The sequence below is a fragment of the Rhodopseudomonas palustris genome, assembly GCF_003591005.1.
GTDB lineage: Bacteria > Pseudomonadota > Alphaproteobacteria > Rhizobiales > Xanthobacteraceae > Rhodopseudomonas > Rhodopseudomonas palustris_K.
Map to the genome: position 1 here is coordinate 56,007 of NZ_QYYD01000004.1, position 57,671 is coordinate 113,677.

Sequence of the window (57,671 nt, forward strand, 5' to 3'; positions counted from 1 at the left end):
ACTCGCCGATTGGCTCAAAGGCCGCAAGCTCGATGCGGTCTTTCATATGGGCGCTATTTCGGAGACGACCGCGACCGACGGCGATCTGGTGATGGACAGCAACTTTCGGCTGTCGCTGCGGCTGCTCGACTGGTGCACCGAGAGCAAGGTGCCGTTCATCTACGCGTCCTCAGCGGCGACTTACGGCGATGGTGAGCAGGGCTTTGCGGATGATCCGTCACTGCCGGCGCTGAAGCAGCTCCGCCCGATGAATCTCTACGGCTGGAGCAAGCACCTGTTCGATCTGGCGCTGCTGGAGCGCGCCGCGAAGGGGCAGAAGCTGCCGCCGCAATGGGCCGGGCTGAAGTTCTTCAACGTGTTCGGGCCCAACGAATACCATAAGGGCGCGATGGCCAGCGTCCTGGCCAAGCGCTTCGACGACATCAAGGCCGGCCGGGTGGTTCAGCTGTTCAAGTCGCACCGCGACGGCATCGCCGACGGCGATCAACGCCGCGACTTCATTTATGTCGACGACGTGGTCCGGGTGATGATGTGGCTGTTCGCTTCGCCGTCGGTGAGCGGGCTGTTCAATGTCGGCACCAGCCATGCCCGCAGTTTCCGCGATCTTATCCTCGCCGCCTATTCGGCGCTCGGAACAACGCCTCAAATCGAATACATCGACATGCCGGAACAGATTCGGGGCAGCTATCAGTATTTTACCGAAAGTGAAGGCGAACGGCTGCGCGCCGCAGGCTACAATGGCGGCTTCACGCCGCTCGAGGAGGCGGTGGCTTGCTATGTCAGGGGCTACCTCGACGCCAGCGATCGCTTCCGCTGATCGCGCAACTGCGTGAACCATTGATGTTCAATTTTGAGACTCTGCTGCGATCCATCGCGAATACTACCGTGCTGTGCGTCGGCGATCTGATGCTCGACGAATTCGTCTATGGCGAGGTCTCGCGGATCTCGCCGGAAGCGCCGGCGCCGGTGATCGCGGTCCAGCGCAGCGAGATCAACGTCGGCGGCGCCGGCAACGTCGCCCGCAATATCGCGGCGATCGGCGCGCGCTGCATTTTCATCGGTCTGATCGGAGACGACGAGGCCGGCCGGACGCTGAGCGCGGAGCTCGCGAGCGAGCCACGGATCGAGCCCCTGCTGGTCCGCGATCCGTCGCGCCCGACCACCCGCAAGGTCCGTTTCGTCTCCGAGCACTTCTCCACCCATATGCTGCGCGCCGATTGGGAAACCGCCTCGGCGGCCTCGGCGGAGATCGAAGCGAAGCTGCTGGATGCGATCCTGCCGCAGCTCGAACGCGCCGACATCGTGCTGTTGTCCGACTACGCCAAAGGCGTGCTGACGCCGCAGCTGATTGCCCGCGTCATCGAAGCGGCGCGGCAACGCGGCAAGCGGGTGATCGTCGACCCCAAGAGCGCCAACTTCGCGACCTATCGGGGCGCGACGCTATTGACGCCGAACCGCAAGGAATTCGTGACGGCCACGCGCAGCGCCGCCGATTCGCTCGCCGAGATCGCGGCAGCCGCGCAGGACGCGATGGCGCTGGCGGAGTGCGAGGCGATGCTGGTGACGCAGAGCGAGCACGGCATGACGCTGGTGCCGCGCGGCGGCGACCCGATCCACGTGCCGGCGCTGCCCGTCAAGGTCCGCGACGTCTCCGGCGCTGGCGACACGGTCGCTGCTGTGCTGGCTGTCGTATTAGCGGCCGGCGAGGACTGGGCGAGCGCGATGCGCGCGGCGAGCGCCGCTGCGGCCGTCGCAGTCAGCAAGAACGGAACCGCGGTGGTGACGCCTGCCGAACTGCGGCGCAAGCTGTTGCCGCACGCCTCGCTCGCCGCCGAGGATAAGATCATCGGCAGCGCGGCCGACCTCGACCGCCGCATTGCCGAATGGCGGCGCGAAGGGCTGCGGATCGGCTTCACCAATGGCTGCTTCGACATCCTGCATCCGGGTCATGTGAAGGTTCTGACCGCGGCGCGCGGCGCCTGCGACCGGCTGATCGTCGGCCTCAACAGCGACGCCTCGGTGCGGCGGTTGAAGGGCGAAGGCCGACCGGTCCAGAACGAGCGCGCCCGAGCCGAAGTTCTGGCGGCACTCGAAGCGGTCGATCTGGTGGCGATTTTCGAAGAGGACACGCCGCTCAAACTGATCACTCAGATCGTCCCCAGCGTACTGGTGAAGGGCGGCGACTACACCCGCGAGCAGGTGGTCGGCCACGAGGTGGTCGAAGCCAGTGGCGGCGAGGTGCTGCTGGTCGACATCCTGCAGGGCCACAGCACCACGTCGCTGGTCGAGAAGGCACGCGAGGGCGCGGCATGAGCCGGCCCGCACCCTCAAGCCGAGACGAACGATGCTGACCAACATCAGGTCGTTCACCTATCGCAACTGGTTGATCGCGCTCCACGATGCCGGCGTCACGGCGATCGCTGTGCTGCTGAGTTTCTTCCTGCGTTTCGACGGCGAGAATCTGCTGGACCGGCTGCCGCTGCTGCTGAAGATCCTGCCGTACTTCATCGTCTTCAGCTTCTTCGTCTGCTACGCGTTCCAGCTCACCACGACGAAGTGGCGGTTCGTGTCGATCCCGGACCTGCTGAACATCCTGCGCGCCGCCAGCGTGCTGACCGTCGCGCTGCTCGCTCTCGACTATGTCTTCCTCGCGCCGAATGTCTACGGCACGTTCTTCCTCGGCAAGACCACCATCATCATCTATTGGTTCCTGGAGGTGTGCCTCCTGTCGGGATCGCGGCTCGCCTATCGCTACTTCCGCTACACGCGGACTCGCAACAAGGCGCTGACTCAAAACGCCGCGCCGACGCTGCTGATCGGGCGGGCGGCCGATGCCGAGGTGTTTTTGCGCGGCATCGAAAGTGGTGCAGTGAAGCGGTTGTGGCCGGTCGGCGTGCTGTCGCCGTCGGCCTCGGATCGCGGCCAGACCATTCGGGGCATTCCGGTGCTGGGCGGCATCGACGATCTGCGCAACGTGGTCGAAGACTTCGCCAATCGCGGCCGGCCGATCGAGCGGGCGGTGATGACGCCGTCGGCATTCGAAGCCGAGTCGCAGCCCGAAGCCGTGCTGATGCGGGCGCGCAAGCTCGGCCTTTCGGTCAGCCGGCTGCCGTCGCTGGAGGAGAGCCGCGATACGCCGCGCCTCGCGCCGGTCGCGGTCGAGGATCTGCTGCTGCGGCCGAGCGTCAAGATCGACTATCGCCGGCTCGAAGTGCTGTTGAAAGGCAAGTCGATCGTCGTCACCGGCGGCGGCGGATCGATCGGGCTGGAGATGTGCGACCGCGTCACCACCTTCGGTGCAGCCCGTCTGCTGCTGATCGAGAACTCCGAGCCGGCGCTGCATGCCGCGATGGAGATGCTGTCCGCGAAGGTGACGCAGACCGTCGTCGAAGGACGGATCGCCGACATCCGCGATCGCGAGCGGATTTTTCAGCTGATTACGGCGTTCAAGCCAGATCTGGTGTTCCACGCCGCGGCGCTGAAGCACGTTCCGATCCTGGAGCGCGACTGGGGCGAGGGCGTCAAAACCAACATCTTCGGCTCGGTCAATGTGGCCGACGCCGCGCGCGCTGCCGGCGCCGAGGCGATGGTGATGATTTCCACCGACAAAGCGATCGAGCCCGTGTCGATGCTCGGCCTCACCAAGCGCTTTGCCGAAATGTACTGTCAGGGCATGGACCGCGAGCTGGCCGCGGCCGCTGAAGCCGACAAGCCGCCGATGCGGCTGATCTCGGTGCGGTTCGGCAATGTGCTGGCGTCGAACGGCTCGGTTGTGCCGAAGTTTAAGGCGCAGATCGAGGCCGGCGGCCCGGTGACGGTGACGCATCCCGATATGGTGCGCTACTTCATGACGATCCGCGAGGCTTGCGACCTCGTTATCACCGCCGCCACCCACGCGCTCGATCAGCAGCACTCCGACGCCTCGGTGTTCGTGCTCAGCATGGGGCAGCCGGTGAAGATCGTCGATCTCGCCGAACGCATGATCCGGCTGTCGGGCCTGCAGCCCGGCTACGACATCGACATCGTGTTCACCGGCATCCGGCCCGGCGAGCGGCTGCACGAAATCCTGTTCGCCAAGCAGGAGCCGACCACCGAGATCGGGATTCCGGGCATCGTCGCGGCACGTCCGAACGAATTGCCGTTGGAGGCATTGCGGAGCTGGCTGAACGAACTGCAGGCCGCGATCGCGCGCCAGCAGCACGCCGAAGTCGTGGCGATCCTCAAGAACGCCGTGCCGGAATACAGAGACGAACGCGAACAAGCCGCGTCCAAGGCCGAGCTTCAGCAATAGTGGAGCTACCTGAGCAGGCATAGCCTGCTACGAATTCCGTCATGACGCGTGGATGGCAAAGTGCCCCGTCTGGGGGCCGCATTGTCGATCGGCCTCCCAGAACGAGGTCAATGGTCGGAACCTGCAGCACGATTCTTGTCGGACGGCCTGGTCCTGAACACCACGAAATGCGACATCGAAAAGTTGACCACGAAGCTGACGATGATCGACAGCAGCTTGGCGGCGAACACCGACACGAAGTGAGACAGCACGACGAGCGTGGTCGTCGCCGTGGCGACGCCGAGGGTGCCGGAAGCGACGAAGCTGAGATACGCGCCGCGGTTCAGGCTGCGGCCGGATTCGGTTCGGAACGTGATCATGCTGTTCATGACGTAAGACAACGACACCGCGACCAACCATGCCATCACATTGGCCGGCACCAGCGGAAGCTTCAGCAATTCATAGGCGACCGTGAACACGGCGAGGTCGACCATCGCGTTGATGACGCCGATCCCAGCGAAGCTGACGAGCTTCGCCAGCATTGGGCGCGCACGTCGTTGGTCAAGCAGGCGATCGTACAATGATTTCATAGGATGCCCATCACCTTGCCCACGACTCCGCGACTGGTCGGCCGAACTGCGCCAGAACCAATCCAACCGCGGCCGTCCCGCCGAGTAACAGGACCACATCCACGACGCCCGAGTCGAACGCGACCGACGCGCTCGCCAGGACCGCCAGCAGCAGATTGAGGAAAAACACGCGGCCGACGACGCCGATCACCGAGAACCCGTTGTCGGTGGCACGTTGATAGTAATGAGTGCGGTGTGCTTCCCAAAAGGCTTCGCGTTGCAGGACGCGGCGCATCAGTGTCAACGTGCTGTCGGCCAGATAGTACATCGGCAGCAGCAGCGCCGCCGCGAGATGGCCGTGCAGCGCCAGTTGCAGCAGACACCAGCCGAGTAGCAGGCCGATCGGGAGACTGCCGACGTCGCCGAGGAACACCTTGGCGGCGGGACGATTGAACGGCGCAAAGCCGAGCATCGCGCCACCGAGCGCGGCGGCGATCAGCGCGGCTTCGATCGGCAGAGCGCCGACGACACCGAAGACGACCAGCGCCAGCGTCACCGGCACCACCTCGCTGACCGTCATCCAGTCCAGCCCGTCCATGAAGTTGACGAGGTTGACGAACCACAAGCCTGCGATGATCAGAGCCATGCGTTCGATCCACAGTGGCAGCATCGGCACGACTTGCAGGCCTGCCGGCAACGCCGCGATCACGATGCCGACCGCCAGCGCCTGCAGCGCGAATCGCGGCAGCACCGGAATCGGCCTGATGTCGTCCACGGTGCCGACCAGCGCGATCAGCACCGTCGCGCCGAACAACAGTGCCGGGATGCCCGGCGCCGGCGCGATCAGCGCCATCGCCACGGCAGCGATCACCAGGGTAGCCACAATCACCGCGATGCCCGCGCCCTGCGGCGTCGGGATCTTGTGCGAGGAACGCGCGTTGGGTCGCGCCAGTGCGTAGCGCGCCAGCAGCGGCATGATCGCAACGATCAGGACGCCGCAGAGCAGCGCTGCCAGCGGGATCGCCGCCAAGGCAACAGTTTGGTCCCAGCCCGTCACGTCAGCCCGCCAGAACTGGGGTTGGCGCGGGTTGGCGCAGAATGGCAGGGAGGCGGGGCATCGGGCTCGCTGTGGTTGGGTCGCGCAGCAGCGATCAACCGGCGGTTGGCGCTACCAAACTCGCCCGTTTGGTATGGTTTCGAGACCGATCTTGCAAGTGCGGCCCACTCGGCGCTTGCCGCGTGGCCAAAGCGGCGGCTAAACAGGCGCGCTTTCGGCGACTTCGACGTGAGATCACGGTCGAACCAATTTGAGGGCTTGATAGTGGAACAACCCATATTGGTGACCGGAGCCGCGGGCTTCATCGGCTTCCACGTCGCGCGCGAACTGCTGGACGCGGGCCGCAGCGTCGTCGGGTTGGACAATCTCAACACTTACTACGATCCCGCCTTGAAACAGGCGCGCCTCGCGCTGTTGCGCGATCATCCCGGTTTCACCTTCATTCAGGGCGATCTTGCCGACCGCACAGCTGCCGCTGCGCTATTCGCCGCGCGCCGCTTTCCCGTGGTGATCCACCTCGCTGCGCAGGCCGGCGTCCGGCATTCGCTCAGCCATCCCCATGACTACGCCGACGCCAATCTTGAGGGCTTCCTCAACGTGCTCGAGGGCTGCCGCCATAACGGCTGTCAGCATTTGATCTACGCCTCGTCGTCCTCGGTTTACGGCGCCAATACCAAGCTGCCGTTCTCGGTCGAGGATCGCACCGATCATCCGATCAGCCTGTACGCCGCCTCGAAGAAGGCCAACGAGGTGATGGCGCATTCCTACAGCCATCTGTACCGGCTGCCGACCACGGGCCTGCGCTTCTTCACGATCTACGGCCCTTGGTATCGGCCCGACATGGCGCTGTTCCTGTTCGCCGACGCCATCACCCAGGGCCGCCCGATCAAGCTGTTCAACCACGGCAAGATGCGCCGCGATTTCACCTATGTGGCGGATGTCACACGCGTGATCCTGCGTCTCATCGAGTTGGTTCCGCCGGCCGAGACCGGCCGCGCGCCAGCTCGGCTCTATAATGTCGGCAACCACCAGCCGGAAGAACTGATGCACGTGGTCGCCTTGCTGGAGCAGGAACTCGGCCGCTCCGCGGTCAAGGATATGCTGCCGATGCAGCCTGGCGACGTGCCGGCGACCTTTGCCGACGTCGATGACCTGATGCGCGATGTCGGGTTCAAACCGGAGACCGCGATCGAGGACGGAATTCGCAGCTTCGTCGGCTGGTACCGGTCTCATTATCGCGTCTGATGTGGCGCGGGGGACTCACAGATAATTGTAATTGTCTGAATCAAAACGTGTTTGGGCAATTTGCGCGCTGCATCGCCACACCTGTGACGGCGTGCTAGGAAGCCGCATCATTCATTTTTCGAGGCATTCCGCCATGACGTCCGCTCCAGATCTGGTCAAGATTTCCGCGCTCCGGGTTGGCGTCATCGGTGCTGGAGTGATGGGCACCAACCACGCGCGCGTGCTGGCCGGTCTGCCTGGCGTGACCCTGGTCGGAATCGTCGACCCGCTCGACGAGCATCGCAAGCGCGCGATCGAGCTGATCGGCTGCAAGACCTTCGCAACGCTTGATGAATTGCTGCTGGCCGGGGTCGACGCGGTGACCATCGCGGCGCCGACCCATCTGCACCACGAGGTGGCGCTGACCTGCATCGGCCGCGGTGTCCATGTGCTGGTCGAAAAGCCGATCGCCTCGACGGTCGAAGAGGGGCGCGAGATCGTCGCCGCCGCCCGCAAGGCCGGCGTGACGTTGATGGTCGGCCATGTCGAACGCTTCAACCCCGCAGTCGCCGCCATCAAGCAGGCGATTCGCAACGAGGACATTCTGTCGATCGGCATCACCCGGGTCGGCCCGTTCCCACCGCGGATGTCGAATGTCGGCGTGGTGATCGATTTGGCCGTGCACGACATCGACCTGATTCGCTGGTTCACCGAATCCGAGATCGTCGACGTGCAGCCGCAACTCACTTGCGCGGTCGCCGAGCGCGAAGACATCGCGCTGCTGCAATTCCGCACCGAGTCCGGCGTGCTGGCGCATATCAACACCAACTGGCTGACGCCGTTCAAAGCCCGTAACGTCACGGTGGCGACCCGCGGCAAATACGTGATGGGCGATCTCCTGACCCGTCAGGTCACCGAGTGCTTCGGCTTCAAGGCTGACGGCAGCTATTCGATGCGGCATCTGCCGGTCGGCCACGACGAGCCGCTGCGCGCCGAACTGATTGCCTTCCTGAACGCGGTGAGGACCAACAATACGCCCGCTGTCACCGGCGAAGAGGGCGTTGCCAGCCTCGAGATCGCCATCCAGTGCCTGGAGCAGCCGCCGAAGGCTGCGGCCGGCCGCAAGCCGCCGCTGCGTGCCGCTGGCTGATCGGCGCTCGAGAGTTTCCAGTCGCGCCTCGCGGCGCATTCCTCTTTCATCACCGATCAAGCCGAGCTCCATGAACCAGCACCTCCGCACCGACTCTGTGCCCTTCATCGATGTCGGCGCACAGCGCCGCAGGCTTGGCCCCGCACTCGACGAGGCCGTCGGCAAAGTGCTGAATCACTGCCAGTTCCTCGGCGGACCCGAGGTGCTGGCGCTGGAAGCCGAACTCGCCGCGTACACCGGCGCCCGCTACGTCGTCACCTGCTCGAGCGGCACCGACGCGCTGCTGATGGTGCTGATGGCCAAGGGGATCGGCCCCGGCGACGCGGTGCTGTGCCCGTCCTTCACGTTCTGCGCGACCGGCGAGGCGGTGGCGCTGACCGGCGCGACGCCGCTGTTCGTCGACGTCGACGAAGTGACTTTCAACATCGATATCGGCTCGCTGAAGCGCGGCATTGGTACGGCCAGGAAGCTCGGGCTCAAGCCGCGTGCGGTCATCCCGGTCGATCTGTTCGGCCAGGCGGCCGATCATGCCGCAATCGCCACGATGGCGGCCGACGAGGGGCTGTTCGTGCTCGACGACGCCGCGCAAGGATTTGGCGCGACCTACCGGGGCAAGAAGCTCGGCACCTTCGGCCTCGCCACCGCAACCAGCTTCTTCCCGGCCAAGCCGCTCGGCTGCTTCGGCGATGGCGGCGCGATCTTTACCGATGATGCCGAACTGGTCGACGGTCTGCGCAGCGTCCGAGTTCACGGCCAGGGCGGCGACAAATACGACAACATCCGGCTCGGCCTGACCGCCCGGCTCGACACCATCCAGGCCGCGATCCTGCTTGAAAAGCTGAAGATCTTCGACGACGAGGTCGCCGCGCGCAACCGCGCCGCAGAGCGCTATTCCGCCGCTCTCGGCAATCTCGTCACGGTGCCGCGGCTCGCCGAGGGCTGCAGCTCGGTGTGGGCGCAATACACCATCCGGCTGCCGCAGGGGATCGACCGCGACGGCTTCGCGGCGGCGCTGAAGGCCCAGGGCATTCCGACCGCGATCTATTACGCCAAGTCGATGCACCAGCAGACCGCCTACCGCGCATTCCCGACTGCGGATGGCGGGTTGCCGGTGTGCGAGCGGCTGTCGCAGGACGTCATCAGCCTGCCGATGCACGCCTATCTCGACGATGCGACGCAGGACCGCGTAATCGAAGCCGTGCGCGGCGCGGTGGGCGGCTAGGCACCGCGGCACGGGGCGCGGTCGGCACTGACTCTCGTCATTCCGGGGCGCGCAGCAAAGCGGAGCGAACCCGGAATCTCTGACGTCCACACAACTTCGGGATTCCGGGTTCACGCGCCAAGGGGCGCGCGCCCCGGAATGACTCGCTTGGGGTAGGGCGGGGCAGGCGGTGCGCTGGCAAGGGCGAGGCCTGCGAGCGTTTCCGGTTTTGCCGCCCCGTCACTTCCTGTAGAAGCGGCGCATGCTCAGGCGTATTTTCACCGTCGGCGGCTTCACGCTGTTGTCGCGACTGACCGGCTTTGCCCGCGACATCATGCTGGCGGCGATTCTCGGCGCCGGGCCGATTGCCGACGCGTTTTTCGTGGCGCTTCGGCTGCCCAACCATTTTCGCGCGATTTTCGCCGAGGGTGCGTTCAACGCCGCCTTCGTGCCGGCCTATGCGCATGTCCACGGCGAGAAGGGCGAGGCTTCCGCAAAACTATTCGCGGATCGCATCTTCACGCTGCTGTTCGTCTCGCAGCTGGTGCTGCTCGCGGTCGCGCTGGTGTTCATGCCGCAGATGATGAGCATCCTGGCGCCAGGCTTCACCGATGATCCGGCGCAGCGCGGGCTGGCGATCGAGCTGACACGAATTACCTTTCCGTATCTGCTGCTGATCACGCTGGTGACGCTGTATGGCGGAATCCTCAACGTGATGCAGCGCTTCGCGTCCGCCGCGGCGGCATCGATCTTCCTCAACATCTCGATGATGGCGACGCTGGCGCTCGCCGCGTTCTTCCCGACCGCCGGTCACGCCGCGGCGTGGGGCGTGCTGATCTCCGGCTTCCTGCAGTATTTCCTGCTGGCCGGCGATCTGTCGTTGCACGGCGGCCTGCCGCGGTTCGCACGGCCCAGGCTCGACGCCGATGTCCGCGCCTTCTTCCGCGCACTCGGCCCGGCGACGGTCGGCTCGATGGGGACGCAGCTGGCGCTGTTCGCCGACACCATCATCGCCACCTTCCTGCCGGCCGGCGCGCTGTCCGCGCTGTACTACGCCGACCGGCTCAATCAGTTGCCGATCGGCGTGATCGGCATTGCGATCGGCACCGTGCTGCTGCCCGAGATGTCGCGGCAGCTCACCGCCGGCGATGATGCCGGCGCCAAGGCCTCGCAGCGCCGCGCTTTCGAGTTCACGCTGCTATTTTCGATGCCGTTCCTCGCCGCCTTCCTGACGGTGCCGGATGTGATCATGCGGGCGATGTTCGCGCGCGGCGCCTTCACCCGCGCCGACGCGCTGTCCGCCGGCGCGACGCTCGCAGCTTATGCGATCGCGCTGGTGCCTTTCGTGCTGATCCGCAGCGCGGTGGCCCCCTTCTACGCGCGCAAGGACACGGCGACGCCGGTCAAGGCGGCGCTGACCGGCGTCGCTGCGAATGTCGTCCTCAAGGTGTTGCTGATGGGGCCGCTGGCCCAGGTCGGGCTGGCGCTCGCCACTGCCGCCGGCGCCTGGATCAATCTGCTGCTGGTGATCTTCTTCTCGGTGCGCGCCGGCTATCTGGAGTTCGACCGCGCGCTGACCTCGGCGATCGTCAAATTCGTCGCGACCGGCGTGCTGCTCGGCGCGGCGCTATGGGCAACGACCTGGTTCGGCGCACCCTATCTCGCCCAACTGCCGACGCTGCGCGACGAAGCGGCCTTGCTGCTGCTGATCATCGTCGGCGCGGTGGTCTACGGCGCGGCCGTCCTGCTGCTGTTCGGCCCGCGCTGGCTGAAGCGCCTGGTGCGGGGCTGATTTACTCGATCCGAACCTTTCGGCCCGTCGTCCCCGCGAAGGCGGGGACCCATAACCCCTGGCGATAAAGTTCTGCGCAGCGGCGGCGTATGTGTAGGACCGTCATCACTCCGCCGCGACTCTAGGGGCTATGGGTCCCCGCCTTCGCGGGGACGACGCTGTGTGTGAGGCGGCATGGTCGGCTTACAACGACGTCATGATGAGTCGAAGTCGCGGACTCACCCCACCCGCGTCGTCGAGCGCACCAGGTTGGTGACGTCCGAATACACTTCCAGCACCGGGTTGATGAAGCGGTGGGCCTTGTTCTTCGACACGATGGTGTCGTGCATCACCAGATAATCGATGCCGGTGGTGAGGAAACAGGCCATCGCGTCGCGCGGGGTTTCGACGATCGGCTCGCCCTTGATGTTGAAGGACGTGTTGACCAGCACCGGCACGCCGGTCAGCGCCTCGAACTCCTTCAGGATGTAATACAGGTCCGGCGCGGTCTCTTCGTCCACCGTCTGCACCCGCGCGGTGCCGTCGACATGGACGACGGCAGGGATCTTGTCGCGCCAAGCGGCAGCGACCGGCTTCGCCAGCAGCATGAACGGCGAGTCTCCCGCGCCCTCGAAGATCTCGTCGGCGCGCTCCTTCAGCACGATCGGCGCGAAGGGGCGGAACGGCTGGCGATGCTTGACGCGGCTGTTGAGGATGTCCTTCATCTCCGGCCGGCGCGGATCAGCCAGCAGGCTGCGGTGGCCGAGCGCGCGGGGCCCGAATTCGGAGCGGCCCTGGAACCAGCCGATCACCTTCTGGTCGGCCAGCAGCTTGGCGGCTTCCTTGTAGACTTGGTTGCTGCGCACGACGTTGATCTGCGGCTTGACGAAGAACCGCCTGGTGGCCTCTTCGATTTCGCCGTCCGTGTAGGGCCGGCCGATATAAGCGTGCTTCATTTCGAAGCTGCGCGGCTTCTGCTGGATGGCGAGATGGCCGTAGTAAGCGCAGCCGATCGCAATGCCGTCATCGCCGGCGGCCGGCTGGATCCAGACATTCTCGAACCCGGCCTCGCGCGCGATCCTCCCGTTAGCGACGCAGTTCAGCGCGACGCCGCCGGCGATGCAGAGGTTCTTGGCGCCGGTGGTTTCGCGCAGCCAGCGTGCACGCTCCAGCAGCACCCGCTCGGTATCATCCTGCACCCGCCAGGCGAGGTCTTCCCAGTGCTTCATCGCCGGGTGGGTTTCCCACTTGCCGGGCGAATCCATGATGTAGGGCTGGTTCAGCTCCGGCGTCCAATTCGGCACGGTCAGCTTGTTGTTCTCGAACTGCAGCATCGGCGGAATGGCGTTGGGCCGGCCATAGGGCGCCAGCCCCATCAGCTCGCCGCATTTGTTCCAGTCGCCGAACACGTAGCTCGAGGCGCGGCTGTAATACGCGCCGAGGCCGGGCATGTTGTAGAACTCGTCGGACAGGAAGCCGCGCTCCGGCTCCATGAACACCTTCTTCAGGCATTCGAGCTTGCTGCCGCTGAATTTGTAGTAGCTCTCCGACTCGCGGGCGAGCGGCGAAGCTTCGTCGCCCGGAAAGCTCTCGTCGACATCGGAGCGATAGCTGCCGACGCCGTCAACGATCATCACCACGCCCTCCTCGAACGGGCACGGCGCAAACGCGCTATAGGCGTGCGCGAGGTGATGCGAGATCGTCATCACCTTGTTGGATGTGTTGCGGAACAGCGCGTGCGTGTTGGCATCGGGCCGCTCGTGCTCGGGCAGGAAGGCCGGCATGTCCTGATACATCAGCCGGTCTTCCATCTCCTGCACCGGCAGGATGTAACAGTTGCGCACCACCAGATCGACGTCGGCCATGGTGATGCCTTCGGCATTCAGGCAATAGTCGATCACCTCTTTGTAGAAGCCGGTCGCGTGCTTCTCGCGGGTGACACGCTCCTTCTCGATTCCGAATGCGATCTCGCCGTCGCGCAGCAGGCAAGCGCTGACGTCGTGGTCGTAGGTGTTGAGGCCGAGGATGTAGCTGTGCTGTTTGGACATTGAGCTCTTTTCTTCAGGGAGCGTTCAGGAATGGATGGCCGTAGGGTCGCCGCTACAACGCGGATCAGATCGTCATGTCGACGTCGCTCCACGCGACATAGCGGTTCATTGAGGTTGGCAGTCTTCGCACAATGTTCCGCCAAAACCTAACGGCGCCGTGTGTTGTTCATGGAACGCGCGAACGAGGCGGTTTTCGGACGATCCAATATCGCGGTGCACAATTTGAAACTCGAGTTCGTTGCGAAACGTTAGTCGCGGAAGCCAAGATCCGTTAGGCATCAAAGGCACCGCTGCTTGACCCAATCTGTTGCTTGCTCCTAATCTTGTCGAATTGAGGCCGCAAAAGATCGGTTAGATCCACACGCATTTGAACCCGATCGGCGGACCCTGGCACCAATCCGGGCGAAGTCTGGTTCGAATGCTCAACCGACCGGGAGAAGGATGTAGATGGCTCATAATGTTTCGAAAACCCGAAAGGGAATGCTCGCACGCGTGCTCGCAGCTGTAGCGCTGACTGGCATCTATGGCCTCAGCCTCGTTGGCACGTCAGCCGCGTTCCTGACGGCGACCACCACCACGGCCGACGCGCAGCGTGGCCGCGGCCGTGGTCGTGGCGGCGGGTTCTATCGCGGTGGCCGCGGGCGCGGGTTCTATCGCGGCGGGCGCGGTTACTATCGCGGCGGTCGTGGCTGGGGCTATCGCGGCGGCTGCGTGTTCAATCCCGTCTACGGCCGGGTGATCTGCTACTAAGCCGCGTTCGACTATACAGTCGATACGGCGATGGAAGTGACGAAGGTGCATCGGATATCCGGTGCACCTTTTTCTTGTCCGCTGCTCGTGTTTATCCGGGCGGCGTTTGCGCGGCGCGCCGTTCCGCTGCAAGATGCGCGACGACAACGTCACGGAAAAAGGGTGATCCATGGCTCCCACCAAGTTCGGCGTCGGCCAGAGCGTCATGCGCAAGGAGGACGATCCCCTCATCCGCGGCAAGGGCAGTTACACGGACGACTATGCGCCACAAGCGTCGGCGCACGCGCTGGTGCTGCGCTCGCCGCACGCCCACGCCACCTTCACGCTCGACGCCGCCGCGGCGCGGCAATTGCCCGGCGTGCTGGCGATCCTCACCGCAGAAGATGTCAAGGACCTCGGCGGCCTGCCGTGCCTGTTCAATCTGCCCGACAAGCCGTTCGTCGGCCCGGACTATCCGATCCTCGCTGGCGACGAAATCCGTCATGTCGGCGACGCCGTCGCCTTCGTTGTCGCCGATACGCTGGCGCATGCGCGCGATGCGATCGAGGCGATCGCCGTGGAGTGGACACCGCTGCCGGCCGCGATCGGCGCCGGCAACGCGATCAAGCCAGACGCTGCGCAGGTCTGGCCGCAGTTTCCCGGCAATGTGCTGTTCGATGCCTCGATCGGCGACAAGGCGGCGGCCGAGGCGGCGTTTGCCAAGGCGCATAGCATCGCGGAGATTCGTATCGTCAATCCGCGCATCGTCACCAACTACATGGAGACGCGTGCCGCGGTCTGCGAATACGACGCCAAGCGCGATCACTTCACGCTGACGATCGGCAGTCAGGGCAGCCATCGGTTGCGCGATATCCTGTGCCAGAACGTGCTCAAGATCCCGACCGACAAGATGCGCGTGATCTGTCCGGATGTCGGCGGCGGCTTTGGCACCAAGCTGTTTCCGTATCGCGAATACGCGCTGTTGGCGGTGGCGGCGAAAAGGATCGGCAAGCCGATCCGCTGGACCGCCGACCGCTCCGATCATTTCGTGGGCGACTCGCAGGGCCGCGACAACATCACCGTGGCGCGCATGGCGCTGGCCGAGGACGGCAAGTTCCTCGGCATGGATGTCGATCTGATCGGCGATCTCGGTGGCTATCTGTCGACCTTCGGTCCCTACATTCCATATGGCGGTGCCGGCATGCTGCCGGGCCTCTACGACATCAAGGCGTTTCATTGCCGCATTCGCACCGTGTTCACCCACACCGTGCCGGTCGATGCGTATCGCGGGGCGGGGCGGCCGGAAGCCGCTTATGTCATCGAACGGCTGGTCGACGCCTGCGCGCGAAAACTCGGGATGTCGCCGGACGCGGTCCGGCGCAAGAACTTCATCGCACCGCGCGCGCTGCCCTACACCACCGCGACCGGCAAGGTGTACGACTCCGGCGACTTCGCCGCGCATCTGAGGCGCGCCATGGAGATCGGCGGCTGGAAGGACTTCTCCAAGCGCGTCAAAACCGCCAAGAAGCACGGGCTGGTGCGCGGCATCGGGCTGGCCTCTTACGTCGAGGTGTGCGGCACGATGGGCGAGGAAACCGCCAAGGTCGTGCTCGATGCCGATGGCGATATCACCGTGCTGATCGGCAGCCAGTCCAGCGGGCAGGGCCATCAGACCGCCTATGCGCAGATCGTCGCCGAGCAGTTCGGCATGGCGCCCGAGCGCGTCCGCGTGATTCAGGGCGATACCGACAAGATCGCGACCGGGCTCGGCACCGGCGGCTCGGCGTCGATTCCATCCGGCGGCGTCAGCGTGCAGCGCGCGACTCAAAAGCTCGGCGAGCAACTCCGCGAACTCGCGGCCGACGCGCTGGAGACCAGCGCGGCTGACCTCGAGATCGCCGACGGCATCATCAGGATCGCCGGCACCGACCGCACGATCTCGTTCTCCGATCTCGCCAAGCGTCCCGGCGTCGATTCGTCCAAGCTCAACGCCAGCGCCAGCTTCTCCAGCGCCGACGGCACCTATCCGAACGGCACGCATCTGGTCGAGATCGAGCTCGATCCCGCCACCGGCAAGATCGCAATCGTCAACTACGTCATCGTCGATGATTTCGGCGTCACCCTGAACCCGCTGCTACTCGCCGGCCAGGTCCATGGCGGCACCATGCAGGGCATCGGTCAGGCGCTGATGGAGCAGGCGGTTTACGATCCCAATGACGGCCAGCTCGTCACCGGCACGTTCATGGACTACGCGATTCCCCGCGCGGCCGACGGCGCGCCGATCGTGTTCGAAACCGCCAACGTTCCCTGCGCCACCAACCCAATGGGGGTGAAGGGCGCGGGCGAGGCCGGCGCGATCGGGTCGTGTCCTGCCGTTGTCAACGCCATTATCGACGCGCTCTGGCGCGAATACCGCATCGACCACATCGACATGCCGGCGACCCCGGAACGGGTGTGGATGGCGATCCGCGAGCACGAGCGGCAGCATCGCCTGTAAGTCGTGGGAGGGTGACGCTTGCGTGAGCGGACCGGGTGAAGCGGTAGGATTCTGCGGAACGTGCGGCAGGTGCGGTGAGACAGCGCACGTGTGAGACTGTCATCTCTTTGACGAGATGGAATAGTTCTATCTAATCGGTGTTTGAAGGAATCGGTCCGATCGTCGGACTTTGGTTCGGCAAAGCTTATGGGAGATGAGGAATGTTGCGAACAGTCGTGGTGGCGGGAACGCTGCTGATCAGCGCGAGCGCGGTGTTCGCGCAGCAGAGCGTGGTCGACAAGACGCAGAAGCTGATGAAGGACAACGGCCGGAACATCATGCAGCTGAGCGCGATGGCCAAGGGCGAGAAGCCTTACGATCAGGCCACCGTCGACGCCGCGCTGAAGCAGTTTGATGAAACCGCCAAGGATCTGCCGAAGCAGTTCCCGGAGAGCGTCAAGGGCCTCAAGGCGACCGACAGCAAGTACAGCGCCTCGCCGAAAATCTGGGAAGAGCGCGCCAAGTTCGACGCCGAGATCGCGACCTTTGCCAAGGCGGTGAACGACGCTAAGGCCAACGTCAAAAACCTCGACACGCTGAAGGCGTCGTTTCCGGCCATCGGCAAATCCTGCGGCAGCTGCCATGAAGGTTTCCGTCTGAAGGACGGCTAGTTGGGCGGCGGCGGTTCTCCGTCGGCACGTGCCCTCTCGTCATGGCCGGGCTTGTCCCGGCCATCCACGTGTTTGGCGCTAATTCCTGGCGCGGTGCGGGCGGAGTTTCCGTCAGATCGGTTGATCGATTCAAAATGATCCGACATTCCGACCGCGCTGAGTTCTCATCCCGAGAGCTTGAAAATGAATACAGCTAAACCAGCAGCGCTATTCGTCATTGCGAGCGAAGCGAAGCAAGCCAGAGGCTGCAAAATGGGCTTCAGCTGGATTGCTTCGTCGCTTCGCTCCTCGCCATAACGACGTTCTAGGCGTCAGTTGCGGCTCGAGTTTTCGGCTAGGCTCTGAGAGGATCGACAGTGGCAAAGCGGCTGGGCATCGCACTCGTCTTTTTGGCGCTGGTCGTCGGCGCAGCGGCGTGGCTGCTGACCACGCCGGCGACGATCGCGGCCTCCGCGCTGCCCGAGCGCACGCCCGACCTCGCCAACGGCAAGGTCGCGTTCGACGCCGGCGGCTGCGCGTCGTGTCACGCGACGCCGGGGCAGGAGGACCGCACCAGGCTTGGCGGCGGCCTGGCGATGACCTCACCGTTCGGCACGTTCAACGTCCCCAACATCTCTCCCGATCCGGCGACCGGCATCGGCAAATGGAGCGAGGCAGAGTTCGTCACCGCGGTGATGCGCGGCACCGCGCCGGACGGCGCGCATTTGTATCCGGCGTTTCCCTATCCGTCCTATGCGAAGGCGAAGGTGGAGGATGTCCGAGACCTGTTCGCCTACATCAAGACGCTGCCGGCGGTGTCCAACGCGGCGCCGGCGCACGAACTGCCGTTCCCATTCAGCATCCGACGTGGCGTCGGGCTGTGGAAGCTGTTGTTCTTCGACCCCAAGCCGTTCACGCCGGACCCGGCCCAGAGCGCGCAGTGGAATCGCGGCGCCTATTTGGTGAACGGCCTCGGCCACTGCGCCGAGTGTCACAGCCCGCGCAACGCGCTCGGCGGCATCGTCGACGCACAGCGCTTCGCGGGCGGGCCCGACCCGGAGGGCAAAGGCTGGGTGGCGAACATCACCCAGAAAGGCCTTGGCGACTGGAGCGAGAAGGACATCGCCTATTTCCTGGAAACCGGGATGACTCCGGAAGGCGACAGCGCCGGTGGCTCGATGGCGCGGGTGATCCGCAACACCTCGCAACTCAGCACGCAGGATCGCGACGCGATGGCTGTCTATCTGAAGTCCTTGCCGCCGGTCGACGGGCCGGCGCGGCCGGCCCGGAAATGACACGCCCGGGTTATTTCGGGCCGAACGCCTTGAAGGTGATGATGGTGTGAGTGTCCTTGATGCCCGGAATCACCTGCACCTTTTCGGCGACGAAGTGGCCGATGTCGGTGGTGCGGTCGACATAGAACTTCACCAGCAGATCGTACTCGCCCGCGGTCGAATAGATTTCCGACGCGATCTCCGCTTCGGCGATGGCATTGGCCACCGCATAGGATTTGCCGAGTTCGCATTTGAACTGAACGAAAAACGGGACCATCGCGTTGTCTTCTCCGAGGCTTGACCGGGCCATCAAGCCTAAAACCGCATTGCGAGGCAAGCTTGCAGCCTGCCGAGGGGCACGATACCACAGGTTGTGCACTTGGGCGTGGTCAGGCCCATCCTCGGACGACGCGAGCGCGACATGGCAATTCCGATCGCAGTGACGATCGCTGGTTCCGATTCGGGCGGCGGGGCGGGTATCCAGGCCGACCTTAAATCGTTCTCCGCCAATGGCGTTTACGGCGCCTCGGTGATCACCGCGCTGACTGCGCAGAACACGCTCGGCGTCACCGGCATTCATCCGGTGCCGGCGGACTTCGTCACGGCGCAGATCGATGCGGTGTTCAGCGACCTCGACGTCGCCGCGGTCAAGATCGGGATGGTATCACAGCGTCCGGTGATCGAAGCGATTGCCGACGGACTGGCACGCTGGTCGCCGCCCAATGTGGTGCTCGATCCGGTGATGGTCGCGACCTCCGGCGATCGGCTGATCGATGACGATTGTATCGACGCGTTGCGGACCCGGCTGATTCCGCGCTCCCGGATCATCACGCCCAACCTGCCGGAGGCGGCGGCGCTCCTTGACGATGCCGTGGCGAGCGACCAGACCGCGATCGAGCGTCAGGGCGGCGAATTGCTGGCGCTTGGTTGCGAGGCGGTGCTGATCAAAGGGGGGCACGGCGATGGGCCGAACAGCACCGACTATCTGTTCAGCGCGGCCGGCACCGTTGCGCTGGTGGCGCCGCGGATCGCGACCAGGAACACCCACGGCACGGGATGCTCGCTGTCCTCGGCGATCGCCGCGCAACTTGCGCGCGGAGAGGAACTCGACAGCGCGGTCGGCCATGCCAAGGCCTGGGTCAGCGAGGCGATTGCCGCTGCAGATCGGCTCGAGATCGGCAAGGGCCACGGGCCAATCCACCATTTCTATGCCTTCGAATGAGGCATTTGTGGAGGCTGCACGGATTAGTTGCGAGGTCGCGAAAATAGCGTAAATGGCGGCACGAATCCGAAACTGGGGCGTTGGTCGGGCCCGAGGAGTACCGATGACGCCACCGAGTTTGACCGACCGTTTTCGCAGTTTCATCCACCAAGCGGAGTTTCCCTGCGTCGGTGCCAAGTCCGCTCTCGCCAAAGGCACGCTCGACGTGCTGGTGGCGCGGGATATCCGCTCCAATTGGGACGATCGGCGCATTTACGACGGCATTACCAAAGTCGTGGCTGACTACCGCGCCGACCGCGCCCTGTTCCGAAGTTTTGCGGTGATATTCGAGGGGCCGGACGAGATCGACGAGCCCACGTTCGAACGCTATTTGTGGGCCCGGGCCGAAAGCCTCACCAACAAGGACACCTGGCACGGCAAGCCGCACGACCATCGCGTCAGCAGCGACCCCGATAACCCGCATTTCTCGCTGAGCTTCGGCGAAGAGGCGTTCTTCATCGTCGGCCTGCATCCGAATGCGAGCCGGCCGGCGCGCCGTTTCGAGCGGCCGGTGCTGGTGTTCAATCTGCACGACCAGTTCGAGCAGCTGCGCAGGCAGGGCCTCTACGAGAAAATGCGCGAGAAGATCATCGCCCGCGATATCGCCTTGGCTGGCTCGCCGAATCCGATGCTGGCTCGCCACGGCGTCAGCTCGGAAGCGCGCCAATATAGCGGCCGGATCATCGCCGATCCGGAGTGGAAGTGCCCGTTCCATCCGGTGGCGCGCGCATGAGCGTCGCGACGATTCCGCCGCGCTCCGGCACGGCGTTCCGGCTGAGCAAGGGCCAACTCCTGACCGTGATCGATCCGCAAGGCGAGCAGGTCGCGGATCTCGTGGTGTTCAACGCGCAGGACATTCGCGAAGCGATCTCGTCGGGTCGGAGCCTCGACTACGCCAGCAAGCTATATTTAACGACGGGCGATCTGATTTATTCGAACCGCAGCAACGTCATGCTGAGCATCGTCGAGGACACGGTCGGCCGCCACGACTTTTTGCTGACGCCATGCTCGCGCGAGACCTTCAAGATCATCTATCACGACGAAAATCCGCATCAGGGCTGCTTCGGCAATCTGGAAGCAGCGCTTGCCCCTTATGGCGTTCAATCCGACGCGATCCCGGTGGCGTTCAACTGCTTCATGAATGTCGTCATCGCGCCAGAAACCGGCGCGTTGACCGTAGAAGCCCCGCTCAGCCGCGGCGGCGACCACGTCACGTTCCGCGCCGAGATGGACCTGATCGTCGGGCTTACCGCTTGTTCGGCCCTGCAGTCCAACAACTACACCTTCAAGCCGATCGATTACCGCATCGAGTGAGCGACCGAAGTGCTGCATCGACTAATTCAAGCGACGTGGCCTTCTCAGTTGGAGTCGTCGCACTTGAGGCCTTGACCGAAAAAGGCGGCCTTCGAAATAGGGCGCCTTCCTCTCCCCGTCATGCCCGGCCTTGTGCCGGGCATCCACGCCTTGCAGCAGACGTAATAGGAAAAGGCGTGGATGGCCGGGACGAGCCCGGCCATGACGATGGGGTTGGTGGCCGCCGCTTATCGCCGGCTCTGAGTGGATCAGACGCAGAGCCGCTCCCATTATCGGCCGAGCGCGGACGCAAACTTGCCCGCCTTCGACCAAGGGCGGCCGGTCTCCTGGGCGGGTTGTCGCAGCACCGTCGCACTCCGCTGATAATCGGAAATTACTGAAGATTTCCAGATTCGGCACGGCGCAGATGACTCCCGACCTCGATAAATCCCTGGTGCAAACCGCTTATGCCCGCTGGGCTCCGATCTACGACGCGGTCTGCGGGCCGGTGATGGTTAAGGGGCGGCGCGCGGCTGCGGCCGAGGCGCGGGCGCTGGGCGGCAAGATCCTCGAGGTCGGCGTCGGTACCGGGCTGTCGTTCGACGATTACAATGCCTCGACCGAAATCACCGGCATCGATCTCAGCGCCCCGATGCTGCAGAAGGCCCGCGCCAAGATGGCGAGCGGCCGCTATCCCTGGGTCAAGGATGTGCGCCAGATGGATGCTCATCACCTGCAATTCGCCGATGCCAGCTTCGACTGTGTGGTCGCGCAGTTCGTCATCACGTTGGTCGAGAACCCCGAACAGGTTCTGTCGGAGTGTCACCGCGTGGTGAAGCCGGGCGGCCGCATCATCCTGGTCAATCACTTGTACTCCGAAGTCGGCGTCGCCGCTGCGGTCGAGCGCTGGGCGGCGCAGAAGACGCGCGGCCTCGGCTTGCGCCCGGAATTTCCTTTCGCGCGGCTGCAGGCCTGGGCACAGGCCAACAGCGACGCGATTTTGGTCGAGCGGCGCAAGATCAAGCCGTTCGGCATCTACACGCTGGTGTGCTTCGAACGAGCCGGCCCGTCGCTGGCGGCGTAAAGCCACCGCATTGTCATTCGCTGCCGCGGGCAGCCTGGCATGGGACAAAGACGATGAGCGACGACGGACCGGAACGGCGTTTCCGTACGCTTTTCATTTCAGACGTTCATCTCGGCGCGCGCGGCTCGCAGGCCAATCTGCTGCTGGACTTTCTGCGCGTCCACGATGCTGATACGATCTATCTGGTCGGTGACATCATCGACGGCTGGGCGCTGAAATCGAACTGGTACTGGCCGCAGTCGCACAACGACTTCGCCCAGAAGCTGCTGCGCAAGGCGCGCAAGGGCGCACGCGTCGTGTACATCCCCGGCAATCACGACGAGTTTCTGCGGTCGTACTACGGCACGCACTTCGGCGGCATCGAAGTCGCCGAGAGCGCGATCCATATCGGCGCCGACGGCCGGCGCTATCTGGTGATCCACGGCGACATGTTCGATCTCGTGGTGCAGAACGCGCGCTGGCTCGCCCATGTCGGCGACAAAGCCTACGATCTGGCGATCCGGCTCAACCGCATCGTCGCGGCGCTGCGCCGCTGGGCCGGAGTGCCGTACTGGTCGCTGTCGCAATGGGCCAAGCTCAAAGTCAAGAACGCCGTCAACTACATCGGCGCGTTCGAGCAGACGCTGGCGCAGGAAGCGCGCCGCACCGGCACCGACGGCGTCATCTGTGGCCACATCCACACCGCGGCGATCCGCGACGATCACGGCATCCGCTACATGAATTGCGGCGACTGGGTCGAGAGCTGCACCGCGCTGGTCGAGCACGAGGACGGCCGCTTCGAAATCATCACCTGGACCGATCCGCTTAAACGACATCTGCCGGTGCCGCGGGTCGCGGAGCAGCGTGCCGCCTGATGCGCATCCTGATCGCCACCGACGCGTGGCATCCGCAGGTCAACGGGGTGGTGCGGACGCTGACGATGATGGCCGAAGCGGCACGCACGCTCGGCGCCGAGGTCGTGTTCCTGACGCCCGAGCCGTTTCCGACCGTGCGGTTGCCGAGCTATCCGGATCTGCGCATTGCGATGCCCAGTCCGGCAAAGATCGCCCGCATGATAACCGCCGCGCAGGCCGACTGCATCCACATCGCCACCGAGGGCCCGATCGGCCTGATGGCGCGGCGCTACTGCATCAAGCGCGGACTGCGCTTCACCACCAGCTTCCACACCCGCTTCCCCGAATACATTTCGGCGCGTGCCCCGGTTCCTGAGTCCTGGGTGTGGGCTTTGCTCCGCCGTTTTCACGGCGCCAGCCACGCGGTGATGGCTGCAACCCCGGCGCTTGCAGACGAACTCCGTGGCCGCGGCTTCCGCAACGTCGTGTTGTGGCCGCGCGGTGTCGATGGTGAGTTGTTTCATCCGCGCGACGGCGCCGACCTCGGCCTGTCGCGCCCGGTGTTTCTGTCGGTCGGCCGCGTCGCCGTCGAAAAGAATTTGGTAGCCTTCCTGTCGTTGGATTTGCCCGGCACCAAGGTCGTGGTCGGCGATGGGCCGGCGCTCGCCGCCCTGCGACGCGACTTCCCGCACGCCGTCTTCCTCGGCGCGAAACAGGGCGAGGCGCTCGCGCAGGCCTACGCCGCCGCTGACGTGTTCGTATTTCCGAGCCTGACCGATACCTACGGGCTGGTGCTGCTCGAGGCGCTCGCCAGCGGTGTGCCGGTGGCTGCTTACCCAGTGACCGGCCCGCGCGACGTGATCGGGGATGCCCCGGTTGGGGTCCTGAGTGAGGATCTACGCGAGGCGTGTCTGGGCGCGCTGTCGATCTCGCGCGATGCCTGCCTCGCGTTTGCCGCGGACCATACCTGGGCCGCGTCGGCCCGAGCCTTCATCGACAATGTCACCCGGGTCTGGTTGATGGACCCAGGCCCCGTGCTGTCGCAGGCGGCCAGCAAGCCGAGCAGCCTGGTCGCCTGAGGCGGCTCAAGGCAACGTGCATTGCGGCCGCCGGATGCACGGAGCTACTGTCCGGGCATGATGGATTCTGTCTCCCTGCCGATCACCGCTGCCGATATCGAAGCAGCGGCCGCCGTGCTCGCGCCCTACGCGGTGCGCACTCCGCTGCTGACCTCGCCGGCGCTGGACGCCATCACAGGCGCTCGTGTGTATCTCAAGCCGGAGATGCTCCAGCGTACTGGTTCGTTCAAATTCCGCGGTGCATTCAACAAGTTGTCCGCGATCCCGGCGGCCGCGCGCGGTGGCGGCGTGGTGGCGTTCTCGTCCGGCAATCACGCTCAGGGCGTCGCTGCAGCGGCGCAGATCCTCGGCATGCGCGCCACCATCGTGATGCCGGCCGACGCGCCGCTGTCGAAGCGCGAGCGGACCAAGGGCTATGGCGCGGAAGTGGTGCTGTACGATCGCGATCGCGAGGACCGCGAGGCGATCGCCCGTGATATCGCCAACAGCCGCGGCGCCACGCTGGTGCCGCCGTATGACGATCCGAAAGTCATCGCGGGGCAGGGCACCGTGGGCCGCGAGATCGCAGCCGATCTCGCCGCGATGGGCATTGCGCCCGACATCGTCGTCGCTCCCGCATCCGGCGGAGGCCTCGTCGCCGGCACCGCACTGGCCGTGACCACGCGTTTCCCCGAAGCGGCGGTGATGTCGGCGGAGCCGGAGGCTTTCGACGACCACGCCCGCTCGATTGCAGCCGGGCGCCGCGAACCGCACAAGGCCGAGGGCCGGACCATTTGCGACGCGCTGATGGCGTCGATCCCGGGCGAGCTGACCTTCGCGATCAACCAGCAACTGCTATCACGCGGCGTCACCGCCTCCGATGCCGAGGTCGGCAAGGCCGTAGCGTTCGCTTTTCGCGAATTCAAGCTGGTGGTCGAACCCGGCGGCGCCGTGGCACTGGCCGCGCTGTTGGCGGGCCACATCGATGCACGCGGCAAGACGATCGCGATCGTGCTGTCGGGCGGCAATGTCGATGCAGATCTGTTCGCCCGACTCATTGCCGAAGCATAGAAGCCGGCCGAGCCGCGATCAGGAGAAGAATGCAATCTTCTCCGGCTGGCTCATCCGCCGCAGCGGTGCCAGCGCATCGCTGCGCGACTGACCCGGTTGACCCACCACGCCGCTCGCCAGCAGCGCAGCGCCAAGCGAGGCCGAAGCAGGAGGTGCCCGGTGCGCATCCATTGCCGGCTGAGACAAGACGAGCGACGCCGCCATCACCGGCTCGGGCACCGTCTGCGGCACGTAGAGCGATTCACCGCGTTCGCCGATCTCGAAGTTCTGCATGTCCTCCGCAACGGCCTCCATCGAAGGCGCCTCGTTAAACGCCGTCTCCGCTGACGGCTCGGTTCCGTCGTTCGACGATTCGATCGCCGGCTCGTGCGGCGTGGCGACTTCGGCGATCAGTTGGGCAATGTCGGATTGAGCGATTTCAGACGCCGCGGCGGCATAAGCGGCTTCGGCCCGCTCTGCTGCTTCCGCCTGTTCGAGCTCGATCCGAGCGGCTTCGATTGCCGCTTCGAGTTCGCTCGGCTCCTCCGGCTGCGGCGCCGACATTTCTAGCGCGACCAGATCGAGGACCGAGTCGACGTCCTCGATCACAATGATTGAGGCCTCAGGCGATTCGCCGCCGGGCATTTCCTCACTTGCCACGACGCCGTCGGTCGCTGCCATAGGCTCGACCGCTTCAACGAACTCGAGCTCGTCGGTCGCCGCGCCGGTGATGATGGTCAGCGCCGGGTCAGGCGCGGATGCCGGCGCGGTTGGCGGGTCAGCCGCCATCGCGGCACCCGGCACCGGAGGCTCGGCCGCAGCAGCCGCCTCGGCGACGTGGATTGCGGTTTCCGGCAAGTCGCCGACGGCGGTGGGTGAAGCTGGTTCGTTGCTTGCCCTCGATGGCTGGGTTCGATGCGGGCGTTGTTCGCCGGCCAGATCATGGACGCGATCGAGCAGGGCATCGAACGCCGCCAGCACCGCATCATTGTCGATCTCGTCAACCAGCCGCTGGCCGGCCTCGATCGCCGTGACCTGATTATCCAGCAGATTGCAGATCCGCACGTCGGCGCCACAGTCGCGCAGTGTCCACGACACTTCGCGGATGATCCGGGCGCCGTCGCGGGCAGCGGTCAGAACGGCGGCGTTGCCGAGGCCGGCAATCGATCTTGCGACCTCAGCGCGCGCCTCACCGACGATGGCATGGATCGCCACCAGCGATCCGTTCAGCCCCGACGAGCCGTTGGCTTGCTTCTGCGCGGCGAGATTCTGCTCGATGCGCGCCACCGCGTCGAGCACCATGCGGGTATCGGCGTTGCGATTGCGCTTGGCGTATTCGCTGAGAAACCAGCGCCCGCGCGAGGTTTCCATGAAGGCTTCGCGGATCGCATCGTAGTCCGCATCGCTCGGCATCGCCGCGCGAGCGTTGATCGGCGAAAGTGCGAATGCTTCATCGGCCATCACGGACACTCATTGCACAAATCACTGCACGTCATGATAACGATCAACACGATCCGTCCGGAAGCGCAATTGAATTGATGTCTGTCGCATCGAAAATCCCCACCAGATCAGGGCCTCCGAAGCGATTCGCGGTCGGGCTTGCGGTGTTTTATGCGACCGTGTTCAGCGTCACCGGCACCTATCTGCCGTTCTTCACGGTGTGGCTGAAAGCGATCGGTATCGAAGCCTCCTGGATCGGCGTGATCGTTGCCGCACCATCGATCACGCGGTTCACCATTCTGCCGGTGATCACCGCGCAGGCCGAACAGCGTCATGCCTTGCGTGCCGCGTTGATTATCACGGCAAGCCTCACGGCGCTGGGGTTTGTATGCCTCGGTCTGCTACGAGGGCCGTGGGCGATCCTGGCGGTATTTGTTCTCACGGCCTGCGTCTGGACGCCGCTGGTGCCACTCACCGACGGCTACGCGCTGAAAGCTGTCGCCCGGTTTGGCCTGAACTACGGGCCGCTACGGTTGTGGGGATCCGCCGCGTTCGTCGTCGGCGCGTTGGTCAGCGGCGTGCTGGCCGACCTGATCGCGGCGGAGCATCTCATTTGGGTGATCGCGGCAACCGCCGCGCTCGGCGTCTTCGCCGCGTTCGGCCTGCAGCCGTTCGACGCACCGGGGACGCGGCCGGCGATGCCGATGCGCCGCGTCGCGCTGCTCAGCAATCCGACATTTCTTGCAGTGATCATTTCGGCCGGACTGATCCAGGGCAGCCACGCCGCCTACTACACATTCGGCTCGATCGTCTGGCAGGGCGCCGGCTACGACGGCAAGACCATCGCGAGCTTGTGGGTGCTGGGCGTGCTCGCCGAGATCGTGGTGTTCGCTCTGTCACCGCGGCTGAGAATCGCGCCATCGCTGATGATGCTGATCGGTGCGCTTTGTGCCGTCGTACGCTGGCTGATCACTGCGCAGGATCCGCCGCTGGCGGCGCTGATCGCCGTGCAGTTGCTGCACGGGATGACCTTCGGCCTGACGCAGCTCGGCACCATGGGCCTGCTGGTGCGGCACGCACCGGGCCACGTCATCGCCCGAGCGCAGGGGTACTTCACGGCCTGCACCGGGCTGGTGATGAGCAGCGCCGCGATGCTGTCCGGTGCGCTGTTCGCGCATATCGGACTCGCGGTGTACGATCTGATGGCGGCGATGGCGCTGACCGGGGCAACGGTTGTTCTGCTGAATCGGCGCCGGCTCGAGATGTCGCCGGTCGATCAGCCCCACAGTTCCGGTTCGGGCGGATAGACGGTGCTGGCTTCGTAGCGCAGGCCATTGTGGCGATCTTTCGCGAGCAGCAGCGGGCCGTCGAGATCGACGAAGCGGGCCTGCGGCGTCAGCAGCATCGCCGGCGCCATCGCCAGCGACGTCGCCACCATGCAGCCGACCATGATGTCGAGCCCGAGCGCCTGCGCGGCCTGCGCCATCGCCAGCGCTTCGGTGATGCCGCCGGTCTTGTCGAGCTTGATGTTGACCGCGTCGTAACGGCCGCGCAGTGCCTCCAGCGAGCCGCGCGCGTGCACGCTTTCATCGGCACAAACCGGGATCGGCCGTCGGATCGTCGCGAGTGCCTCGTCGTGTCCGGCCGGCAGCGGCTGCTCGACCAGCGTGACGCCGGCGTCTGCGCAGGCGGCGAGGTTGCGGGCGAGGTTGTCCGGTGTCCAGGCTTCGTTGGCGTCGACGATCAGCTGCGAGGTCGGCGCCGCACGGCGTACCGCGGCGATCCGCGCCTCGTCGCCGTCGCCGCCGAGCTTGATCTTCAGCAGCGCTCGCGTCGCCGCCTTTGCGGTCGCTTCTGCCATTGCTTCGGGCGTGCCGAGCGAGATCGTGTAGGCTGTGGTCGCCGCGGTCGGTGCGGCGGCGCCGAGCAACTCCCAGGCGCGACGGCCGCTCAGCTTGGCTTCGAGATCGAGCAGTGCGCAATCGATCGCATTGCGGGCTGCGCCCGGCGGCATCGCCGATTGCAGCGCTGTGCGATCAAGCCCGCGCAGGAGCGGCTGCCGCATCGCCTCGATCGCGGCAAGCACGCCGTCGGGCGTTTCGCCATAGCGGGCATAGGGAACGCACTCGCCGCGGCCGGTATGGCCGTCGCGCGTGACCTCGGCGATCACGACCACAGCTTCGGTTTTGGCGCCGCGACTGATCGTGAATGCACCCGCGATCGGCCAGCGCTCGGTGCGTGCATCGAATTGGGACGGATTGATGGAAGTCATTCGAATTTCTGACAAACTCAAGCCGAGGGTTGCCCGGCGCAACTAAGTATGGCTGTTAGCGGGTGTTCCCCACAAGCGCTGTTTGAATAGCGGATTTGGCTCAATATGGCACAGCAATTGGCATTGGACGGTGATCCGACGCTGGAGCGGATCGCACGCGGCGAGGGTCTCGCGCTGTGCGCTGCCGGCTCGTGGACCGCGCGGTTCGCGCCGGCGCTGGAGCGCATCGTTGCCGACGCCGAGAAATTGACGGGGACCAAGCCGAACATCTTCATCGATGTCTCTCAGGTGGCGCGGCTCGATACCTTTGGTGCCTGGTTGATCGAACGGCTGCGCCGCAATTTGGCCCAGGATGGCGCCGAGGCGAGCATCGCCGGCCTTTCGGCGAACTATGCGAGCCTGGTCGACGAGGTGCGGCAGGTGAAGCCGGCGCCGCCGCCGGCTCGCGAGTCCGGCGCTCTGCGTGGGTCGATCGAGAAGCTCGGCCGCACGATGTATTCGTTCGGCGACGACATCGTGGCGCTGATCAGCATGCTGGGGGCGGTACTGGCCGGCGTGGTGCGTGCCATTCTGCATCCCACGACGTTCCGCTTCACCTCGACGGTGCATCACCTCGAGCAGGTGTGCTGGCGCGCGGTGCCGATCATCGTGCTGATCACCTTCCTGATCGGCTGCATCATCGCCCAGCAGGGTATCTTCCATTTTCGGCGCTTCGGCGCCGACCTGTTCGTGGTCGACATGCTCGGCGTGCTGGTGCTGCGTGAAATCGGCGTGCTGCTGGTCGCCATCATGGTGGCGGGCCGTTCCGGCAGCGCCTACACGGCCGAACTCGGCTCGATGAAGATGCGCGAGGAGGTCGACGCGCTGCGCACCATGGGGTTCGACCCGATCGACGTGCTGATCGTACCGCGGCTGATCGCGCTGGTGATTGCTCTGCCAATCCTGACCTTTCTCGGCGCGATGGCGGCGCTTTATGGCGGCGGGCTGGTGGCGTGGCTGTACGGCGGCGTGGATCCCGAAGCCTTCCTGCTGCGGCTGCGCGATGCCATTTCGATCAATCACTTCACCGTCGGGATGATCAAGGCGCCGGTGATGGCGGCGGTGATCGGCATCGTTGCCTGCGTCGAGGGCCTCGCGGTGCGCGGCAGCGCGGAGTCGCTCGGAAGCCACACCACGGCTTCCGTGGTGAAGGGCATCTTCTTCGTGATCGTGATGGACGGCGTGTTCGCGATCTTCTTCGCCTCGATCGGAATCTGACGGATGCCGGCCGCGGTCGATCCAATCATCAGGGTGCGCGACGTTTCGGTGCAGTTCGGCCCGACGCGGGTGCTCGACAATCTCAACCTCGACGTCCGCCGCGGCGAGATCCTCGGCTTTGTCGGCCCCTCCGGTGCCGGCAAGTCGGTGCTGACGCGGACCATCATCGGGCTGGTGCCGAAGCTGAGCGGTTCGATCGAGGTGTTCGGCATCGATCTAGACGCCGCCGGCAAGGCCGAGCGGCGCGGCGTCGAGCGGCGCTGGGGCGTGCTGTTTCAGCAGGGCGCGCTGTTCTCGTCGCTGACGGTGCGGCAGAACATCCAGTTTCCGATCCGCGAATATCTCAAGCTGTCGCAGAAGTTGATGGACGAGATCACCATCGCCAAGCTGGTGATGGTCGGCCTCAAGCCGGAGGTGATCGACCGCTTCCCGTCCGAACTGTCGGGCGGCATGATCAAGCGCGTGGCGCTGGCCCGCGCGCTGGCGCTCGATCCGGAGCTGGTGTTCCTCGATGAGCCGACCTCGGGCCTCGACCCGATCGGCGCCGGCGATTTCGACGAGCTGGTGCGCACCTTGCAGCGCACTTTGGGGCTCACCGTTTTCATGGTAACCCACGATCTCGACAGCCTGCACACCGCCTGCGACCGGATTGCCGTGCTCGGCGACGGCAAGGTGATTGCGGCCGGCTCGATGGCCGATATGCAGGCGTCGCAGCATCCGTGGCTGCGGTCGTATTTCCACGGCAAGCGGGCCCGCGCGGTGGTTGGTTAGCAATGCGCAAATCGGTTGTGGTTCAGGATGATTCGACGGCGCGTGCCGCTTTCAGCCCGCAATTGGCGCGCACAGACAGCGTGCCGGCGGCGCCGGATCTGGTCGGAGTAGAGTAATGGAAACCCGGGCGAATTACTTCCTGATCGGCACCTTCACCCTCGCGGTGATCGCTGCCGCGTTCGGCTTCGTGCTGTGGTTCCAGAGCCTGCACTCCACCAAGGCGCGTAGCCCGCTGCGGGTGGTGTTCGAGGGCGCGGCCTCCGGCCTGCGCAACGGCGGCAGCGTCAATTTCAACGGCGTCCGGGTCGGCGAAGTGATTTCGGTCAAGCTCGACAATCCGAAGCGCGTCGTGGCGCTGGCGATGGTCGAGAACACCGCGCCGATCCGCAAGGATACGCTGGTCGGCCTGGAGTTTCAGGGCCTTACCGGTGTCGCGGCGATCTCGCTGAAGGGCGGCATGGAATCGGCCCCGCCGGTGCCGCTCGACGAGGACGGCGTGCCGGTGCTGACCGCCGATCCGGAGCTCTTGATGGACATCAGCGAGTCGGTGAAGGCGACGCTGCGCAACGTCAACAAGCTGGTGGCCGAGAACGCCGAGTCGGTGAAGGATTCGCTGCAGAACCTGCAGGTGTTCACCTCCAGCCTGGCGCGCTCGTCGGACAAGATCGACAGCATCATGGCGAAGGTCGATGGCGTGATCGGCAAGACCGACAGCGTGATGCAGGGCATCGACGCGCTGGCCGGCGGCAAGGACGGCGGCGAGCTGTTCCAGGCGGTGAAATCGTTCCGCGAACTCGCCGACAACCTCGACAAGCGCTCCAGCGTGTTGATCCTTGACGGTCGCCGCACGCTGGCCGACCTCAGCCGCGCGATCAACAATTTCGACCGCAACCCGACCCGCGTGCTGTTCGGGCCCAGCAACTCCGCCCAGGAGCAGGCGCCGCCGCCGCAGGTCGCTCCCCCCGGCGCCGCCCGCGCCGAGCAGCCCCGGCCGCCGCGCCGCCGTACGCAGTAGGTCAGCTGGGCGGTCAGGCCGACCGCGGCGAGGGGGCAAACCGGGCAAGGGGGGGCCGCTGGGCCCTAGCCTGGGGCATAGGGTGCGCTGAACCAGGGCATCGTTGCCATGCCTGCGTCGGCGCTCCATTCTTCCTCGCGACCAACCTCTCGGTTGTCATTCCGGGGCGCGAGCGCAGCTCGCGAGCCCGGAATCCATAACCACCAACGCCGATGTAGCTCAGCGCGGCTCCGCTGTGCCTTCGCTGCGAGGGCAGGGGGTATAGATTCCGGGCCTGCGCGCAAGAGCGCGCATCCCGGAATGACGAACGCTGGGGGTTGGAGCGCGGCTGCGCCGGCTGCAGGCTGCGATGGCGGGAACCGTTGCGCTTGCAGATCGCTAGAGCAGCGTCCGTCGCCGATCCGTCCAAGAGGCTGGCAAACCCGTCGGCTAGAATTACCTTTCAGGAATTAATCGCAGCGAGATCGAGCATCGATGTCTCAGGTTGAACAGCCGGCTCCGCCGCCCCCGCCAGCGGCCGCGCCGGGGGCCACCGCCTTGCGCCGTCTGGCGCTGCCGATGCTGGCGGTCGCGGTGGCGCTCGGCTTCGTCGTGCTGGCGACGCTTCGCTGGGATGTCTGGATCGGCCACCGCGCCGTGCAGTCGACCGACGACGCCTATGTCCGGGCGCAAACCACCCGGCTGTCAAGCCGGGTCGCCGGCGAGGTCAAGGCGGTTGCGGTCAACGACTTCCAGCATGTCAAAGCCGGCGACCTGCTGCTGCAGATCGATCCGGCAGACTACCAGGCCCAGCTGGCGCAGGCCGAGGCCGGCGTGGTCGGCGCGCAGGCGGCGCTCGACAACCTCGCCAACCAGATCGAGCTGCAATACGCCACCATTGCCCAGGCTCAGGCGCAGCGTGTCTCGGCGGAAGCCCAGGAGGTCGAGGCCGGGCAGGAGCTGCAGCGCCAGCGCACGCTGAGCCAGAGCGAGTCCGGCACCCGGCAGCGGCTCGAACAGGCGGTCGCCGCGCAGGCCAAGGCGCAGGCCGACGTCAAGGCGAGCCGGGCGGTGATCGCGGCCCAACAGCATCAGCTCGAAGTGCTGAACGGCACCAGGAAGCAGCGCGCCGCGGATCTGGCCGGCGCCAAGGCATCGCGGGATGCGGCGGCGCTGAAGCTGAGCTACACGCGGATCGCGGCGCCGTTCGACGGCGTCGTCAGCGAGCGTCAGGTGCAGCCCGGCGACTACGTCAATATCGGCACCTATCTGATCAGCGTGGTGCCGCTGCCCGACGTCTATGTGGTGGCCAACTTCAAGGAGACGCAGCTGACCCGCGTGAAACCCGGCCAGCCGGTCGAGATCGTGGTCGATACGTTCTCGGGCGAGAAACTGCGCGGCCGGGTCGAGCGGATCGCGCCGGCGTCGGGCTCGCAATTCGCGCTGCTCCCGCCCGACAACGCCACCGGCAACTTCACCAAGGTGGTGCAGCGCATCCCGGTCCGCATTCGCTTCGACAAGGATCAGCCGCTGCTGAGCCGGCTGCTGCCCGGCATGTCGGTAACCGCGCGGATCGACACCACCGCCCCCGCGCAGCCATGACGCGCGTCGCCGCCGAGCCGCACGTCGTTGCGGCGGGGCCGGTTTCGACCGGCGGGCTGTCGCGACATCCATACTACGCGGTCGGCGCGGTGCTGCTGGGCTCGCTGGTCGCCAATGTCGATTCGCGCGTGTTCTCGATCGGCCTGGCGGATGTGCGCGGCGGGCTGTCGCTGAGCTACGACCAGGGGGCGTGGCTCGCCACCGCCGGCACCGCGTCGCAGATTTTCGTCGCGCCGGCGGTCGCGTGGCTGGCGACTGTGTTCGGGCTACGGCGGGTCCTCGGCGTGCCGGCGCTGATCTACGCGGCGATCTCGCTGCTGATCCCGTTCGTCCGCGACTATCAGCTGCTGCTGGTGCTGCACATCGCCCACGGCCTGTTGCTCGGCGCCTTCGTGCCGGCGACGCTGCTGATCATCTTTCGGAATCTGCCGATGCAATGGTGGCTGCCGGCGATCGCTATCTACGCGATCCGGGTCGGCTTCACCCTCAACGCCGGCGTGTCGATTGCCGGCTTCTATGTCGAGCATCTCGGCTGGCAATGGATCTACTGGCAGGACGTGATCGTCGCGCCGCTGATGGCGCTCCTGGTCTATCTCGGCACGCCGGCCGACCCGATCAACCGCGAGCTGCTGCGCGATGCCGATTGGGGCGGCATGCTGCTGTTCGGCTCCAGCGTGGCGATGATCTACACCGGGCTCGATCAGGGCAACCGGCTCGACTGGCTCGGCTCCGGCACCATCGTGGCGCTGCTCGGCGGCGGCACGCTGCTGCTGATCGGCTTCTTCATCAACGAAGCTCTGGTGAAGCGGCCGTGGGCGCACGCCGAGATCCTGCTGTCGCGCAATATCGGGCTCGGCCTGCTGTCAATCCTGCTGTTCTCCCTGACCAGCCTGTCCAACACCTCGCTGGCACCGACTTTTCTGACCACCATCGCGCAGCTTAAGCCGATTCAGACAGGTCATCTGTTTCTGATCTACACGGTGGCGCCGATGATCGTGCTGCTGCCGCTGGCGGTGTTTCTGATTCGCCGCTACGACGCCAAGCTGACGCTGATCATCGGGTTTGCGGCGTTCGCGGCGGCGGCGCTGCTCGGCACGCGGCTGACCTCGGCGTGGTCGCTCGCCGATTTCGTGCCGATGGTGCTGCTGCAATCGGTCGGGCTGTCGTTCGCGCTATTGGCGATCATCATCATCACGCTGTCGAATTCCGACCCGACCCGCGCCACCGCGTTCGCCGCCTACATCCAGGTGATGCGGCTCGGCTGCGCCGAGATCGGCGTCGCGCTGATGGCGACCTGGCTGCGGGTGCGCGAGCAGACCTACTCCAATCTGCTCGGCCAGCACGTCGCCAGCGGCGACGCCGATGTGGTCGGCACGCTGACCAAGCTGAAGGGCGTGTTCGCCAGCCACGGCGAGAGCCTGGCTCAGGCCCGCAGCGTCGGCACGCTGGCCGGCCTGGTGCAGCGCCAGGCCAATACGCTGGCCTATCTCGACGGCTTCTGGCTGACCTTCTGGTGCGCCATCGCCGCGCTGATCTGCGCCGCGCTGATCGGCCGCTCGCCGCCGGGGCCGTTCACGCCAAAGCGGGGATAGGGCGCGGGCACCGGTGCCCGCACAGGCGGCGACCGTGCTTTGTCTTTAGACGGGGGTGGTTGGTGCCTTCGCAGTCCATTCCGTCGCAAACCTCTTGTTCGTCATTCCGGGGCGCGCGCAGCGCGAGCCCGGAATCCATAACCACCGTGCTGAGTTGTGGGCCACGGCATCGGCGACGCTGGGCGCCACCGCGAGAGCTCGGGAGCATGGATTCCAGGTTCGCGCAGCTGCGCTGCGCGCCCCGGAATGACGAACGGGAGGGAGATGTACGAAGGGAGATGTACGAATTGCGGCGGGTGAGGGTACTTGCGCTTCGCAAGTCACTAGCTCACTGCCCGCCTCGCCCTCACCCCCGCCCTTTCCCGCAGGCGGGAGAGGGAGCGCGCTGCGGTGTGGGGTGACTGATCGAGCTACATGTTCGCCAAGTCATCACGATGCGCGGCGGGGCAGGGTGCCCGCCGCGCTTGTTGTTACCTCATCCCAGTCGGCCCGCTGCGTGGGCCAGCAGCGTGTACACCAAACCCGTTTCCGAGCTGAGATGCGTGCGTAGCGCTTGCGGGCCGCGTTCGTCGCGGGCGACTTCGTCGAGCAGGCGTTCGAACTCGGCGATGTAGCGATCGACCGTCTGCTTGAAGGCGCGGTCGGCGCGATACTTGCGGGCGACCTCGTCGAACGCTTTCTGGCCGGCCGGGGTGTAGAGCCGCTTGGTGAAGGCCTTGGCCTCACCGCGCTGATAGCGGTCCCACATCTCCAGCACCAGGTTGCGATCCATCAGCCGGCCGATGTCGAGCGACAGCGACTCCAGCGGATTGCCGCCGACCGCCTGCTGCGGGGCCCGGCCGCGCGGAGCTTCGCGCTCCGGCGTGGTCTCGGCGCGGTTCAGCAGATCGGACAGCCAGCCGTCGCGGTCCTGATCAGCGGCGGGCGCGACCGGCGGCGCGTCGGTGCGACGCGGCGCCGGGCCGTGCAGGCCGAGGTCGGGCGGCGGCAGCGTGGCGGCGCTGGTGTCGCGGCGCGGCGCGGAGCGCGGTGCCGGCTCGGACCGCGGCATCGGCTCGGCGACCCGGGCGACCGGCTCGCCGCGGCCGCCGCCGGCGGCGACCAGCATCGGCTCTTCTTCACGCACTGTGGTGGCGCGCGAGGTCGGAACCACGTCCATGCCGCGGCCGTGACGGGCGACGATGCGGTTGAGTTCGGCCAGCGCTTCGATCTGGTCGACGATCACCTTGCGCATCTGCGCCGTGCTCTCGGCGGCCTCCTGCGGGATTTCGAGCACGCCGCGGCGCAGCTCCTCGCGGGTCGATTCCAGCTCGGTGTGCATCTCCGAGGCCATCTGCTTGATGCCCTGGACGATGGCGGCGAAGCGGTCGGCGGACTGCTTGAACAGCGCGTCGGCCTGCTGCGTGCCTTGCTGATAGACCTGCTGCATCGCCGCGGTGGTGAGCTCGCGCTCGTGCTCGGCCGCGGCCCGCACCGCCTCGAACTGCTGGGTGATGGTGGTCGAGCCGGCGCCGGCGGTTTCGGCGACGACCCGGGCGATGTCGCGGGCGCGTTCTTCGGCGGCCGCCAGCGATTCATCGAGCAGGCTGGTGAAGCGGGTCAGCCGCTGATCGAGATCGGTGGTGCGCAGGTCGATGGTGGTGACTAGCGACTCCAAAGCTTCCTTGCGTTCGCCCACCGAGGCCGATGCGCTGCGGTTGCTCTGCTGCACCAGTTCGGCGGCCTGAGCCAGCGCGCGGCCATGGGCCTCGAACTGCTCCGACAGCGCGTTGAGATCGGCGAGCGCCTGCGAAGTCTTGCCATGGAAGCCGGAGAGCTGGTCTTCCAGACCCTGCGTGGCTGCCGTGCTGCGCGCATTGACGTCGTTCATGGTGGCGACGAAGTCGGCGACGCGGGTGACCAGCGCGCGTTCCAGCGAGTTGAGATTCTCGTGAGCGCCGGTGAGCACTTCCTGCAGCAGGATGTTGCCCTCGCGCAGCCGTTCGAACAGCGCGACGGTGTCGCTGCGCAGGATCTTGCTGGTCTCCTGCATCTCGGTGACGGCCGCGACCGACACCTGGCGGGACTGGTCGATCGCGGAGCGCGACGCCAGTTCGAGGTCCTTGAGCGACTTGTTGATCGCACCGGTGGCGAGATCGCCGGCGCCGTTGATCGAACGGGCGACGTCGTTGCCGTTGGCGATGATCGCGTTCGAGAACGACTTGCCGCGGGTCTCGATCGCGTTGAGCGCGTCGGTGGTGACGCGGTCGATGTCGACCGTGAGCTGGTTGGTCTTGCCCGACAAGGCTTCGACCAGCACGCCGCGCTTGGAGTCGACGATCTGCGACAGCCGGTCAGCCTGCTGCTGCACGTAGCTGACGATTTCGTCGGTCTTCGCCGTCATGGTCGAGCCGAAGCTGCCGCTGGCGGCGAACACCGAGCGTTCGATCTCCGCGGAGGTCGACTTGATCTTGGACGACACTTCGTTGGACACCGCCACCAGGGCAGTCTGCGCCGCAGCGGCGCTGACCTGGATGTTGTCGGTGGTGTTGGTGGTGACGCCGGCAAGGGTGCGTTCGATGTCGGCGGAGATCGCCTTGATCTGGCTTGCAGCCTCGGACGTGCTGGTGCTGAGCGCCGACTGCGCCTCACGGGCGCTGCCGAGAATGGTGCGCTCGATGTCGGCGGAGATCGCCTTGATCTGGCCGGCCGCCTCCGACGTGCTGCTGGTGAGCGTCGACTGCACCTCGCGGGCGCTGCCCAGGATGGTGCTCGCCGCCGCGGCGCTGACCGTGGTCAGCGTGCGTTCGACGTCCACGGTCAGCGACTTGACGTGGTTGACCGCGTCGGTCGAGGCGGTGGCGAGCGAAGTCTGGGCTTCGCGCGCCCCGGCGACGATCGACTCGGCCGAGGTCTTGCCGGCCGTGATGAGGGTGCGTTCGACTTCGGCGGCGAGCGTCCGCACCTGGTCGGACGCGGTGGTCGAGGCGGTGATCAGCGTGCCCTGCAGGTCGCGGGCGCTGGACATGATCGCACCCACGCTGGCGGTGCCGGCGGCCGTGAGCGTCCGCTCGACATCGCTGGTCAGCGCCTTGACCTGGCTGGACGCCTCGGCCGAGGTGGCGACCAGCGTCTGCTGCGCCTCGCGGGTCCCCGACAGGATGGTTTCGATCGTCGCCGCGCTCGCGGCGGTGAGCCGGCGTTCGATGTCGCCGGCGAGCGAGACCACCTGTGTCGAGGCTTCCGACGAGGCGGTGACCAGCGCGGTCTGTGCTTCGCGGGCACCGGCCACGATCGCGTTCGCGGTGGTGGAGCCGGCTTCCGACAGCGTGCGCTGGACTTCCTCGCTGATCGCCTTGACGCGTTCGGCCGCTTGCTCGGAGGCCGCGACCAGCCTGGTCTGGGCGGCGCGAGCGCCGCCGAGCACCGACTCCGCAGTGGCGTTGCCGGCCGCATACAGCGTGCGTTCGATGTCGGTGGACAGCGAGCGGATCTGGCCGGTGATTTCGGACGAAGCCGACACCAGCGTGGTCTGCGCCTCGCGGGCGCTCGACAGTACCGACGCCGCGGTCTGGTCGCCGGCGCCGCTCAGGGTGCGCTCGATATCGGTCGTCAGCGACCGCAGCTGATTGGCGACGTCGGAAGTCGACGAGACCAGGGTGGTCTGCGCCTCGCGGGCACCGGCCAGCACCGACGCCGAGGTGGCGTCGCCGGCGCTGGTCAGCGTACGTTCGATATCGGCGGACAGCGAGCGGATCTGGTTGGCGACGTCAGACGATGAGGTGACCAGGGTGGTCTGGGCCTCGCGCGCACTGGTGAGCACGGCGGTGGCGGTGGTGCCGCCGACATCGGTCAGCGTGCGCTGAATTTCCGCCGTGAGCGCGCGGATCTCGTTGGTGACGTCGGTGGAGGTGCTCACCAGCGTGGTTTGGGCTTCGCGGGCGCCGGCCAGCACCGAGGCGGCCGTCGAGGTGCCGGCGACGGCGAGCGTGCGCTCGATGTCGGCCGACAGCGACCGGATCTGCGCCAGCGTGTCGCCCGATACGGAGGCGAGCTTGGTCTGGGCCTCGGTCGCGCTCGCCAGCACCGTGCTGGCGGCGTTGGTGCCGACGGCGGTGAGGGCGCGCTCGACCTCGGACGAGGTGAGCTGCAACTGCGCGCCGACCTCGGTCGACACCGACAGCATCGCTTCCTTGGCGCTGCGGGTGCCGGTCTGAATGGTGTCGGTGGTGCTGATCGCGAGATTGATGAGCGAGCGCTCGGCGTCGGAGACGTGCGAGCGGATGCCCTGCGACAGCTCTTCGGCGCGCGCCATCAGCAGGCTGCTGGCCTCGCGGCCCGTGTTCTCGAAGCGGCCGGCGACCGCCTCGACGCGGGCGCCGAGCAGATCCTCGAACTGCGACACGCGCAGATCGATATCGGTCAGCACAGTGCCGACGCGGCGTTCCAGGCCGTCGTGGATGTCCTGGAAGCGCGCCGTGACGGTCGCCGCGAGGCCGTTGCTGCGGCCGTCGATCGTCTCGGTGACGTTGGCGATACGCGCGTCGATCGCGCTGATCGCCTGCGCGGTGCCGTCGGTCAGCGAATTGGTGAGGTGCGACAGCCGCCAGTCGATCGACTCGATCGCCTGCGCGGCGCCGGCAGTCAGCGTCTCGCCGAGCCTGCCGATGCGCGTGTCGATCAGCTCGACCACCTGGCTGGTGCCGATCGACATCGTCGACGACAGCTGCGCGATGCGGTCGTCGATCAGCTCGACGGCCTGATTGGTGCCGGACGACATCGTCACCAGCAGCTGGGCGATGCGCTCGTCCATCAGTCCGACCGCCTGGCCGGTGCCGGTCGACATTGTCGACGACAGCCGGGCGATGCGATCGTCGAACAATCCGACCGCCTGATCGGCCCCCGACGAGATCGCCGACGACAATTGAGCGATACGGTTGTCGATCTGGCCGACGGCCTGGTCGGCCCCGGTCGTCATCGTCGAATTCAGCTGGTTGATACGATCGTCGATCAGTTCGACAGCCTGATTGGCCCCCGTCGTCATCGTCGAATTCAGCCGGCTGATTCGGTCGTCGATCAATTCCACAGCCTGATCGGCGCCGGTCGACATCGTCGCCGTCAGCTGCGTGACACGGCCATCGATCAGCTCGACCGCCTCGTTGGCTCCGGTCGACATGGTGGTGGTCAGCTGGCCGATGCGATCTTCGATCAGTCCGACGGCCTGCGTCACTCCGCCCGACATCGTCGTGGACAGCTGGGTGATGCGGTTGTCGATCAGCTCGACCGCCTCGGTGGCGCCGGTCGACATCGTTGACGACAGCTGCGTGATGCGCTCGCTGATCAGATCGATCGCCTGGCTGGAGCCGCTGGTCAGCGTCTCCGTCAGGCGCTCGATCCGGCCGTCGATGGTCTCGGTCACCGACTGGGCGCGCGAGGCGAAGTTTTCGTCGAACGTCCGCAGGTGGGTGCCGACGCTGTCGTCGAACAGCTTGATCTTGCCCTCGAGCGAGCCGTCGAGGCTGCTGACGCGGGTGTCGAACACGTTCTCGAAATGCGACAGCCGCTGATCGAGCGTGGCACTGAGTTCGCCGCCGCGCGAGGTGACACGCTGATCGAAATTGTCGACGTAGCTCTTCAGCGTGCTCGAGATATCCTCGGTGCGCTGGCCCATCCGCTCGACGATCTCGCCGCCATAGGTCTTCACGGTGCGGTCGAATTCGGAAATGTGGCGGGTGATCAGCGCCCCCAGCGTGCCGGAATCGCGCGCGAACTTCTCGGCGAGCTCGGAGCCCTGCTGCTTCACCAGGTCGTCGAACGCGCTCATCTGCAGGCTGAGCGTGTCGTGCGCGCTCTCGGTCTGGCTCACCACCTTGGCGACCAGCGTGTTGACGGTGACGTCGAGCGCTTCGCTGGCCTTGTCGCCGCTGGTCAGGATCTGGTCGGCGAGGCGGTTGCCGGCGTCGTCGATCTTGCTGACCAGGTCGTCGCTGCGCAGCTCGAGTTCGAGCAGCAGCGAGTCCGAGGAATTCTTCAGCGAATCGTGGACCTGCTCGGTGCGTTCCGAAATGCCGTCGACGATGCTGACGGAGCGCTGCTCGAAATCGGCGGTGATGCGGTCGAGTCGCTCATTCATCATCTCGTGGACGCGGTCGGCGAGTTCGACAAACTCGTCGTGGACGTGGCCGGTCTTGAAATTGAGGCTTGCGGTCAACCGTTCACTGGCTTCGAGCACCGCGCGGGTGGTTTCGCCGCTGGCTTCCTCGAGCCGGTCGAGCAGGTCGCCGCCGCGCTCGCCGAGCGCCAGAATCATGTTGTCGCCGGCATTGCCGAGCGCGCTGGTGATATGCGCGCCGCGCTCCTCCAGCGCGCTGGTGATGCTCTTGGCGACTTCATCGACGCGCGACGCGATCGCATCGGAGATCAGCGCGATGTCGTGGCGCAGGTCGATCTGCACGCCGGAGATGGCGCTGCGGACCTGCTCGGCCTGGCCGACCAAATTGTCGCGCTGATGCGCGATGTCCTGCAGCAGGGCGCGGATGCGGACTTCGTTGTCGGAGTAAGCGCGTTCCAGCGCCGAGACTTCGTTGGCCACCAGGGTTTCGAGTTCGCCCGCGCGCGCGATCGCACGCTCGACGCCGTCGCCCATCGCGGCGACCTCGCGGCGGATCGCCTGGCCCACGGTGACGACGGAATCGCTGGCCGCAATTTCGGGTTCCGAGAACCGGATCGCCACCTGCGCCATCGACTGCGCGATCATGCGCAGCTCCTGGCCGCGCCAGGTGAGGCTGGCGAGGAAGTAGAACAGCATGATCGGCGCGACGAACAACGCGATCAACCCGACCAGCGCCAGCACGCCGCCGCTCTGACCGATCATCGCCTGCAGGGCGGGCAGGAAGCTGATGGTCAGCGCGATGCCGCCGAGTACCCAGACGCCGGTGAAGATCGAGGCGAGGGTGTAGACGTTGCGGGCGGGGCGGCCCTTCTGCAGCGCCTGGAGCAACTGGCCGATGGTCTCGCGATCGTCATTGGCCGGCCGCTGGGCGAAGCGGCGGTCGTCGACCTGTTCGAAACTGGGACGCTCGGCGGTGATGCGCGGTTCGGGCGCGCCGTCGTTGACGGCGACGGGCGGGATCAGCTCGGCGTCGCCTGCGAGGCGCGCCGCCGCATCGTTGTCGGTCGCAGCGGGCGCGTCGCTGATGTTCAGGGCTTCCTGAATCGCGGACAGCGCCACTTCGGTCGGATCTTTGATCTTCTTGGGATTATTCGCCATGTGACCTACGCCCTCGCTCTACGCATCCGGGGCCACTGCAATATTAGACGTGCAGCCTGCCAGCCGGCCTTGATGGTCAGCCGGCGCGGTCGAACCCCCTCGACACCGGACTTTTCTCCACCACTTCCTCAAACATCCTATTGGCTGGGTGCCTCGAATGAAATGGAGAACGTTAAGACATTCTTAATCATCGTTAACGGGATCGGCTGCTAAGCCCTTTTGGCGGCGCGAAAATCCGCGTTTGCCCCAGAAACGGCAGCAAATTACCGAAAAACTGGCCTCAAACTTGCGAGGGTGTCCCGAAATGATCCGTTAACCTTTCCCGTGCTTCCCTTGGGAAAACCTTCACCGCCTCGCGGAGCGGCGTTGTACGGGAGGCTGATTTTGTCGCTGCGGGTTGAACGGATTGAGTGGATGGCGTCACCGCCTCTGGTGCCCGAATTCGCGATCGACGAGGCGCATCTCGAGCGGATGACGCTGGGCGATGTGGCGCTGGAACGCGAAGTGCTGCGGATGTTTTCGGCGCAAGCCGCCAGCGTGGTGGCGCTGCTGGCGTCGTGGCCGGCCGATGCCGCCGCGCTGGCGCATACGTTGAAGGGCTCCGCCCGTGCGATCGGAGCATTCGCGGTGGCCGACGCCGCTGGTGATCTGGAAGATGCGCTGAGGCAGGGCGCGGATGCGGCCGAGTTGCTCGCCGTGCTGGAGGCCGCGGTCGACCTTGCCCGCGGGGCGATCGCCGACCGGCTGGAACGCTGAGCTCTGTTTGCCGGCCGGGTGACGGCCACGGCCGGCGGACGCGGCGAAAGCACGATCAGGCGGAGCCGGTTTTTGCCGGCCGCGGCGCTGGCGGAAAGCCGACCGACCCGCTATAGGACAGCCCGTCATCCTTTCCCTGTCAGAACCTGCAGAGCGTCCGACGAGCAATCATGGCCAAGATTCACTTTGTTGATCATTCCGGAGAGACCCGCACGGTCGACGTCGAGAACGGCGCGACAGTGATGGAAGCGGCGATCCGCAACGCCATCCCCGGCATCGAGGCCGAATGCGGCGGCGCCTGCGCCTGCGCGACATGCCACGTCTACGTCGACGAGGCCTGGCGTGAGAAGGTCGGCGGCCCGTCGCCGATGGAAGAAGACATGCTCGACTTTGGCTACGATGTGCGCCCGAACTCGCGGCTGTCGTGCCAGATCAAGGTCTCGGACGAACTCGACGGCCTCGTGGTGTCGACGCCGGACCGCCAGGCCTGAGCGCGTTCCGACCGACTGGGATGTCGGTCTGAATCCTGACCTAAGCTTCTCGGTCAATAACCAGCGTCCTTCTGGATCGCTTGGTCTGCCAAGAACTCCGTCATGGCCGGGCTTGTCCCGGCCATCCACGCCTTTTTCGCGTTTCACTCAGCAAGGCGTGGATGCCCGGCACAAGGCCGGGCATGACGCGCGGAAGCGAACCGGCCTCACCCGAAGGCAGCGGGTGCGCGAAGTTCTTACGACGAAGTCGGAGCCTCCTCTGCAAAGCCGCGGCGCCACCAGCGGGACAGGTCGGCGGTCAGTTGCTCGCTGAGCGGCGCCGGCTTGCGGCTCACGGCATCGACCAGCACGTTGACGGCGCGCGCCGAGGCGATACAGACGCCGTCCGAGAACACCACCTGATCGAAATGCGCCGAGGTGCGGCCGAGCTTCACCAGCCCGATGCCGAGCTCGATGGTGCCCGGCCAGTGCAGTTCGCTGCGGAAGTGGATGTCGAGCCGGACCAGCACCCAGGCCTGCCCGGGCGGGATCAGCCCGCGCGCCGGGTCCTTCATCAGCGTGACGCGGCTGGTCTCGAAATAGCTGGCGTAGACAGCGTTATTGACGTGGTTGTTGGGATCGAGGTCGGCGAACCGGACGTTGTCGGACATGCGGTACGGGAAGTCGTCGAGCTGCGGCAGTTCGCGGTCGCGGGATCGTGCGGTCAAGGGCCATTCTCCGGGCTTTTGCCGTCCATTGAGCCCAGTTCTTGAGCTAGAACAAGGTAGCACCGCCTAATTATGGCTTTTCTCCCCCGCCCGGCTTGGCTAGACAAGCCGCGGCCGGACCGCCCCGCGTCCGAAAATTCTTCAACACGAAAAGAATAAGCGATGACCGAAACGATCAAGACTGATGTGCTGATTGTCGGCGCGGGTCCGTGCGGACTGTTCGCCGTGTTCGAACTGGGCCTTCTGGATGTGAAAACCCATCTGGTGGACATTCTCGACAAGGTCGGCGGCCAGTGCGCCGAGCTGTATCCGGAAAAGCCGATCTACGACATTCCGGGCGTGCCGATGATCACCGGCCACGGCCTCACCGAAGCGCTGATGGAGCAGATCAAGCCGTTCAGCCCGACCTTCCACCTCAACGAGATGATCGAGACGGTCGAGAAGATAGGCGATCCGGAATTTCGCGTCACCACCAATGCCGGCACCGTGTTCGAGTGCAAGGTGCTGGTGGTCGCGGCGGGCGGCGGTTCGTTCCAGCCGAAGCGGCCGCCGGTGCCGGGCGTCGAAGCCTACGAGGGCAAGTCGGTGCACTACGCGGTACGCAAGATGGAAGAGTTCCGCGGCAAGGACATCCTGATCGTCGGCGGCGGCGACAGCGCGCTTGACTGGACGCTCAACCTCAACCCGATCTGCAAGAGCATGACGCTGGTGCATCGCCGCGACGATTTCCGCGGCGCGCCGCACAGCGTCGAGCAGATGCGCCAGCTCGTGGCCTCGGGCAAGCTCGATCTCAAGATCGGCCAGATCACCGAACTACACGGGGACAACGGCCAGCTCGAAAAGGCCACCATCAAGCTCAACGACAATTCGATGGCGCAGATCACCTGCGACGCCATGCTGCCGTTCTTCGGCCTGACCATGAAACTCGGTCCGGTCGCAAATTGGGGCCTGCAACTCGAGAACAATCTGATCCCGGTCGACACCGGCACGTTCGAAACCAACGTCCCGGGCATCTTCGCGATCGGCGACATCAACACCTATCCGGGCAAGCTGAAACTGATCCTGTCGGGCTTCCACGAAGGCGCGCTGATGGCTCAGAAGGCCGTGAAGTACGTCTATCCGGACAAGCGCGTCGTGTTCCAGTACACCACCTCGTCGACCAATCTGCAGAAGAAGCTCGGCGTCAACTAAGCGAGCGCCGCTTCGGCGGGGCTGGTTGTTTGCCATTCAAGATGAGGGCGCGCCAATCGGTGCGCCCTTTGATTTTGCGGCATTGGGCATGCGTGGCGGCACGATCGAATTCACAGGAAACCGCAGTTGCGGCCCTCATCGTCGGCGCAAAGCGTTGACCTTCAAGAAGGTTCATTTGGCCGGCCGGAGCTCCAACGGACGACCGACGGGACCGGATCCACGCGCGATCAATTGCGTGGGATCGGAACGCGCCTGGAAGCGTTGATTTCCGCCCGCGTTGCTGAAGGCGACCCCGCGCTGCGCGGGATTCTCTTGCACGATCGCGGAGTTCAAACCGCCCAAGCAGCGAGTCACGGATGAGCGTTTCGGCCCAAACACCGACCCGACATCGACTAGCGGATTTCATTCGGCATCATCAGGCCGCCATCGTCGAAGAGTGGGTCGCGTTCGCCCGCACCCGCTCGCCCGCGAGCGAAGGGATGACCAAGCTCGCCCTCAAGGATCATGTGGTCGACATCCTGCGGTTCGTCGTCACCGACATCGAGACGCCGCAGACCTCGCACGAACACCGCGAAAAATCGCTGGGCCTCGACGCCGATGACGACCCGGCAGTCGACAGCGCGGCCGAAGTTCACGCGACACTGCGCCTCGCAGACGGGTTCGACATCGACCAGATGGTTTCCGAGTATCGTGCCTTGCGTGCCAGTGTGGTCAGGCAGTGGACTGCGCAGCAGGGCGTCATGGACGCGCAGGACGTCTATGACCTCACCCGCTTCAACGAAGCCATCGACCAGGCGATGACCGAGTCGATCGCTCACTACACCAAAACCATCAATGCCTCTCGCAACCTGTTCCTCGGAATTCTCGGGCACGACCTGCGCAATCCGATCACCGCCGCCTCGATGGCGGCCGCCTGGCTGAAGCGGTCGGGCACGATCGATGCGAAGCAAGGGAAGGTCGTGTCGGAGCTCGGCAAGGCTCTGCAGCGCGCGACGCGGATGCTGAATGACCTGTTCGATCTCACCCGCTCGTCGTTCGGGACCGACATTCCGGTCAGCAAATCCGACACCGACATGGCGGCGCTGTGCGAGGACATTGCGGACGAACTACGTCATGTCCATCAGGATCGACGCATCATCGTGTCGCACAAGGGCGACCCGCGCGGGCGCTGGGATCCGGCGCGGATGGGCCAGGTGCTGTCCAATCTGCTCGGCAACGCCAGCCAGCATGGCGACGGTGCCAAGCCGATCACCGTGACGGTCGCGGGCGACAAAGCCGACACCGTCCGCATCAGCGTGCACAATCACGGCGCGCCGATTCCCGCCGAGAGCCAGAAGACGATCTTCGAATCCTGGATGCGCGGGCAGGCCGGAGAGACCTCCGAGCAACCTCATCTCGGGCTGGGGTTGTATATTGCGAAGCTGATTGTCGAAGCCCACACCGGCACGATCGAACTCACGTCCGATGAGGCCGCGGGGACGACGTTCATGGTCGAACTGCCGCGCGAGTGAGCTCGCTGGCGGCACACTCTTGCGCTCGTGGACCGAGTTGCGCACACTCGAATCGAGCGCGTACGCGAATGGCCGCAGCGGTGCTTCCGGCATTCGCCGTCACTGCAGCGGAGAATCTGCTCGAGACCAGCCGATGAAGCTAGCCTTGACGTCCCGCCGCAAGCGGCAATTCGTGATCTTCTCCTCGCGCTCGAAGCGGCGGGCGATCTTTCTGGCCGGCGGGCTGTTCATCGGCGTAGCCGCGGCGGCGCTGGCGTGGCTGGCGGATCTGGCGCAGGACGCGTTCGCCGTGCTGCTCGCGCATTCGCGCTATTGGCCGCTGCTGATCACGCCGCTCGGTTTTCTGCTCTCGGTGTATCTCACCAATCGCTTTTTCCCGAACGCGGGCGGCAGCGGCATTCCGCAGGCGATCGCGGCGCGGCATCTGACCGATCAAGGCGCGCGCGGCCGGCTGGTGTCGCTGCGTGCGGCGGTCGGCAAGTTCGTTCTGACGCTGTTCGGCCTGCTGGTCGGCGCCTCGGTCGGGCGCGAAGGGCCGACGGTGCAGATCGGCGCCTCGATCATGTTCGCGCTGGGCCGGCTGTCGCCGCGGCGGCAGCCGGCGCTGATCCTGGCCGGCGCTTCGGCCGGCGTCGCGGCGGCGTTCAACACGCCGCTCGCCGGCATCATCTTCGGCATCGAGGAAATGAGCCGCTCGTTCGAGACCCGTGCCAGCACGCTGATCATCGCCGCGGTGGTGGCGGCCGGTCTCACCTCGATCGCGCTGCTCGGCAACTACACATACTTCGGCAGCAGCCCGATGGGGCTGCGCGGCGGGCTCGACTGGCTGGCGATCCCGGCCTGCGGCATCGTCGGCGGTCTGGCCGGCGGGCTGTTCAACCGCGCGGTGGTGACGGCCGGGACGATCGCGCTGCTCAATCGCCGGCCCTTGCTGCTCGCGCTCGGCTGCGGCTTCGCGGTGGCGCTGTGCGGCCTCGCTTCAAACGACGCCATCTACGGCACCAGCTACGGCCAGGTGAAATCCGCGCTGGAAAGCGGCACGCCGCTGCCGGGCGATTTCGGCGTCTTGAAGCTGCTCGCCACCGCGCTGTCGTCGATCAGCGGTCTGCCGGGCGGCATCTTCTCGCCGTCGCTGGCCGTCGGCGCCGGGCTCGGCAGCAATATCGCGGCGCTGTTCGCCGGCACGCCGGTGGCGGCGATCATGCTGCTCGGCATGGTGTCGTATTTCTCCGGCGTGGTGCAGGCGCCGATCACCGCCTTCGTCATCGTGATCGAAATGACCGACAACCACGCGATGGTGATCCCGGTGATGGCCGCCTCGCTGCTTGCTTATGCGACCTCGCGCCTGATCGCCGAGGAGGGCATCTACCACGCGCTGGCGAAACGGTTCGTGCCGGCGGCGGTGTAGTCCATTTCTGCTTATGATAGAAACACCGCCGTCATCCTGAGGCGCCCGCTGGGCCGCGCTGTGCGCGGCGCTGCGGGCCTCGAAGGATGAGCCACGTACACCTTGGGCCGCATCCTTCCTGGCCGCATCCTTCGAGGCGCGCTACGCGCGCACCTCAGGATGACGACTCCGCAGTAAGGATAAGCCGTATCGCCTCAACTGGCGCGCGATCGCTGATCCGTGAGCACGTCGGCGAGGGTTTGGTCGAAAGTGATCTGCGGCATCCAGCCGAGCAGCTCGCGGGCGCGGGTCGCGTCGCCGAGGATGATATCGGTGGCGTCGCCGGTGCCGCGGGCGGGATCGTTGTGCACCTCGATCGGCACTCGCGCCATCGCCAAGAGTTGCTGCAGCACGTCGCCGATCCGGCGCGGCACGCCGGAGGCGATGTTGAGGATGGTGCCGGGCGCCAAGCGGTCGCTGCGTGCGATCGCCGCCACATAGGCATCGGCGACGTCCCGGACGTCGAGGAAATCGCGCTGGCCGTCGAGATTGCCGACCCGAATCTGCGGCGGCGACAGGCCGGCTTCGATCCGGGCGATCTGGCGGGCGAAGGCCGGGATGACGAAGGCGTCGGTCTGGCCCGGGCCGGTGTGGTTGAACGGCCGCAAGCGAATGCAGCGCAGGCCCTTCGCGATCATCGGACCGAGCGCAAGGTCGGCGGCGGCTTTCGAAGCGCCGTATTCGTCGGTCGGCGCCAGCGCCGTGTCCTCGCTGGTCGGCCGGATCGGCGGGCGATTGCGCCCGTAAGCAAGGCCTGATCCGACGTGCAGCAGCACGCAGTCTGGCGCTGTATCCAGGATCGTTCGCCCGATGATGCGAACGCCATCAAGATGGACCCGCCAACTCGCCGAGGGATCGGCATTGGCAGCCGCGGGCGCTGCCAATGCGGCGAGATTGACGAGGTGCGTCGGCCGCGCCGTCGCGATTGCGTCGGCCATTGCTGCGGGGTCGGTGACATCGAGAGCCCCGACGTCCCCGAGCGCGGGGTCTTTGCCGGCGTGGAGAGCCGTCGGGATGATCGTCGCGCCGGCGCCGAATCTGGCATGAAGCGCGGCGGCGAGATGCAGGCCGACGAAGCCGGTGGCGCCGGTGATGAGGATCCGCAACGGCGGCGCGGGCTCAGCCATTACAGTCGCTCGCTGATCCTGATGCGGGCGAGGTCGGCTTCGACCATCTCTGCAACCATCTGTTCGAGCGTCGTCTCGAAGCTCCAGCCGAGCTTCTGCCTGGCCTTGGAGGCGTCGCCATGCAAATAGTCGACTTCGGCCGGCCGCAGATAGCGCGGATCGGTGACGACGTGATCGTTCATGTCGAGCCCGACGCTGCCGAACGCCATCTCGCAGAACTCGCGCACCGAAGCGGTGCGGCCGGTGGCGATGACGTAGTCGTCCGCCGCGTCCTGCTGCAGCATCAGCCACATCGCCCGCGTGTAGTCGCGCGCATGGCCCCAGTCGCGCTTGGCGTCGAGATTGCCGAGCGACAGCGTGGTCTGCAGGCCGAGCTTGATCCGTGCCGCACCGTCGGTGATCTTGCGGGTGACGAACTCGATGCCGCGCAGCGGCGACTCGTGATTGAACAGGATGCCGCAGGAGGCATGCAGGCCGAAGCTTTCGCGATAGTTGATGGTCATCCAGTGCGCGTACAGCTTGGCAGCGGCGTAGGGCGAACGCGGATAGAACGGCGTAGTCTCGGACTGCACCGGCTGCTGGATCAGCCCATACATCTCAGAGGACGAGGCCTGATAGAATCGCGCGCCGGGGCATGCGATCCGCACGGCCTCGAGCGCGTTGACGGCGCCGAGGCCGGTGACCGTGCCGGTCAGCAGCGGCTGCTGCCACGACGATTTCACGAACGACTGGGCCGCGAGATTGTAGACCTCGTCGGGCTGGAGTTCGGACACCAGACGGATCAGGCTGGACAGATCGGTGAGATTGCCATCATGCAACGTGACGGCGTCTTCGACGCCGAGCCACTTCAACCGGCTTGTCATGCCATCGGCAGAGGCGCTGCGCCGGAGCAGGCCGTGAACGGCGTAGCCCTTGTCGATCAGCAGGCGCGCCAGATAGGCGCCGTCCTGTCCGGTGATGCCGGTGATGAATGCCGTTTTGCCCATGATGATGTCGGATTGCTTCCTGTTGGTGGCCGGCGCGATGTCGACCCGGCTGCCGAGGCCTGGCGGTGAACTGCCTAGCCACCGCCGGATCGCCATGCGGCCTTGAGGCTCTTCAGCGCGCCGAGCCGCAGCAGTAGCACAATCAGCTCCCAGCGAGAGGCTCCGCGCGGGCAATTTTCAGCGCGCAGCAGGTTGATCACGGCGGCCCGGGCGAATTTCCGCTCGCCGGCGGTGAGCGTGGCGATCTGCGAGGTGAGGGCGCCAAGATCGATCGCCGATTCCGCGACCTTCTGGGCCAGCGCCGGATCGGCCAGTTCGAGCAATCGATACAAGCGGGAGCTGTCGCGCTCGAACGCGCCCGGACTGGGATCGTGCCAATCCGGCGGGGCGGAGAGGGCGGCGGACGGGTCGGGCCGGCCGGCGCGGCGTTCGGCGCTGGCCAGTTTGGCGAGCCGGGCGGAGTAGATCTGCCTCAATTCCCGGGTGCGGGTGACACTGCCGCCGTGCTCGCGGTAGCGGATCAGCAGTTCGGGCAGAATGGCGATCTCGCCGATGTCGGCCAGCCGCAGCCAGAAATCGTAGTCCTCGCCGGCCTCGAACGTAGCGCGATAGCCTCCGACCCGGCGGGCCACTTCGGCGCGAAACATTACCGTCGGGTGGATGAAAGGGCTCTTCTTGGCCAGCGTCTCGCGCGCATTCGCCGGGTTCGGCCGCATCTGCCGGCCGCGCGGGGCGCCGTGCTCGTCGATGATCTCCGCCCAGCCGCCGAGCAGCACGACATCCGGATGGGCGCGCATGTAAGCGCACTGCCGTGCCAGCCGCTCCGGGAGCGCGACGTCGTCAGCGTCCAGGCGTGCGATCAGCGGTGCGCCGGCCTTGTCGAGCCCGCGATTGAGCGCCGCGACCAGCCCGTCGCGCTGCTGGCGCAGAACCACCAGCCGCGGATCGCTCGCGCGCAATTCCGCCAGAATAGCCGGTGTCGTATCGCTGGAGCCATCGTCGATGACCAATAGTTCCAGGTCCGTGAGCGTTTGCGCCAGCACACTGCCGATCGCCTCGCGCAGCCAACGCTCGCCGTCACGAACCGGAAGGATTACCGAAACCTCTGGCGTGGCCGGCAGCACTGTCACCCTCGCTCAAATGATGCACCGCTGGCTGGGCCGGCGGTTGCCGGCGACATAGACCGCGCCGAGCGGGCATTGCAAGCGAGGCTCCCCGCAGCGTCCGGGGCAAACGGATAAGCCGTTGCGGCCAGACCGGCCCATTGACGCTGCGAAGCCGGACCCGTTACATCGCCGGATCGATTTGGTGACCACGCGGGCCTCCGCGGGAAGGTTTCACCCGGCCGTTATGGTCGACGTCAAGCGACGGACAGCTCTTTGGCGCAGCCTCTCGATCCGAACCTGCCAATCCAGCCCTGGCTGTGGATGGATGTTTCGACCAGCAGCCGCGCCCGGTCCGGTCAGATGAACGGGACGCTGCGGGTCGAGCACAGCGTCGCCACCGCGCTATCGGAGGCGATCGGCCCTGAGCTTCGGTTTTGCCGCTACGATCCGCTGCGCCAGAATTACGTGCCGGTGAGCTACGCGCCGGATCTCGGCGCCAAGCCGGTCGCCGCCGCCGCAACGTCGAAATCCCGCGCGAGTTTGCTGTCGTCGATCAAGCCGATCGGCAAGCGCCTCGAGCGCGCCGTGAAGACGTCGGTCCGGGGCGCTGTGGCACCCCTGATGCAGAAGGTTTCCGCGGGTGAGGCCTTGCCGCGGCTCGGCGGTTCTGCCGGCAGCGAGGTGTTGCTGCTCGCCGGGGAGAACTGGTCGCGGGTCGACTACGCGGCGGTGGCGCGGATGCGGCGCGAGCGCGGGACGCGCGTGGCGGCGGTGTGCCAGGACTTCATCCCGGTGGTCGCGCCGCAGTTCTTCGCCGACGGCGAGTTCGTCACCCAGTTCGAGGCCTACGCGCGTTTTCTCATCCATGAATGCGATCTGGTGGTGTCGATTTCCGACTCGACCAGCGCCGACGTGAGGGACTACGCAGAGCGCCATGGCGGGCTGCGCGGCGCGCTCGAGGTGGTGCATCTCGGCGCCGACCTGATTGCGCCGAAAGCCGTTAAGCGGCCTGCAGCGCTGACGGATGCGCAGGCGAGGCGCTTCGTCATCAGTGTCTCGACCATCCAGTCGCGCAAGAATTTCGATCTGTTGTATCATGTGTGGCGTCGGCTGACCGAGCAGGGCACGCCGGATCTACCGACGCTGGTGATGGTGGGGCAGCCCGGGTTCGGCAGTTCGGATCTGTTGTGGCAGATTGCCCACGATCCAGTCACCGCGTCCTCAGTCCTGCATCTGCCACGGGTCGGCGACGACGAACTCGCCTGGTTGTATCAGCACTGCGCTTTCACGCTTTACCCTTCATTCTACGAGGGCTGGGGTCTGCCGGTGTCGGAGAGCCTTGCTTTCGGTAAATACTGTCTCGCATCGAACACCTCGTCGTTACCGGAGGCAGGTGCTGGTCTCGCCGGGCACCTTGATCCCCTCGATTTCGCCGCCTGGCGCGATGCGGTGCTTGACCTGATCCGCGCACCTGAGCACCTTGCGCAGCACGAGGCGGCAATCCGGGCGAATTATCGTCCGGTCACCTGGGCGCAATCCGCCCGCCGGCTCGCCGAGGTGCTGCGCAGCCTTGCCGCCGCGCCGGCCTCGATCCAGAGTTAGGAGTCCAATGGTTTCCGCAGTGGCCCAACCCTCCCCGACCAAACAGCGGCTGGAGCGCATTCGCGACTGGCTGCTGCGCACCCGGGCCGGGGAGAAGCTGTTCGTCCTGACGCTCTGCCTGGTGTATGCGATGCACAGCATCTGGTCGGCTCGCACCGTGCTTTGGTTTCTGGTGCTGCCGGTGATGCTGTTGTCGGTGGCGCCGTATCGCACCCTGCTGCCGATCGTGAAGTCGTGGGTATTTGTCGCCTGCGCGGTCTTCCTGGGTCTGATCCTCGCCACCTCCGTGCTGGGCGGCGACACGCCGGCGCGGATGCTGCTGCTGAACCTGCGCTTCACGGCCGCGGTGCTGGCGTTCGTGGTGATCACTGCGCAACTGGTCCGCGACGATCGCGACTTCCTGCGCCTGTTGTTCTTGTTTCTCGCGCCGGTCGCCGCGCTGACGGCGATCCGCGACGTGGCGTCGTTCACCGGCCTGTCGCTCGAGACCCTGATGTCGACGCGGCTGGAGGGCGTCAAGGGGCTCACCGTGTACTACAACTCCAACGTGATCGGGCTGATGTACGCGATGCCGTGCGTCGGCGCCGCCGCGATCATGACCTCGCGATCGCTCAGGATTTGGCAGCACGCGATGCTGGCGGCGGCGATCGTGGTGTTGCTCGGCGCCATCCTGCTGACCGGCAGCCGCGGGTCGCTGATCGCGGCCGCCGTCGGCATCGGCGTCTCGGTGATGTTGTCGGAGCATCGATGGTTGAAGGTGGCGATGATCGTGCTGGCCGTGGTGGCGGTCGGCGTCATCGCAGTGGCGCCATTCCAAAGCGAATTGTTGCAGCGGCGTGACAGCCTGCGGCTGTCGTTGTGGCCCGTGTATCTGCAATTGGCGATGGCGAAGCCGTGGCTCGGCTATGGACTCGGCTTCGATACAAGGCAGACCTTGTCGGACGGCTATGTGGTGATGAACGCGCACAATATCGTGCTGTGCGCTCTGGTCCGCGGCGGCGTGTTGACGGCGCTGGCGCTGCTCGGCATCGCGTTGGCCTCGGCCTTGAGCGGGCTGAAGGCGTGGCGCCGCTCCGGCGAAGTCGCCGCGCTGGCGCTGCTCGCAACCTGCCTGACCGCCTCGAGCGTCGACTACGAGATTGTTCCCACCGATCTCGGTTATCTTTACATCTTGTTCTGGCTGCCGGTCGGTGTTTGTTGTGGTGCCGCGTTGGCCGCTGCTCATCGTGTTCTGCCCGGACCTCTGCCGGATGTTCAACTCTCGAAAGCTCGGCCGATATAGCCTTGTCACAAAATCGCCCGTCGGCGAGGGATTAGTCCGCCGGCCGGATCCTCCTACCGCTCCGCCATATTCTCGTCTCATCGCGATGTTTCAGGTGTTACCATGAATACACATCGACCGATCCGTCTCCTCGCGCTGGCGGCTGCCGCGCTAGTTTCTTACGTGATGACCTCGACGGTGCCCGCCGCCGCCGCGGAACCGACCGCAGCCGGCCTCTGGCAGCGAACCGATAGCGGCAAGGCCGGTGGCAAGCCGGTGGTTTGGGTGCTGATGCTCGACCGCGGCAATAACGTGTACGAAGGCGTTGTCGCCAAGACCTTCAATCAGCCGGGCCAGACCAATCTGGCCGTCTGTGACGAATGCGAAGACGATCGCAAGAACCAGCCGATCCTGGGCATCTCGCTGATCCGCGACATGAAGCGGAAGGGCCGCGTCTACGAAGGCGGCAACATCCTGGACCCGCGCAACGGCGATGTCTGGAAGGCGATGCTGACGGTCAGCCCCGACGGTCAGATCCTGACGCTGCGCGGCTATCTGATGACTCCGGCGCTCGGCAAGGACGAGGACTGGTTCCGGCTGCCCGACAGCGCCATCGCCCAGCTCGATCCGGAGATTGTCAGCAAGTTCATGCCCGAACAGGCCGCGGCGCTCGGTGGCAAACCCGGCGCGCCCGCCGCCGGCAAGGCCAAGGCTCCGGCACCTGCCCCGAAGGGCGGCGCGATGGCGCCGGCACCGGCGAAGTAAGCAGACAGCAGCGGCGAGCTCTTCGTCACGACGTTGAACTAACAAACAAGGCGGCTCTCACGGGCCGCCTTGTTTGCGTGTGAGGGACAACGCTATGCGTTGCCAAATCGCGGCTGGTTTGAGGTCGTGTAGTCTGCACATCCCTTCATCATGCCCGGACTTGTCCCGGCCATCCACGCCTTTTCTGGATTTCCGTCAGCAAGGCGTGGATGCCCGGCACAAGGCCGGGCATGACGCGCGGATAAGTAAAGTGCCTGATTTTCAAGGGCGCATTTCCGGCGAGTCAGAACAGCAGGGGCCCATGGTTCGAGACGGCGCCGAGCGCCTTCTCACCACGAGGTCGTGCATGTCGCAGTCAACCCGACAGCTATCCCCAATATAGGCTCCGAACCGAGCTAACTCATCGCCCCGTCGTCCCCGGCGGCGGCAGCGGCTGGCTGGTGACGTCGGGGCCGGACTGCAGCGACAGCACGGCTTCCGCAGCCGGCACGGCGGCGTCGGCCATCGCGGCATGGCCTTCGGCGGAGGGGTGGATGGCGCCGCCGTACACGGCGGAGACCACGCCCCAGGTGGCGTCGTGAATGTCGGCGGGCTGGATCGCGGCCGGCAAGCCTTGTGGGAAGGTCATCGCCGCGAAGTAACTGTCGTTGGCATCGCGGATCCAGCGCGCGCGGGGCAGGTAGGCGCGGTAGTTACTGGCTCCGGCGCCGCAGGCCATCGGCGAACTCGCCGCCGCCACGATATCGGCGGTGAAGCTGTCGCCGCGCGGCGAGAAGCAGGCGCGGTCGAACTCCGGATCTGTCGCGGCCCGGGCGCAGAAGCCGTGATTGGCGAAAGTGCGCTGATGCGCGTCGACGAACGTCATGGCGTCGGCCGCTGGGTTTCGGCACAACACGCCGCCGGTGCATTGCGCCAGATCCTTCAGCCGCGGCAGGAATTCATTATCGACGAACGAGGCGACCGCAGCCAGCCGGTTCGGGTCGGCGCTGAACGACGGATGGACATCAAAGCCGCCGGGACCGCCGGGGCATGGCACGCCGCGGTTGGCCAGCGCGGGATTGGCGTAGGTGACGTAGACGACACGCGACATGTCATCGACCAAACCCTTCAGCGCTTCGCGCAGCTTGGCAAAATTCTGCGGCAATTGCCGCTGCAGGGCGCTGCGCGACTCGTCGATCGAGCCGATCACGCCGGAGCGGCGGAAGATGCCGCGCTCGGTGGGGCTGTCGACGATGACGTCGGCCACCAGGCCGGAGAAGTTGATGTCGTTGGCGCCGACCGACAGCAGTACCAGGTCGAGCCCGCGCTGCGGCTGGCGCTTCTTCGCCGCGGCCACAGCTTCGCGCAGCTCGGCGATCTGGCCGTTGACGCTGCTCGGACAATTGGTGCCGGATTTGGTGCGGAAGCACTCGCGCGGCCGCTGCGACCCGAACAGGCCGTCCGGGATAGTCGCTCCGGTGCAGGCCAACGGCAGATAGGTGACGGCGATGTGCGGATGGCGGGCGGCCAGCGCCAGCGCGGTGCGCGCCTGGTAGCTGTACAGCGAGCGATGGCAGGCGGCGTTGAACCAGGTCGCCGAATAGCGCTGCCAGTTCGCCAGCGTGTCCGGCGCCTCGCAGGCGCGGCCGCCTTTAAAGCCGGCGCGGCTCGGCCGATAGAACTGCCCGGCGCTGGCGCCGACATTGCTGATGCCGAGATACGAGCGATAGCAGAAGCCGTCGTCGGACAGCGCGACCGGCCGGTCCGGATTGCCTTCGCCGGAGGCGATCGAATCGCCGAGCCCGGCGATGAAAAAGTCCTGCACCGCGATCTCGGTCGACACCCGCAGCGGCGCGTCGGCGCCGCTGGTGACGTCGACGGTCGCCACCGTCGGCTTGCCGTAGCGCGCCCGGAAGTTGATCGGCTCTGCGCAGTCCTGGGTGGCGGGGCGCGGGCCGTCGCCATCGTCGAATGTCCAGGCGCAGATCGCACCGACCGGGATCGCGCCGGCGAGCCGCACCGTCACCGGATGCTCGGTCGGCGTCAGATAGCTCTCCTTGACGCCGTCACGGGTGCAGGGTTCGTTGACCCGGCCGCCGAGGTCGATGCACAGCCGGTTGACGACATTGCGGGCCCAGCCGCGGCCCTCGCTCTGCAGCCCGAGCGCCTGCTCGGACGCCAGCACGGTGAGGCCGTTCAGTGCCTCAGCCTGTTCCCGGAAATCGCGCTCCTCCCGAAACAATCTGAAGCGGTTGCGTACCTCCCAGACGATCTGCATCGAGCCGTCGGTGACGGGGACTGCGACCGCTGGAGCGGCAGCCGGCGCAAGCTGCGTTTGGGCCGAAGCCGGGAGCGCGCCCAGGACGGTTGCCAGTAGCGCCAAGAGCGCCAGCGGGCGGAACGGAGACATCGTTATGACCATGAGGCGAATGACGCTCCCGATAAGGCGGAAATATGAGCGCTGTGCCCGCCGCGAGCCGTCCCGTTCGGTCAGCGCTTTTGCGAGCGCTGCGCCACCTGCCGGACCGGGGCTGCGGCCGCGGCGGGCATCGGGTGGCCGTTGACCG

45 protein-coding genes (2 of these 45 cut by a window edge) are annotated in these 57,671 nt (G+C 65.9%); 32 read left to right on the plus strand and 13 right to left on the minus strand.

Annotated features, from left to right (window positions below; all coding sequences use genetic code 11):
- The 3 genes in view from rfaD to D4Q52_RS05200 are tightly spaced (at most 31 nt apart) and all read left to right on the plus strand, a layout consistent with a single transcriptional unit that may run on beyond the window.
- A protein-coding gene (rfaD, locus tag D4Q52_RS05190; RefSeq protein WP_119855490.1) for an ADP-glyceromanno-heptose 6-epimerase crosses the window boundary here: on the plus strand, positions 1-817 show its 3' portion. Its footprint begins 164 nt before the window's first position; the window shows 817 of its 981 coding nt (coding positions 165-981); its start codon lies beyond the left edge, outside the window; its stop codon occupies positions 815-817.
- A 23-nt stretch (positions 818-840) separates the two neighbouring features.
- The gene (gene rfaE1 / locus D4Q52_RS05195; RefSeq protein WP_119855491.1) at positions 841-2,313 is read left to right on the plus strand and encodes a D-glycero-beta-D-manno-heptose-7-phosphate kinase; all 1,473 of its coding nucleotides are present in this window, start codon (positions 841-843) and stop codon (positions 2,311-2,313) included.
- A 31-nt stretch (positions 2,314-2,344) separates the two neighbouring features.
- Positions 2,345-4,291 carry a nucleoside-diphosphate sugar epimerase/dehydratase gene (locus D4Q52_RS05200; protein WP_119855492.1) on the plus strand — a complete coding sequence of 649 codons (1,947 nt, stop codon included), beginning with the start codon at positions 2,345-2,347 and terminating at the stop codon, positions 4,289-4,291.
- A gap of 107 nt (positions 4,292-4,398) precedes the next feature.
- Here the strand turns inward: D4Q52_RS05200 and D4Q52_RS05205 are convergent, their stop codons facing one another.
- Positions 4,399-4,812, minus strand: a complete 414-nt coding sequence (locus D4Q52_RS05205; protein WP_234831076.1) for a GtrA family protein — start codon at positions 4,810-4,812, stop codon at positions 4,399-4,401.
- 58 nt (positions 4,813-4,870) lie between these two features.
- Positions 4,871-5,896: an MraY family glycosyltransferase gene (locus tag D4Q52_RS05210; RefSeq protein WP_234831077.1), complete on the minus strand. Its 1,026-nt coding sequence runs from the start codon at positions 5,894-5,896 to the stop codon at positions 4,871-4,873.
- A gap of 261 nt (positions 5,897-6,157) precedes the next feature.
- On the opposite strand from D4Q52_RS05210, the gene D4Q52_RS05215 reads away from it, so the two are divergent.
- From D4Q52_RS05215 to murJ, 4 genes are all read left to right on the plus strand, one after another.
- Entirely contained in the window at positions 6,158-7,141 is a 984-nt protein-coding gene (locus tag D4Q52_RS05215) for an NAD-dependent epimerase/dehydratase family protein (RefSeq protein ID WP_119855659.1), read from the plus strand.
- Positions 7,142-7,274: 133 nt separating this feature from the next.
- Positions 7,275-8,270: a Gfo/Idh/MocA family protein gene (locus D4Q52_RS05220; protein ID WP_119855494.1), complete on the plus strand. Its 996-nt coding sequence runs from the start codon at positions 7,275-7,277 to the stop codon at positions 8,268-8,270.
- Positions 8,271-8,340: 70 nt separating this feature from the next.
- Positions 8,341-9,492: a DegT/DnrJ/EryC1/StrS family aminotransferase gene (locus D4Q52_RS05225; RefSeq protein WP_119855495.1), complete on the plus strand. Its 1,152-nt coding sequence runs from the start codon at positions 8,341-8,343 to the stop codon at positions 9,490-9,492.
- A 241-nt stretch (positions 9,493-9,733) separates the two neighbouring features.
- A complete protein-coding gene (gene murJ / locus D4Q52_RS05230) occupies positions 9,734-11,263 on the plus strand; it encodes a murein biosynthesis integral membrane protein MurJ (RefSeq protein ID WP_119855496.1) in 1,530 nt (509 codons plus the stop codon).
- A gap of 218 nt (positions 11,264-11,481) precedes the next feature.
- Here the strand turns inward: murJ and D4Q52_RS05235 are convergent, their stop codons facing one another.
- Positions 11,482-13,290, minus strand: a complete 1,809-nt coding sequence (locus tag D4Q52_RS05235) for a carbamoyltransferase family protein (RefSeq protein WP_119855497.1) — start codon at positions 13,288-13,290, stop codon at positions 11,482-11,484.
- 492 nt (positions 13,291-13,782) lie between these two features.
- Here D4Q52_RS05235 and D4Q52_RS05240 point away from each other — a divergent pair, with 492 nt between their 5' ends.
- From D4Q52_RS05240 to D4Q52_RS05255, 4 genes are all read left to right on the plus strand, one after another.
- Positions 13,783-14,040, plus strand: a complete 258-nt coding sequence (locus tag D4Q52_RS05240; RefSeq protein WP_234831079.1) for a hypothetical protein — start codon at positions 13,783-13,785, stop codon at positions 14,038-14,040.
- A gap of 169 nt (positions 14,041-14,209) precedes the next feature.
- Entirely contained in the window at positions 14,210-16,516 is a 2,307-nt protein-coding gene (locus D4Q52_RS05245; protein ID WP_119855499.1) for a xanthine dehydrogenase family protein molybdopterin-binding subunit, read from the plus strand.
- A 200-nt stretch (positions 16,517-16,716) separates the two neighbouring features.
- Entirely contained in the window at positions 16,717-17,166 is a 450-nt protein-coding gene (locus D4Q52_RS05250) for a c-type cytochrome (protein WP_119855500.1), read from the plus strand.
- A 356-nt stretch (positions 17,167-17,522) separates the two neighbouring features.
- The gene (locus D4Q52_RS05255; protein WP_119855501.1) at positions 17,523-18,440 is read left to right on the plus strand and encodes a c-type cytochrome; all 918 of its coding nucleotides are present in this window, start codon (positions 17,523-17,525) and stop codon (positions 18,438-18,440) included.
- 10 nt (positions 18,441-18,450) lie between these two features.
- On the opposite strand, the gene D4Q52_RS05260 is transcribed toward D4Q52_RS05255, so the two are convergent.
- Positions 18,451-18,696, minus strand: a complete 246-nt coding sequence (locus D4Q52_RS05260; protein WP_119855502.1) for an Lrp/AsnC ligand binding domain-containing protein — start codon at positions 18,694-18,696, stop codon at positions 18,451-18,453.
- A gap of 144 nt (positions 18,697-18,840) precedes the next feature.
- Here D4Q52_RS05260 and thiD point away from each other — a divergent pair, with 144 nt between their 5' ends.
- From thiD to D4Q52_RS05295, 7 genes are all read left to right on the plus strand, one after another.
- The gene (gene thiD, locus D4Q52_RS05265) at positions 18,841-19,641 is read left to right on the plus strand and encodes a bifunctional hydroxymethylpyrimidine kinase/phosphomethylpyrimidine kinase (RefSeq protein ID WP_119855503.1); all 801 of its coding nucleotides are present in this window, start codon (positions 18,841-18,843) and stop codon (positions 19,639-19,641) included.
- Between the two features lie 103 nt (positions 19,642-19,744).
- Complete coding sequence (gene gntA, locus D4Q52_RS05270; RefSeq protein WP_119855504.1) at positions 19,745-20,413, plus strand: guanitoxin biosynthesis heme-dependent pre-guanitoxin N-hydroxylase GntA; 669 nt, start codon at positions 19,745-19,747, stop codon at positions 20,411-20,413.
- Positions 20,410-20,994 (plus strand): DUF1989 domain-containing protein, encoded by a 585-nt coding sequence (locus D4Q52_RS05275; RefSeq protein WP_119855505.1) that lies wholly within the window; start codon positions 20,410-20,412, stop codon positions 20,992-20,994. The genes gntA and D4Q52_RS05275 overlap by 4 nt, the downstream gene beginning before the upstream one ends.
- Positions 20,995-21,400: 406 nt before the next feature.
- On the plus strand, positions 21,401-22,057 hold the full coding sequence (locus D4Q52_RS05280) for a class I SAM-dependent methyltransferase (RefSeq protein ID WP_119855506.1): 657 nt from the start codon (positions 21,401-21,403) through the stop codon (positions 22,055-22,057).
- Between the two features lie 53 nt (positions 22,058-22,110).
- On the plus strand, positions 22,111-22,911 hold the full coding sequence (locus tag D4Q52_RS05285) for a UDP-2,3-diacylglucosamine diphosphatase (protein WP_119855507.1): 801 nt from the start codon (positions 22,111-22,113) through the stop codon (positions 22,909-22,911).
- Positions 22,911-23,969 (plus strand): glycosyltransferase family 4 protein, encoded by a 1,059-nt coding sequence (locus tag D4Q52_RS05290; RefSeq protein ID WP_119855508.1) that lies wholly within the window; start codon positions 22,911-22,913, stop codon positions 23,967-23,969. Before D4Q52_RS05285 ends, D4Q52_RS05290 begins: the two co-directional genes overlap by 1 nt.
- Before the next feature lie 60 nt (positions 23,970-24,029).
- Positions 24,030-25,019 (plus strand): threonine/serine dehydratase, encoded by a 990-nt coding sequence (locus D4Q52_RS05295; RefSeq protein WP_425328452.1) that lies wholly within the window; start codon positions 24,030-24,032, stop codon positions 25,017-25,019.
- An 18-nt stretch (positions 25,020-25,037) separates the two neighbouring features.
- Here D4Q52_RS05295 and D4Q52_RS05300 read toward each other — a convergent pair whose 3' ends face one another.
- The gene (locus D4Q52_RS05300; protein ID WP_234831080.1) at positions 25,038-26,300 is read right to left on the minus strand and encodes a hypothetical protein; all 1,263 of its coding nucleotides are present in this window, start codon (positions 26,298-26,300) and stop codon (positions 25,038-25,040) included.
- 236 nt (positions 26,301-26,536) lie between these two features.
- On the opposite strand from D4Q52_RS05300, the gene D4Q52_RS05305 reads away from it, so the two are divergent.
- Positions 26,537-27,745, plus strand: coding sequence for an MFS transporter (locus D4Q52_RS05305; RefSeq protein ID WP_119855510.1), 1,209 nt, complete (start codon positions 26,537-26,539; stop codon positions 27,743-27,745).
- Here D4Q52_RS05305 and dgcA read toward each other — a convergent pair.
- Positions 27,715-28,710, minus strand: coding sequence for an N-acetyl-D-Glu racemase DgcA (gene dgcA, locus D4Q52_RS05310; RefSeq protein ID WP_119855511.1), 996 nt, complete (start codon positions 28,708-28,710; stop codon positions 27,715-27,717). The two genes, D4Q52_RS05305 and dgcA, sit on opposite strands and share 31 nt — an antisense overlap.
- Before the next feature lie 105 nt (positions 28,711-28,815).
- Between dgcA and D4Q52_RS05315 the strand changes: the two genes are divergently transcribed.
- From D4Q52_RS05315 to D4Q52_RS05335, 5 genes are all read left to right on the plus strand, one after another.
- Positions 28,816-29,967 (plus strand): ABC transporter permease, encoded by a 1,152-nt coding sequence (locus D4Q52_RS05315; RefSeq protein ID WP_119855512.1) that lies wholly within the window; start codon positions 28,816-28,818, stop codon positions 29,965-29,967.
- A gap of 3 nt (positions 29,968-29,970) precedes the next feature.
- Complete coding sequence (locus D4Q52_RS05320; RefSeq protein WP_119855513.1) at positions 29,971-30,738, plus strand: ABC transporter ATP-binding protein; 768 nt, start codon at positions 29,971-29,973, stop codon at positions 30,736-30,738.
- Positions 30,739-30,853: 115 nt separating this feature from the next.
- Positions 30,854-31,753: an MlaD family protein gene (locus D4Q52_RS05325; RefSeq protein ID WP_119855514.1), complete on the plus strand. Its 900-nt coding sequence runs from the start codon at positions 30,854-30,856 to the stop codon at positions 31,751-31,753.
- 474 nt (positions 31,754-32,227) lie between these two features.
- Complete coding sequence (locus tag D4Q52_RS05330) at positions 32,228-33,334, plus strand: HlyD family secretion protein (protein ID WP_119855515.1); 1,107 nt, start codon at positions 32,228-32,230, stop codon at positions 33,332-33,334.
- A complete protein-coding gene (locus D4Q52_RS05335) occupies positions 33,331-34,926 on the plus strand; it encodes an MFS transporter (protein ID WP_119855516.1) in 1,596 nt (531 codons plus the stop codon). The genes D4Q52_RS05330 and D4Q52_RS05335 overlap by 4 nt, the downstream gene beginning before the upstream one ends.
- 475 nt (positions 34,927-35,401) lie before the next feature.
- Here D4Q52_RS05335 and D4Q52_RS05340 read toward each other — a convergent pair whose 3' ends face one another.
- Complete coding sequence (locus D4Q52_RS05340) at positions 35,402-42,175, minus strand: negative regulator of septation ring formation (protein WP_119855517.1); 6,774 nt, start codon at positions 42,173-42,175, stop codon at positions 35,402-35,404.
- A 414-nt stretch (positions 42,176-42,589) separates the two neighbouring features.
- On the opposite strand from D4Q52_RS05340, the gene D4Q52_RS05345 reads away from it, so the two are divergent.
- The gene (locus tag D4Q52_RS05345; protein WP_119855518.1) at positions 42,590-42,931 is read left to right on the plus strand and encodes an Hpt domain-containing protein; all 342 of its coding nucleotides are present in this window, start codon (positions 42,590-42,592) and stop codon (positions 42,929-42,931) included.
- A gap of 170 nt (positions 42,932-43,101) precedes the next feature.
- Entirely contained in the window at positions 43,102-43,422 is a 321-nt protein-coding gene (locus D4Q52_RS05350; protein ID WP_054163835.1) for a 2Fe-2S iron-sulfur cluster-binding protein, read from the plus strand.
- Positions 43,423-43,658: 236 nt separating this feature from the next.
- Here the strand turns inward: D4Q52_RS05350 and D4Q52_RS05355 are convergent, their stop codons facing one another.
- Entirely contained in the window at positions 43,659-44,129 is a 471-nt protein-coding gene (locus tag D4Q52_RS05355) for an acyl-CoA thioesterase (protein WP_234831081.1), read from the minus strand.
- A 162-nt stretch (positions 44,130-44,291) separates the two neighbouring features.
- Here D4Q52_RS05355 and D4Q52_RS05360 point away from each other — a divergent pair, with 162 nt between their 5' ends.
- The 3 genes from D4Q52_RS05360 to D4Q52_RS05370 all read left to right on the plus strand — a co-directional run bounded on the left by D4Q52_RS05360 (position 44,292) and on the right by D4Q52_RS05370 (position 48,239).
- Entirely contained in the window at positions 44,292-45,320 is a 1,029-nt protein-coding gene (locus D4Q52_RS05360) for an NAD(P)/FAD-dependent oxidoreductase (protein ID WP_119855519.1), read from the plus strand.
- Positions 45,321-45,676: 356 nt separating this feature from the next.
- Complete coding sequence (locus tag D4Q52_RS05365) at positions 45,677-46,831, plus strand: sensor histidine kinase (protein WP_119855520.1); 1,155 nt, start codon at positions 45,677-45,679, stop codon at positions 46,829-46,831.
- A 133-nt stretch (positions 46,832-46,964) separates the two neighbouring features.
- Entirely contained in the window at positions 46,965-48,239 is a 1,275-nt protein-coding gene (locus tag D4Q52_RS05370) for a chloride channel protein (protein ID WP_119855521.1), read from the plus strand.
- A gap of 194 nt (positions 48,240-48,433) precedes the next feature.
- Here D4Q52_RS05370 and D4Q52_RS05375 read toward each other — a convergent pair whose 3' ends face one another.
- The 3 genes from D4Q52_RS05375 to D4Q52_RS05385 form a co-directional block, all read right to left on the minus strand.
- A complete protein-coding gene (locus D4Q52_RS05375; protein ID WP_119855522.1) occupies positions 48,434-49,405 on the minus strand; it encodes an NAD-dependent epimerase/dehydratase family protein in 972 nt (323 codons plus the stop codon).
- Positions 49,405-50,391, minus strand: coding sequence for a GDP-mannose 4,6-dehydratase (gmd, locus tag D4Q52_RS05380; protein WP_119855662.1), 987 nt, complete (start codon positions 50,389-50,391; stop codon positions 49,405-49,407). Before gmd ends, D4Q52_RS05375 begins: the two co-directional genes overlap by 1 nt.
- Positions 50,392-50,465: 74 nt before the next feature.
- Positions 50,466-51,521: a glycosyltransferase family 2 protein gene (locus tag D4Q52_RS05385; protein ID WP_234831082.1), complete on the minus strand. Its 1,056-nt coding sequence runs from the start codon at positions 51,519-51,521 to the stop codon at positions 50,466-50,468.
- Between the two features lie 249 nt (positions 51,522-51,770).
- On the opposite strand from D4Q52_RS05385, the gene D4Q52_RS05390 reads away from it, so the two are divergent.
- The 3 genes from D4Q52_RS05390 (at position 51,771) to D4Q52_RS05400 (ending at position 55,125) form a co-directional block, all read left to right on the plus strand.
- Entirely contained in the window at positions 51,771-53,099 is a 1,329-nt protein-coding gene (locus D4Q52_RS05390) for a glycosyltransferase family 4 protein (RefSeq protein WP_234831083.1), read from the plus strand.
- Positions 53,100-53,118: 19 nt separating this feature from the next.
- Positions 53,119-54,381, plus strand: coding sequence for an O-antigen ligase family protein (locus tag D4Q52_RS05395; RefSeq protein ID WP_234831084.1), 1,263 nt, complete (start codon positions 53,119-53,121; stop codon positions 54,379-54,381).
- A 102-nt stretch (positions 54,382-54,483) separates the two neighbouring features.
- Positions 54,484-55,125, plus strand: coding sequence for a DUF2147 domain-containing protein (locus D4Q52_RS05400; RefSeq protein ID WP_119855526.1), 642 nt, complete (start codon positions 54,484-54,486; stop codon positions 55,123-55,125).
- A gap of 400 nt (positions 55,126-55,525) precedes the next feature.
- Here the strand turns inward: D4Q52_RS05400 and D4Q52_RS05405 are convergent, their stop codons facing one another.
- On the minus strand, positions 55,526-57,514 hold the full coding sequence (locus D4Q52_RS05405; protein WP_119855527.1) for a hypothetical protein: 1,989 nt from the start codon (positions 57,512-57,514) through the stop codon (positions 55,526-55,528).
- Positions 57,515-57,594: 80 nt separating this feature from the next.
- Positions 57,595-57,671: the final stretch of a UPF0104 family protein gene (locus D4Q52_RS05410; protein WP_119855528.1), read on the minus strand. It continues 997 nt past the right edge of the window; the window shows 77 of its 1,074 coding nt (coding positions 998-1,074); the start codon falls outside the window, past its right edge; the stop codon is at positions 57,595-57,597.

Excerpts from the sequence above, each read along its gene's own strand:
- rfaE1 (WP_119855491.1), top strand. The coding sequence starts at position 841 with ATGTTCAATTTTGAGACTCTGCTGCGATCCATCGCGAATACTACCGTG.
- D4Q52_RS05200 (WP_119855492.1), top strand. The coding sequence starts at position 2,345 with ATGCTGACCAACATCAGGTCGTTCACCTATCGCAACTGGTTGATCGCG.
- D4Q52_RS05205 (WP_234831076.1), bottom strand. The coding sequence starts at position 4,812 with ATGCTGGCGAAGCTCGTCAGCTTCGCTGGGATCGGCGTCATCAACGCG.
- D4Q52_RS05220 (WP_119855494.1), top strand. The coding sequence starts at position 7,275 with ATGACGTCCGCTCCAGATCTGGTCAAGATTTCCGCGCTCCGGGTTGGC.
- D4Q52_RS05225 (WP_119855495.1), top strand. The coding sequence starts at position 8,341 with ATGAACCAGCACCTCCGCACCGACTCTGTGCCCTTCATCGATGTCGGC.
- murJ (WP_119855496.1), top strand. The coding sequence starts at position 9,734 with ATGCTCAGGCGTATTTTCACCGTCGGCGGCTTCACGCTGTTGTCGCGA.
- D4Q52_RS05235 (WP_119855497.1), bottom strand. The coding sequence starts at position 13,290 with ATGTCCAAACAGCACAGCTACATCCTCGGCCTCAACACCTACGACCAC.
- D4Q52_RS05245 (WP_119855499.1), top strand. The coding sequence starts at position 14,210 with ATGGCTCCCACCAAGTTCGGCGTCGGCCAGAGCGTCATGCGCAAGGAG.
- D4Q52_RS05250 (WP_119855500.1), top strand. The coding sequence starts at position 16,717 with ATGTTGCGAACAGTCGTGGTGGCGGGAACGCTGCTGATCAGCGCGAGC.
- D4Q52_RS05260 (WP_119855502.1), bottom strand. The coding sequence starts at position 18,696 with ATGGTCCCGTTTTTCGTTCAGTTCAAATGCGAACTCGGCAAATCCTAT.
- thiD (WP_119855503.1), top strand. The coding sequence starts at position 18,841 with ATGGCAATTCCGATCGCAGTGACGATCGCTGGTTCCGATTCGGGCGGC.
- gntA (WP_119855504.1), top strand. The coding sequence starts at position 19,745 with ATGACGCCACCGAGTTTGACCGACCGTTTTCGCAGTTTCATCCACCAA.
- D4Q52_RS05275 (WP_119855505.1), top strand. The coding sequence starts at position 20,410 with ATGAGCGTCGCGACGATTCCGCCGCGCTCCGGCACGGCGTTCCGGCTG.
- D4Q52_RS05280 (WP_119855506.1), top strand. The coding sequence starts at position 21,401 with ATGACTCCCGACCTCGATAAATCCCTGGTGCAAACCGCTTATGCCCGC.
- D4Q52_RS05285 (WP_119855507.1), top strand. The coding sequence starts at position 22,111 with ATGAGCGACGACGGACCGGAACGGCGTTTCCGTACGCTTTTCATTTCA.
- D4Q52_RS05290 (WP_119855508.1), top strand. The coding sequence starts at position 22,911 with ATGCGCATCCTGATCGCCACCGACGCGTGGCATCCGCAGGTCAACGGG.
- D4Q52_RS05295 (WP_425328452.1), top strand. The coding sequence starts at position 24,030 with ATGGATTCTGTCTCCCTGCCGATCACCGCTGCCGATATCGAAGCAGCG.
- D4Q52_RS05300 (WP_234831080.1), bottom strand. The coding sequence starts at position 26,300 with ATGGTGCTCGACGCGGTGGCGCGCATCGAGCAGAATCTCGCCGCGCAG.
- D4Q52_RS05305 (WP_119855510.1), top strand. The coding sequence starts at position 26,537 with ATGTCTGTCGCATCGAAAATCCCCACCAGATCAGGGCCTCCGAAGCGA.
- dgcA (WP_119855511.1), bottom strand. The coding sequence starts at position 28,710 with ATGACTTCCATCAATCCGTCCCAATTCGATGCACGCACCGAGCGCTGG.
- D4Q52_RS05315 (WP_119855512.1), top strand. The coding sequence starts at position 28,816 with ATGGCACAGCAATTGGCATTGGACGGTGATCCGACGCTGGAGCGGATC.
- D4Q52_RS05320 (WP_119855513.1), top strand. The coding sequence starts at position 29,971 with ATGCCGGCCGCGGTCGATCCAATCATCAGGGTGCGCGACGTTTCGGTG.
- D4Q52_RS05325 (WP_119855514.1), top strand. The coding sequence starts at position 30,854 with ATGGAAACCCGGGCGAATTACTTCCTGATCGGCACCTTCACCCTCGCG.
- D4Q52_RS05330 (WP_119855515.1), top strand. The coding sequence starts at position 32,228 with ATGTCTCAGGTTGAACAGCCGGCTCCGCCGCCCCCGCCAGCGGCCGCG.
- D4Q52_RS05335 (WP_119855516.1), top strand. The coding sequence starts at position 33,331 with ATGACGCGCGTCGCCGCCGAGCCGCACGTCGTTGCGGCGGGGCCGGTT.
- D4Q52_RS05340 (WP_119855517.1), bottom strand. The coding sequence starts at position 42,175 with ATGGCGAATAATCCCAAGAAGATCAAAGATCCGACCGAAGTGGCGCTG.
- D4Q52_RS05345 (WP_119855518.1), top strand. The coding sequence starts at position 42,590 with ATGGCGTCACCGCCTCTGGTGCCCGAATTCGCGATCGACGAGGCGCAT.
- D4Q52_RS05350 (WP_054163835.1), top strand. The coding sequence starts at position 43,102 with ATGGCCAAGATTCACTTTGTTGATCATTCCGGAGAGACCCGCACGGTC.
- D4Q52_RS05360 (WP_119855519.1), top strand. The coding sequence starts at position 44,292 with ATGACCGAAACGATCAAGACTGATGTGCTGATTGTCGGCGCGGGTCCG.
- D4Q52_RS05365 (WP_119855520.1), top strand. The coding sequence starts at position 45,677 with ATGAGCGTTTCGGCCCAAACACCGACCCGACATCGACTAGCGGATTTC.
- D4Q52_RS05370 (WP_119855521.1), top strand. The coding sequence starts at position 46,965 with ATGAAGCTAGCCTTGACGTCCCGCCGCAAGCGGCAATTCGTGATCTTC.
- D4Q52_RS05375 (WP_119855522.1), bottom strand. The coding sequence starts at position 49,405 with ATGGCTGAGCCCGCGCCGCCGTTGCGGATCCTCATCACCGGCGCCACC.
- gmd (WP_119855662.1), bottom strand. The coding sequence starts at position 50,391 with ATGGGCAAAACGGCATTCATCACCGGCATCACCGGACAGGACGGCGCC.
- D4Q52_RS05400 (WP_119855526.1), top strand. The coding sequence starts at position 54,484 with ATGAATACACATCGACCGATCCGTCTCCTCGCGCTGGCGGCTGCCGCG.
- D4Q52_RS05405 (WP_119855527.1), bottom strand. The coding sequence starts at position 57,514 with ATGTCTCCGTTCCGCCCGCTGGCGCTCTTGGCGCTACTGGCAACCGTC.